This window comes from Diaminobutyricibacter sp. McL0608, assembly GCF_039613825.1.
Classification (GTDB): Bacteria; Actinomycetota; Actinomycetes; order Actinomycetales; family Microbacteriaceae; genus Diaminobutyricibacter.
In genome coordinates, this window is the sequence record NZ_CP154826.1 from 1,994,195 (window position 1) to 2,050,474 (window position 56,280).

Below are 56,280 nucleotides of genomic sequence, written 5' to 3' on the forward strand. Positions count from 1 at the left end.
GCGGAATACTTCGTCGACAGCTATGTGACGCACGGGCTGGCGAGCGGGGCCTACGTGACCTGGGCGATGCGCACCGCCGCCGACCGCGCGTTCATCGGCGCGATCGAACTCCGCGCCGACCAGGCGGAACGCTCCGCCTCGATCGGCTGCTGGCTGGGCAGGCCGTCGCGGGGTCATGGCTACATGAGAGAAGCCGCCCAGGGGGTCATCGACTACGCGATCGGTCCTTCCGGACCCGGGTACACGCGCCTGCGGTGGGAGGGACTGGTCGGAAACGACGCCAGCCTGCGGATCGCCTCCTCGCTCGGATTCGTGATCGAGCGGGACGAGGAACGCACGGTCGATTTCCGCGGCGAACGACGGCCGGCCTGGCTGGGCGTGCTGGTCACGCCCGAGCGCCGCGCCACCCGCTGACGGGCTGGAGCACGGGATCCGGCCAGGTGCGGTCCGGTTACGATGGAGTGTGCAAACCCCGCTCGCTTACCTGGCCGCGCGCTACACCCTCGGACCACGCTCGCTTCGCTGGGCGACCACGGCGGCCCTCGTCGTCAGCATCATCATCGTGTTCAGCGGGGGAGTCGTGCGGGTCACCGGGTCCGGTCTCGGCTGCCCGACCTGGCCGAGCTGCGAAGTCGGCTCGTTGACGCCCACGCCGGCACTGGGCATCCACGCGATCATCGAGTTCTCCAACCGGATGATGACGGGCGTGCTGTGCGCCGCCGTCGCCTGGGTCATCGTCGCCGCCCGCCTGCAGAAGCCGCGCAACCGCACCATGACTCGCCTGGCGTGGTCGCAGTTCTGGCTGGTCGTCGCGAACGCGATCGCGGGCGGCATCACCGTCCTCACCGCGCTCAACCCCTACATCGTCGCCTTCCACTTCGTCATGGCGATCGCGCTGCTGACCACGACGGCGCTCACCTGGCACCGTGCGCACCTGGGCGAATCGGCGACCGTTGCGATTCCGCGGTCAGCGCGCGCTCTCAGTTACACGCTTCTCGTCGTGACCCTGGTCCTGATCCTGGTCGGGACGCTCGTGTCCGGGTCCGGTCCGCACTCGGGCGACTCGGCCGACGTGCCGCGGATGACATTCGACTGGCAGAACGTCACGATCGTGCACGCCGTGCTCGGCACGGCCACCCTGGTTCTCGCCATCGCGCTCCTCGTCGTGCTGGCGCGCATCCCGGATGCCCGGCTCGCCCGCCGCCGCACGATCACGTTCATCGTCGTCCTGCTCCTGCAGGCCGGCATCGGCGTCGTCCAGTCCCTGACCGGCCTCCCGGATGCGCTGGTCGCCCTGCACCTGCTCGGCGCCGCACTCGTCTGGGTCGGTGTCCTTCGAGTCGTGCTCGACGTCAACCCCGCACTCTTCCCGACCGTCTCGGTCACGACCGGCGAAGCGGAGCGCTCACTGTCAATTCGTTGACACTTCGCAGTCTGCCGGCGGCCTGCCTGTAGAATGAAGTGTTCGTGACGCGCGCCTTCTGGCGCCGAGGCAGCGTCGCCCACGTGCTCGAACATATTAGGTACGCACACCAGCCACTCGCACAATCGTGAACCTCCCGAAGTCGACGCATGTCGCCCAGGGCGGGGAATGAGCCGGAATGACAGCCGGTTACGTGTGGTAGGAAACGAGGTAGATATGTCAGACATCCTGATCGACCGCCCCGAACTCAACAGCCTTGGGCAGTATGAGTTCGGCTGGGCCGATTCCGACGTTGCCGGAGCATCCGCACGCCGCGGAATCTCGCCGGAGGTGGTAACCGACATCTCCAACCTCAAGAACGAACCTGCGTGGATGCTGCAACGCCGCCTCAAGGCCCTTCAGCTCTTCGAGCGCAAGCCGATGCCCACGTGGGGCGCAGACCTGTCGGAGATCGACTTCGACAACATCAAGTACTTCGTGCGGTCGACCGAGAAGCAGGCACAGACCTGGGAAGACCTGCCCGACGACATCAAGAACACGTACGAGAAGCTCGGAATCCCCGAGGCCGAACGCCAGCGCCTCGTCGCCGGTGTCGCGGCCCAGTACGAGTCCGAGGTCGTCTATCACCAGATCAATGCTGAGCTCGAAGCCCAGGGCGTGATCTTCATGGACACCGACACCGCCCTGCGCGAGCACCCCGAGTTCTTCGAGGAGTACTTCGGCACGGTCATCCCGAGCGGTGACAACAAGTTCGCGGCGCTGAACTCCGCGGTCTGGTCCGGCGGCTCCTTCGTCTACGTGCCGCCCGGCGTCCACGTGGACATCCCGCTCCAGGCCTACTTCCGCATCAACACGGAGAACATGGGCCAGTTCGAGCGCACGCTGATCATCGCCGACGAAGGCAGCTACGTCCACTACATCGAGGGCTGCACGGCTCCGATCTACAAGTCGGACTCGCTCCACTCGGCCGTCGTCGAGATCATCGTGAAGAAGAACGCCCGCGTGCGGTACACGACCATCCAGAACTGGTCGAACAACGTCTATAACCTCGTCACGAAACGCGCGACGGCAGCCGCGGGCGCGACCATGGAGTGGATCGACGGCAACATCGGTTCGAAGGTCACCATGAAGTACCCGTCGATCTACCTGATGGGCGAGCACGCCAAGGGCGAGACCCTGTCCGTCGCCTTCGCCGGCCCCGGTCAGCACCAGGACGCCGGCGCGAAGATGATCCACATGGCGCCGTACACGCAGTCGTCGATCGTCTCGAAGTCGATCGCGCGCGGCGGGGGACGCGCCGGCTACCGCGGAGAAGTGCGGGTCGACCAGAACGCCCACCACGCAGCGAACACCGTGCGCTGCGACGCCCTGCTCGTCGACACGATCTCGCGGTCCGACACCTACCCGGCCATCGACATCCGCGTCGATGACGTGCAGCTCGGCCACGAGGCGACCGTGTCGCGCGTGAGCGAAGAGCAGCTCTTCTACCTGATGTCACGCGGAATGCCCGAAGACGAGGCCATGGCGATGATCGTGCGCGGCTTCATCGAGCCGATCGCGCGTGAACTTCCCATGGAATACGCACTCGAACTCAACAAGCTCATCGAAATGGGCATGGAAGGCTCTGTCGGATGACCACTCCCGTCACTCTTCGTCGAAAGGCACTGTCCGCCAAATGAGCACGGCTACAACACCGACGCCCACCACCGCGGCCTCCGGCCCGACATCTGAACAGCACGGAATCAAGAAGCACACCGACGGTGGATGGGGACTGGTCCCCATCCAGACACGGTCCGAGCGCTTCCATTCCACGAATGTCGAAGACTTCCCGGCCATCACAGGCCGCGAAGCCACCTGGAAGTACACGCCGGTCGCCCGGATCGCCGAGTTGACCTCGGGCGAGCTCGACGGCTCGCCTTACGAGGTCACGACGACCGACACCGCCGGCGTGAGCATCGCCTGGGTCGACCGCGACGACGTTCGCATCGGCGGAGCGGGCAAGCCGGAGGAGCGCGCCTCCGCGAACGCGTGGACGAGCTTCGAGAAGGCCCTGGTGATCTCGGTCACCGGTGAGGACGACAAGGAGTTCACACTCACCCGGTCCGAGCTCGGCCAGGGCGCGCGTGGTGCCCACACGATCATCGAGGCCGCGCCGTTCAGTCGTGCCACTCTCATCCTCCAGAACTCCGGCGCGGCGCACCTGACGGAGAACGTCGAAATCGTCCTCGGCGAATCCTCGGCGCTCACCGTCGTGACCGTCCAGGAATGGGATGACGATGCGCTCCACGTGGCGACTCACTTCGCCTCCATCGGACGTGACGCCCTCCTGAAGCACATCGCCGTCACGCTCGGCGGCGGTGTCGTGCGACTCAACCCCGCCGCTCACCTCGTCGGAGCCGGCTCCGACGCCGAACTGCTCGGCGCATACTTCGCCGATGCCGGACAGCACCTCGAGCAGCAGGTCTATGTCTTCCACGACGCGCCCCACACCCGCAGCCGTGTCACCTACAAGGGCGCGCTGCAGGGCGAGGGGGCGCGCACGGTCTGGGTGGGCGACGTGCTGATCGGGCCGAAGGCCGTCGGTACCGACACCTACGAGCAGAACCGCAACCTCGTGCTCACCGACGGCGCCCGCGCGGACTCCGTGCCGAACCTCGAGATCGAGACCGGGGACATCCTCGGCGCCGGTCACGCGAGCGCGACCGGCCGGTTCGACGACGAGCAGCTCTTCTACCTGCAGTCGCGCGGCATCACCGAAGACGAGGCGCGCCGCCTGGTCGTGCGCGGCTTCCTTGCCGAGATCGTCCAGAAGATCGGGTCGCCCGCCCTGCAGGAGCGCCTCACTGCTGCGATCGAAGCGGAGCTCACGGCCCTCGCATCGTCGCAGGACGGCGATGCGCAGGCTGCCGGCATCGAACCCGCCGACGCGGGAGAGAAGTAGTGGGCGCGCGCGCGTGCTCGTTCGACGAGCTCGTCGAGAACCAGGCGATCCGCGTCGTGATCGAGGGCATCCCCATCGCTGTGGTCAAGGACTCGTCCGGGTCCGTGCACGCCATAGGCGACACCTGCACGCACGGCGAGATCTCGCTCTCCGAGGGCTTCGTCGAAGACGAGACCCTCGAATGCTGGGCCCACGGCTCGCAGTTCTCGCTCGTCACGGGCAAACCCCTGAACCTCCCGGCGTACGAGCCGGTCCCCGTCTACCCGGTCGAGCTGATCGACGGAGACGTCTACATCGACCCGACCGCAACGAAAGTGATTTAGAAGCACATGTCAGTTCTTGAGATCCGCGACCTCCACGTCACCGTCGAGACCGAGCAGGGCACCAAGCCCATCCTCAACGGTGTCGACCTGACGATTCGCGAAGGCGAGATCCACGCCATCATGGGCCCGAACGGTTCCGGCAAGTCGACCCTCGCCTACACGATCGCAGGGCACCCGAAGTACAAGGTGACCCACGGCACCATCACCCTCGACGGCGAGGACGTCCTCGCGATGACGGTCGACGCGCGTGCACGTGCAGGCATCTTCCTGGCCATGCAGTACCCCGTCGAGATCCCCGGCGTCACCAACCAGAACTTCCTGCGCACGGCCAAGACCGCGATCGAGGGCGAAGCTCCGGCCATCCGCGGATGGGTCAAGGAGGTCCGCGAGACGATGACCAGGCTGCGCATGGACACCTCCTTCGCCGAGCGCAACGTCAACGAAGGCTTCTCCGGCGGCGAGAAGAAGCGCAACGAGATCCTCCAGCTCGAACTCCTCAAGCCCAAGTTCGCTGTGCTCGACGAGACGGACTCCGGTCTCGACGTGGACGCGCTCAAGGTCGTCTCCGAGGGTGTCAACCGCGCCAAAGAGAACACCGGGCTCGGGATCATGCTGATCACGCACTACACGCGCATCCTCCGCTACATCAAGCCGGACTTCGTGCACGTGTTCGTCGCCGGCCGCGTCGCCGAAGAAGGCGGCCCGGAGCTGGCCGACCGTCTGGAAGACGAAGGATACGACCGCTACACGGAGACGCCGGAGCCGGCTGTCGAAACCGACGTACCCGCCCCGGCAGAGGCGTAGGCTCGGTAGTGATCGAAAGGACTATGGCATGGTTGCGACCCTGAGTCCGGAGCTCTTCGACCAGGTCGAAGAGGCTCTGAAAGACGTGGTCGACCCCGAACTCGGGGTGAACGTGGTTGACCTCGGCCTGATCTACGATCTCGGCTGGGACGACGAGAACAACGCACTCATCATCTCCATGACCCTGACGAGCGCCGGATGCCCGCTCACCGACGTACTCGAGGAGCAGACCGCCGAATCGCTCGACGGAATCGTCGAAGCGTTCCGGATCAACTGGGTCTGGATGCCGCCGTGGGGTCCAGAGCGGATCACCGACGACGGTCGCGACATGATGCGGGCGATCGGCTTCGCGATCTGACCCGGTCCGGGCCGACTACCTGTAGCCGCCCGGAAGGACTCCGCCGATTCGTCGGAGGAGTCCGCCTGCGCTGCGCTCGGCTGCCGTTCGGTGAGGCAAATATACTTGGACCCACACCCCTACCCCCTGTCGTGGAGACACGACGAAAGAATGGACGACTCCTGTGCTCAGTGTGCATGACCTTGAGCTCAGAGTAGGCGCCAGACTCCTCATGGAAGGAGTCGACTTCCGCGTAGCGGACGGGGACAAGATCGGGCTCGTCGGGCGCAACGGCGCGGGCAAGACCACGCTCACGAAGGTTCTGGCGGGGGAGAGCCTCCCCACCGGCGGCCGGGTGGACCGCAGCGAAGAGATCGGTTACCTCCCCCAGGATCCGCGCTCCGGCAACCCTGAAGACCTTGCCCGTACCCGCATCCTGGATGCCCGCGGGCTGGGAAGCATCGTGCTCGGGATGCAGCAGTCGACGCACGACATGGCCAGCGACGACCCCGCGGTCAGTGCCGCCGCGATGAAGAAGTACGGCCGGCTGGAGGAGCAGTTCCACATGCTCGGCGGGTACGCGGCCGAAGCCGAAGCCGCCTCCATCGCGAGCAACCTCAACCTGCCCGACCGCATCCTCGACCAGCAGCTGAAGACTCTCTCCGGCGGCCAGCGGCGACGTATCGAACTCGCGCGCATCCTGTTCTCGGACGCCAGGACGATGATCCTCGACGAGCCGACGAACCACCTCGATGCCGACTCCGTCGTCTGGCTGCGGGAGTTCCTGAAGAACTACACCGGCGGGTTCATCGTCATCAGCCACGATGTCGAGCTGGTGGGCGAGACCGTGAACCGCGTCTTCTACCTTGATGCAAACCGCCAGGTCATCGACATCTACAACATGGGCTGGAAGAACTACCAGCGCCAGCGGGCGGCCGACGAGGAACGCCGCAAGAAGGAGCGCGCCAACGCCGAGAAGAAGGCCGGCGCACTTCAGCTCCAGGCTGCGAAGTTCGGAGCAAAGGCCACCAAGGCGGCCGCGGCGCACCAGATGGTCGCGCGCGCCGAGAAGCTGCTCGCTGGACTCGAGGACGTGCGCTCGGTCGACCGGGTCGCGAAGCTCCGGTTCCCGACGCCGGCACCGTGCGGCCGCACCCCGCTCCAGGCGAGCGACCTCTCGAAGAGCTACGGTTCGCTCGAGATCTTCGCCGCCGTCGACCTCGCCATCGACCGCGGCTCCAAAGTCGTGGTGCTGGGACTGAACGGGGCGGGCAAGACCACCCTTCTGCGGATGCTGGCGGGAGTGGACCTGCCGGACACCGGTCAGATCGAACCCGGCCACGGCCTGCGCATCGGCTACTACGCGCAGGAGCATGAGACCATCGACGTCAAGGCGTCCGTGCTGCAGAACATGGTGTCGTCGTCGCCGAACCTGACGGAGACGGAAGCGCGCCGCGTTCTCGGCTCGTTCCTGTTCACCGGCGACGACTCGCACAAGCCGGCGGGGGTGCTCTCAGGCGGCGAGAAGACCCGTCTCGCGCTTGCGATGATCGTCGTCTCCGGTGCAAACGTGCTGCTGCTCGACGAACCCACGAACAACCTCGACCCGGCGAGCCGCAACGAGATCCTCGATGCCCTGGCGCATTACGAAGGCGCCGTCGTTCTCGTCAGCCACGATGAGGGCGCCGTCGAAGCGCTCAACCCGGAGCGCGTGCTCATCATGCCCGACGGCGTCGAGGACCACTGGAACAAGGACTACCTCGACCTGATCTCGCTGGCCTAAGGCTTGCACCACGAACCCTTCGCGAGCGCAGCTCGCTCGGAACTGGCGTCGCGGGATCGCATGCGATCCTCTTAGCTCCAGCGTTCCAGCAGGTCATCTTCGATCTCGGCGTCTGTGCGCGTCTTCAGCGACTTGCGGCGTTCCCGCTCAGCAGCGCGAGCCTGCTCGGCAGGGTCATCCTCGTTGAGCTTCCGATATTCCGTGCGAAGCGCGTAACCCAGCCCGAAGAAGCCGATCAGGGCAAAGATTATCCATTGGATCATATACGACCAATGCAATCCCTCGTCCTGGGTCGGAGCAGCCGTCACCGTCGGCGTCGGTGCCGAAGCGGGCGACGGGTCCTGCGAGTCGAGCAGTCCATAGGCCGCCGTGTAGACGTCTCCGCCGATCCGTGCGTGGATGTCCGGGAGTTCGATCGTCGCCACCTGATCGCCGATGCCCGAACGCCCCTCCAGGCGCGGTTCGCCCGGCTTCAGTCGCGCGATGACCGTTACCTCGCCACCAGGGGCCGCCGGAACACTGTCTGGTGCGTCGGTGCGATTCCCGGTGGGAACCCACCCGCGATCGACGATGAAGAGGGACCCGTCGGCCAGCCGGAGCGGCGTGAGGACTTCGAAGCCCGGCGTGCTGTTGAGGGGACGGTTGCGAACGAGGAGCTCGTCATCCGTTACGTATGTCCCGGTCACGGTGACCCGCTTCCACTCCTGGTTCCTCGAGAAGGACGTCAGCGTCGGCATCACCTGTTGGAGGGGGACCGGCTGTGAATTGAAATTCGCGTCGAGGAGGGCGTTCGCCGCCGCTGCCTCTTTGCTGCGGGCGAGCTGCCAGGCGGACAGGCCACCGCAAGCGATCGCGAACACGATCGCGAACGCGATGTACCCGAGCCAGCGCCGCGAGAAGGCGAATCTCCAGCCCTTCACGAAGCCGCTCCGCCCACGACGGTCGGCTCGATGGCGACCACGCGCAGCGGGAACTCGCGAGCGGCGAGGAACTCACGCAGGAAATCCACGTGCTCAGCGCACGCCAGCCAGACCTTCACGCGATCCTCCGAATGGATCTTCGGGTTGCGCCACTCGATACGCCACGCGGCCGCCTCGCGGCAGTTCGCGCGGGAACACGTCAGCGCCTCCGGTTCACCGAACCCGATCACGTGCCGTGCTCCCTCTGTTGCTCTTCGCCGTCTTGTTCACCCGCATCGTCGTCAACGTCCGCATTCGTGCCGGCATCCGCATCAGCGCCCTCTTCTGCGCCCGCGTCCGCGCCCGGCGAAGAAGCCGGAGGCGTCATGGGAAGGATATTGCCCGGACGCTGAACGTCCGCTTGACGCGGATCGGCCCCGACATTCGCGACGACCACAGCGAAATAGGGCAGGAAGACCGCACCGATCGCAGGGATGACCGCCCACCAGCCCGGAACGAACAGGATGGAGATGATGCAGAGCACGCGGATGCCCATCGCCACCGAATATTTGATCATCCGGCGACGTCGCTCCTCGTCAGGCGAGAGCGGAAGATTGGTGATCGACTGTTGTTGCTTCATGTCCGTTACGGGTGCCGCGAATCGGGCCCGATCCGTCCCCTCAAGCCTACGTCCAACCCAGACCATAAACTGATACGCGTTCGATGTCAGGCGCTCGGCCTGGACACAGGAGAGGATCCCGGATGACAACCCCACGCACAGTGCTCGTGACCGGCGGAAACCGCGGAATCGGTTTCGCCATCGCCGAGGAGTTCCTGGCGCAGGGCCATCGGGTCGCCGTGACCGCGCGTTCGGGCGAAGGCCCGGCTGGAAGTCTCACGGTCCGGGCCGATGTGACCGATACGGCGGGAGTCGACGCGGCATTCACCGAGGTCGAAGAGAAGCTCGGCCCGGTCGAGGTCGTGATAGCGAATGCGGGGATCACCCGCGACACCCTGCTCATGCGTATGACCGAGGACGACTTCGACGCCGTCGTCGACACGAACCTGGGCGGCTCGTTCCGTGTGATCAAGCGCGCGTCGAAGAACATGCTGAAAGCGCGCTACGGCCGCATCGTGCTGATCTCGAGCGTCGTCGGCCTCTACGGGTCGGCGGGTCAGGTCAACTACGCCGCATCGAAAGCGGGTCTGGTCGGCATGGCACGGTCGATCACCCGCGAGCTCGGCGCCCGCGGGATCACCGCGAACGTCGTCGCTCCAGGGTTCATCGAGACGGATATGACCGCGGAGCTCCCGGAGACCCAGCAGGCCGAGTACAAACGGAACATCCCCGCGGGACGTTTCGCCACACCGAACGAGGTCGCGAAGGTCGTGGCCTGGATCGCGGGCGACGACGCCGCGTACATCTCGGGTGCCGTCATCCCCGTCGACGGCGGCCTCGGGATGGGACATTGACGCTGGCGCGCTGGAGCTGAGAGGTCGCATTGCGACCCCGCGACGCCAGCGCCGAGCGAGCTGTGCTCGCGAGGGCGCACTCCTAACCCCGCAGCCCCAATAGTCCCAGCACCTGCGACAGATCCTGGCGGTCCACGACGACGTTCGCTTCGTCGCGCACGCGCGGTTTCGCGTTGAAGGCGACGGACAGGGCCGCTACGGCCATCATCCGCAGGTCGTTCGCGCCGTCGCCGACGGCGACCGTGCGACTCAGCGGGATGCCCGCGGCAGCCGCCCACTCGCGAAGCGCATCCGCCTTGGCCTGCGCATCCACGATCGCACCGACCAACCCGCCGGTGAGCACCCCGCCTGACACCTCGAGCCGGTTCGCCCGCCAGTGGTCCAGCCCGAGCCGATGGCCCAGCCCGTCGAGCACTTCGTGAAAACCACCCGAGACCACTCCGACCGCGCCGCCAGCTCCGCGAACGCCGGAGACGAGGTCCGCGACACCGTCTGTGACGCGCACCCTCTGACCGACGTGCTCGAAGACCTCGACCCGAAGCCCGGCGAGCGTCCTGACGCGTTCACGCAGGCTCTGCTCGAAGTCGAGCTCGCCGCGCATCGCCCGGTCGGTGATCTCAGCGACTTCGGTGCGGGACCCGGCTTCTTCCGCGAGCAGTTCGATCACCTCGTCGTGGATGAGGGTCGAATCGGCGTCGAGCACCACGAGGAAACGGGGCGAGCCGACGATCTGTTCAGTTGCGGCGCTGAGCGCGGTGGAACGCTGCGTCATGGAACGACGTGTACTCCCTTGCCGACGACGGTGATACCGGACTCGGTCACGGTGAAGCCCCGCGCACGGTCCCGTGCGGGGTCGACGCCGATGGAGGCACCGGCCGCTACGATCACATCCTTGTCGAGGATAGCGCGACCCACGAAGGCGTTCGGTTCGATGACGGCTCGCTCGAAGACCACCGAGTCGACGACGTGCGCGCCCGATTCGATCTTCGCCCACGGCCCGAGCACGCTGCGTTCGAGATGCGCACCGGAGATCACGCTGCCGAGGGAGACGATCGAGTCGATGGTGACACCGAGCGAACCGCGTCCGTCGCGCACCAGCTTGGCCGGAGGGGAGTTGAGCTGCTGGCTGAAGATCGGCCACCAGCGGTTGTAGAGGTTGAAGACGGGCAGCGCCGAGATCAGGTCCTGGTGCGCCTCGAAGAACGACTCGATCGTTCCCACATCCCGCCAGTAGTAGCGGTCGCGGTCGGTCGAACCCGGCACGTCGTTGCGTTTGAAGTCGTAGACGCCGGCCTCACCACGACTGACGAAGTCGGGGATGATGTCGCCGCCCATGTCGTGGTTCGAGTCCGGCCGGTCCCCGTCGCGGATGACGGCCTCGATGAGCGCATCCGCATCGAAGACGTAGTTTCCCATCGACGCGAGGACCTCGTCCGGCGAATCCGGAAGCCCCACCGGGTCGGTCGGCTTCTCGCGGAACGCGGCGATGCGGTCCGGATGCTTCGGGTCGACCTCGATCACCCCGAACTGGTCGGCGAGGCTGATGGGCTGGCGGATCGCCGCAACGGTCGCAGGCGCACCCGACTCGATGTGCGCCTCGATCATCTGAGCGAAATCCATGCGGTATACGTGGTCGGCACCGACCACAACGACGATGTCGGGCTTCTCGTCGCGCAGCAGGTTGAGGCTCTGCAGGATTGCATCCGCAGACCCGCTGAACCAGCGCTTGCCCAGTCGCTGCTGCGCGGGAACAGAGGCGATGTAGGAGTTCAGCATGCCGTCGAGCCGCCAGGTCTGCGACACGTGGCGGTCGAGACTGTGCGACTTGTACTGGGTGAGCACGACGACCTGGCGCAGGTTGGAATTGATCAGGTTCGACAGGGCGAAGTCGATCAATCGGTACTGTCCTGCGAACGGGACCGCCGGCTTGGCTCGATCGGCTGTGAGCGGCATCAGCCGCTTCCCTTCGCCACCAGCAAGGACGATGCCGAAGATCTTTGTGCCAGCCATGGCTCCAGAGTAGAGGCATCCCCGCGGCTGTACTAGCGTTCAGGTCATGCGAGTCGATCTGCTCACCCGTGAATACCCGCCGGAGATCTACGGGGGTGCCGGGGTGCACGTCGCCGAGCTCGTCCGGGCCCTGCGGGTCGACACCGATGTGGTCGTGCGCTGCTTCGGAGCTCCCCGCGACGAACCGAACGTGTACGCATACGGCGTCCCTTCCGAGCTCGCCAATGCGAACGGCGCGATCGCGACGCTCGGCGTCGACCTCCGGATGGCGCAGGACGCGGGCGGTGCAGATCTCGTGCACTCGCACACCTGGTACGCGAACGCCGCGGGGCAGCTCGCCTCCCTGCTCCACGGCATCCCGCACGTCATCACCGCCCACAGTCTCGAACCGCTCCGCCCCTGGAAGGCCGAACAGCTCGGCGGCGGCTACCGGGTCTCGAGCTGGATCGAACGTTCGGCGTTCGAATCGGCGGATGCGGTGATCGCGGTCAGCGACGGCATGCGGCGAGACATGCTGCGCAGCTATCCCGCCCTTGACCCCGACAAGGTGAAAACCGTCTACAACGGCATCGACCTCGAACGGTGGAAGCCGCTGGAGGACGACGACCTCGCGCGTTCGCTCGGCGTGGATCCCGACCGCCCCGCGGTCGTCTTCGTCGGGCGGATCACGCGGCAGAAAGGCCTGCCGTACCTGTTGCGGGCCGCGAAACTCCTGCCGTCGGACGTGCAGGTCGTACTGTGCGCCGGCGCCCCGGACACCCCGGAGATCATGGCAGAGGTCACACGCGGCGTCGAAGCCCTCCAGGCGGAGCGCGCAGGGGTCGTGTGGATCGACCGCCTGCTCAGCCAGACGGAGCTGCGTGCGGTGCTCACCGCATCCACCGTGTTCGTCTGCCCGTCGATCTACGAACCGCTCGGAATCGTCAACCTCGAGGCGATGGCCTGCGGCCTTCCGGTCGTCGGGACGGCCACCGGCGGCATCCCCGAAGTCATCATCGACGGGGTCACCGGCCGTCTCGTGCCCATCGACCAGCTCCAGGACGGAACAGGAACACCGACCGATCCGGATGCGTTCGTGGCCGAGCTCGCGGCCGCACTCATCGAGGTCGTCGGTGACCGGGACCGGGCGGCGCTGATGGGAAGCGCGGGCAGGCTCCGTGCCGAAACGGCGTTCAGCTGGACCTCCATCGCCGAGCAGACACGGGAGATCTACCGGTCGCTTCTCGCCTGAGAACGCCCGGTAGGCTAGAACCATGGCCAGCGTTCTCAAGCTCACTGATGTGTCCATCGTCCGCGACGAGAATACGATTCTCGAAAGTGTGAACTGGACCGTCGAGCCGGACGAACGGTGGGTGATCCTCGGTCCGAACGGCGCAGGCAAGACCACGCTCCTGCAGATCGCCGCCGCAGCCCTGCACCCGACGAGCGGCAAGGCGGATGTGCTGGGGGAGCGCCTCGGCAAGAGCGACCTCGCCGAGCTCCGTCCGCGGATCGGCTTCGCCTCCAGCGCCATGGCCCGCCGTATCCCGCGAAACGAGACCGTTCTCGACGTCGTGATGACCGCCGCCTACGCTGTCACCGGCCGCTGGAATGAAGAGTACGAGGAGATCGACGAGCGTCGCGCCCACCGCGTTCTCAACGAGTGGAACCTCGACCACCTCTCGGAACGGGCCTTCGGCACTCTGAGCGACGGCGAGCAGAAGCGGGTCCAGATCGCGCGTGCCGTCATGACGGACCCGGAGATCCTGCTGCTCGACGAACCGGCCGCCAGCCTCGACCTGGGCGGGCGCGAAGAGCTTCTGCAGCTGCTCGGCGGCTTTGCGAGCGATCCACGGTCGCCTGCCATCGTCATGGTCACCCACCATGTCGAAGAGATCCCTCTCGGCTTCCGCAACGCGCTGCTGCTGCGCCAGGGCGGCATCGTCGCCCAGGGAGCCATCGACAGCGTGATCACGTCCGAGAAGCTGAGCGACACCTTCGGCCTCGGTATCGAGCTCGCAGAGTCCGACGGTCGCTACAGCGCACGGGCCGCCGTAGCCGCGGAGTCCTGAACCATCTGCTAAACTCGATAGCTGGCCCACGGGCCACCACGCTTCTCGCCCCGCGCGACACACGTGCAGCGCAGCGGGCAAGACCCCCTAATCACTACGCAACAAGGAAGTCCTGATGAAGACTGACATTCACCCCGAGTACGCTCCGGTGGTTTTCCGCGACCTGGCATCGGGTGCGACGTTCCTTACCCGTTCCACGGTGACGAGCGACAAGACCATCGAGTGGGAAGACGGCAACACCTACCCGGTGATCGACGTCGAGATCTCGTCCGAGTCGCACCCGTTCTACACGGGCAAGCAGCGCATCCTCGACTCGGCCGGCCGCGTCGAGAAGTTCAACTCGCGTTACAAGGGCTTCGGCAAGTAACCACCTGCTTACGAAAAGGCGACCGGCTCCGGCCGGTCGCCTTTTCGTGCGCGCTGGAGTTGAAAGGATCGCATCGCGATCTTGCGCGCTGGAGCGAAGAGGATCGCACCGCGATCCTGCGCGCTGGAGCGAAGAGGATCGCACCGCGATCCTGCGCGCTGGAACTGAAAGGATCGCGTGCGATCCCGCGACGCCAGCGCCGAGGCAGCTATGCTGCCGAGGCCCGGTGCCTCAGAGAGACCCCGTCAGCGAACAGGCCACGCCCCCGACGTGGTGAACAACGGGTTGTGCTCGCGGCGCATGTAAGCCTGGAAGTCTTCGGCCTGCTCCCGGCTCCACTGCACCTGACGGAGATGCAACTCGGCTGCCTCGAGGGCAAGCTCTTCGGTGTGAAGCCGGGCGAGTGCCTGAGCGACCCGGCCGGCGGCGATCGCATCCGCCCCTGCGTCGTGCGCGTCGGTCAGGTCGACGCCGTAGAACAGGGCAGTCAGCTCGAGAGTGCGCTTGCCCTTGCGGTACTTGTCGACCGCCTTGTCGATCACGAGAGGATCGATGATCGGGCCCGGCGCGCTCAGCGGCTGGATGCCGTAGCGGAGCGCCTCACGGTTCAGGAGGGTGAAGTCATAGGGGGCGTTGTAGGCGACGACCGGCGTTCCCCGGTCGAAGACGGCCCGCAGCGCACCGACGATCTGTGCGACGGCCACCACGGCCGGCAGGCCGCGGGTGCGGGCGTGCTCGGTGCTGATGCCGTGAACGGCCGTTGCCTCGACCGGGATCTCGACGCCCGGGTCGACGAGCCAATCGTTGCGCTCGACGACCAGGCCTTCGGCGTTCAGGACACCCACGTGCGCTGACACTATACGGGAGGTCTCGACGTCGATTCCTGTGGTCTCGAGGTCGAATACGCCCAGTTCTTCGTGCCAGTTGCTCATGATCCAAGGCTAGGTGAGACCACTGTCACTGCCGGCCGACACACGCAGGCGGCGCTCAGGAACACGGGCCAGGAACGACTGCCGGAAGCTCAGGCGCGCGAGGTGGGCTCGATGTGCAGCCAGTAGAAGTTCTGCGTGCCGAGAGTCAGGCTGAAGCGCCCGTCTTCTGCGACCGTCGGGAACTCCCCGCCGCCGAACAGGTCATAGAGTCTCGAACCGGCGAACTCCGGGGCCTCGAGGGTCACGGCCACGGGATTGTGCGCAAAGCTGAAGACGCACAGCACATCTTCGGGCAGGTCGCCGAAGTGAGTGCCGCTGCCGGCATACGAACGAACGAACGCAAGCACGGACTCGTGGTCGGTCTGCAGCACCCGGATCGATCCGAGCCCGAACACCGGATGCGCCTTGCGCACGTGGATGACGTTGCGGATCCAGTGAAGCAAGGACCGCGACTGGGCGAGCTGCGCTTCGACGTTGATCTGGTTGTAGTGGAAGACCAGCGACTGCACCACGGGGAGGAAGAGCTTGCCGGGGTCGGCCGTCGAGAACCCGGCATTGCGGTCGGGGGTCCACTGCATCGGAGTGCGCGAACTGTCCCGGTCTGGCAGCCAGATGTTGTCGCCCATCCCGATCTCGTCGCCGTAATAGAGGAACGGGCTGCCCGGCAGCGAGAAGAGCAGCGCGTGCGCCAGCTCGAGCTCGGCTCTCGAGTTGTCGAGCAGCGGAGCCAGCCGCCGACGGATGCCGATGTTGGCACGCATCCGCGGGTCGTACGCGTACCAGCCGTACATCGCCTGGCGGTACTCCTCGCTCACCATCTCGAGTGTGAGCTCGTCGTGGTTCCGCAGGAACACACCCCAGCCGGCACCCTCCGGGATGTCCGTCGTCTCGGAGAGGACCCGCACGAGCTCGCCCGCCTGCTGCGAGCGCAGCGAGTAGAAGATGCGCGGCATCACCGGGAAATCGAACGCCATGTGGCATTCGGGCTCGTCCTCCGTACCGAAGAACGCAGCGACCTCGCGCGGCCACTGGTTGGCCTCCGCGACCATGACCCGTCCGGGATATTCACGATCGACCATCGAGCGCAGACGCTTGATGAACTCGTGCGTCGGCGGCTCGCCCTCACCGTTGCCCTCGTCCGACTCGTACAGGTAGGGGATCGCATCCAGGCGGAATCCGTCAACGCCCATGTCGAGCCAATACCGGATGATGTCGAACATCGCCTCGTGCACGGCCGGGTTCTCGAAATTCAGGTCGGGCTGGTGCGAGAAGAAACGATGGAAGTAGAACTGCCGGCGCTCGGAGTCGAAAGCCCAGTTGGAATCCTCGGTGTCGACGAAGATGATGCGGATGTCCGGCCATTTGTCGTCTGTGTCGTTCCAGACGTAGAAGTCGCCGTAGGGTCCCTCGGGGTCGGATCGCGACTGCTGGAACCACTCGTGCTGGTCGGACGTATGGTTCAGCGGCAGGTCGATGATGACGCGCATATTGCGCTCGTGCGCTTTCGTCACCAGGTCTTTGAACTCGTCGATTGTTCCGAACTCGGGCAGGATCGTGCGGAAGTCCGATACGTCGTAGCCACCGTCTCGCAGCGGGGACGTGAAGAACGGCGGGAGCCAGAGCGCGTCGACCCCGAGCCACTGCAGGTAGTCCAGTTTCGAAGTGAGCCCCTGGAGGTCGCCCGAGCCGTCGCCGTTGCTGTCCACGAACGAGCGGATCATCACCTCGTAGAAGACGGAGCGGCGATACCACTGCGGATCGAGAGTGAGTCCTGGCAACGTGATGGGCGCGGTGAAGCTCACGATTCTCCTTCCGGGGCCGTGGCCTTCTGCAAGCGGTTACAACCGTTCGAGTCTAGGTCTTACTACCCGTGCCGTGTCTAGTGCATGCCTGAACAGGGACTGCGGATGTCCGGTGTGCACAGCCGCGCTGCCTAAACTTGAGCCTGATGATCGCTTCTTCGCCCTACGACGACCGTCTCGGTCGCATCCCCGTGCGCGCATGCGACGCCCAGGTCCTCGGCAGTACCACGCGGTACTGGGACTACGGCGAGCCGTCTGCCGCCACGTCGATCGTGCTGGTGCACGGGTTCCGCGGCGACCATCACGGACTCGAGCCGGTCGTCGCGCACCTCGACGGCTTCCGCCTGATCTCGCCCGACCTTCCCGGCTTCGGCGAGTCCGAACCGCTCCGGGATGCGCATCACGACATCGACGGGTACGCCCGGTGGCTTCGCGCCTTCGTGGCGGAACTCGGGCTGCGGGGCCGTGTCGTCATCCTGGGCCATTCCTTCGGGTCGATCGTCGTGTCCGCCGCCCTCGCCCGTCAGGCGCAACCGGACGACGTGCTCACTCCGGATGACGTCGTCCTCGTCAACCCGATCGCCGCGCCGGCACTGAAAGGTCCGCGTGGCATCCTTACGCGCCTCGCCGTCTTCTATTACTGGCTTGCGTCGGTCCTGCCGGAGAAGCTCGGCTTCGCGCTGCTGCGTAACGGAGCGATCGTGCGCGTGATGAGTGTGACCATGGCGAAGACCGACGACAAGGCCCTCCGTCGCTGGATCCACGATCAGCACGACCGCTATTTCAGCGCGTTCTCCGACCGACGTGTCGTACTCGAGGCGTTTCGCGCATCCGTCAGCAACGACGTGAGCGAGTTCGCCCCGAACGTGCCGGAACGCACTCTGCTGATCGCCGCGGACAAAGACGACATCACGCCGGTCGCAGCCCAGGAACGGCTGGTGAAGCTGTTCCCGGATGCGCGGCTGCACGTCATCGCGGACGTCGGTCACCTCATCCACTACGAGGTCCCCGCCGAAGCCGCCGGGCAGATAACCGCCTTCCTCGCCCAGCCGACCGCGGACGGAGCGCCATGAAGATCGTCTTCGACTGCCGCTACACCCGCATCGGACGTCACGACGGGATCAGCCGATACACCGCCGGGATCGTCACCGCGCTCGCGAAGCGCCACCCCGTCACCATGCTGATCAGCGACCATCGCCAACTGGAGATGCTCCCCGACCTGCCCTGGGAGATCGTCAGCGCACCCACGAGCGCGCGGGAGCCCTTCGTCGCCCGTCAGGTGAACAAGCTCAAACCTGACGTCGTCTTCACCCCCATGCAGACCATGGGGGGCTGGGGCCGGGACTACCGGCTCGTGCTCACCGTGCACGACCTCATCTACTATCGCAACCGCACACCACCGCGCGACCTCGCCTGGCCGATCCGCCTCCTGTGGCGCCTCTACCACCTCGCCTGGTGGCCGCAGCGGATGCTGCTGAATCGAGCGGATGCGGTCGTGACCGTCTCGCAGACCACCAAGAACCTGATCACGGAGCATCACCTGACCAGGCGACCGATCTCCGTCGTCATGAACGCCGCGGACGCTCCGGGCGCCTCGCACGCCGCTCCCGTCGTGCGTACGGCTCCGGTGAAGCGCAGTCTCGTGTACATGGGCTCCTTCATGCCGTACAAGAACGTCGACACCCTGGTGCGCGCCGTCGCAAAGCTCCCGGACTACGAACTGCACCTGATGAGCCGGATCGACGAGCGCGAACGCGAACGGCTGACTGCGATCGCGCCCGAGGCGCGAATCGTGTTCCACAACGGAGCAAGCGACGAGGACTACACGGATGCCCTGCGCGAGGCCACAGCACTGGTGACCGCATCCCTCGACGAAGGATTCGGCATCCCATTGGTGGAGTCGATGACGCTCGGGACACCGGTGGTCGTCAGCGACATCCCCATCTTCCGCGAGATCGGGGGAGACGCGGCCCTCTACTTCGACGCAGCCTCCGCCGACGAGCTGGTCGCGCGCATCCGCGCACTCGAGGCTCCTGGCGTGTGGGCCGAACGGTCCGCGCTGTCCGAGCGGGAAGCCGCCCGGTTCACCTGGGAGGCGTCGGCCGAGCACCTGCTGACCGTCCTGACAGCAGCGGCTGCGCGGTCGAGGCGCCGGCTGCGCTGACACCGGGAGCTGCGGCCGCGACCGTAGCGCACCGACCGGGTGGCGTCGCTACAGCACCGACGCGGTGAACAGGTCGCGCTCCTCGAGGCCCACGTTGAAACGGTCGAGCTCGAGACGTCCGTCGCGGTAGACGAACGTATGCACGGACCCGTTCGGGATGACCTCGCCAGGGCCCGGGAGTGCATGATCCGTCACGTGGCGGACAAGGGAGCCGATCACGCCGCCATGGCTGACGACGATCAGCGACTCGCCCTCGTGGCGCTCCGCCAGCTCGACCAGGGTCGGAAGCGCCCGTTCGACGACGGCGTCACGGCTCTCACGACCGGGAACCGCGGTCCCTTCCGGCCAGCGGGCGAGGATCTCCGGGCCGGTCAGACCCTCCGCCTCCCCGTAACGGCGCTCTGCCATCCCGTCGAGCGGCGTCGGAGTTCCAAGGGAGACATGGGTCGCGATGATGCTCGCCGTCTCGCTGGCGCGACTCAGCGGACTCGTGAAGATTGCATCCCATTCGCCTGTCGCGAGTGCGCGACCCGTCGCATCAGCCTGCGCCCGCCCGGTCGAGTTCAACGGAACGTCGGTCGAGCCCTGGATGCGCCTGGCCAGGTTCCAGTCGGTCTGGCCGTGGCGCACGAGCGACAGTCTGGTCACACGCATCCCTTCCCGGGACGGCCGACCCGCCGCACCGCCTCCGCAAGCGCGGACCGGATGCGCTTCAGGTGCGCGATCAGGCGGTGAGCCGGGCGGAGAGCTCCACGAGCGTCTCCGTCGTCCCTGCGTCCAGCTTAACTGTCGCGCGCGTATCGCCCTTGGTCACTCCACGGTTCACAATGACGATCGGGATGCGCCGACGACGGGCCTGCTCCAGGAGACGGATGCCCGAATTGACCACCAGGGACGAACCGGCGATGAGGAGCGCATCCGATCGCTGCACGAGTGCGCTCGCCTCACGAAACTTCTCGGCCGGCACGAACTCGCCGAAGAAGACCACGTCGGGCTTCAGTCTCCCGCCGCACACCGTGCAGTCCGGAACCACGAACGCATCGATATCCGTCACGATCGCGTCGCCGTCGGGTGCGATCTCCACCGCATCCGGCTGGTCGAGCCACGGGTTGGCCTCCTCGATGCGCGCGGAGATGCTCTCGCGCGCGAAGATCTGGCCGCAGTTGAGGCACAGCACGCGATCCATCGCGCCGTGCAGGTCGACGACCTTGCGCGAACCCGCGCGTGTGTGCAGCCCGTCGACGTTCTGCGTGATGACGCCGTTCAGTGCCCCGCCCGACTCGAGCTGAGCCAGGGCGCGATGACCCGGGTTCGGTTCGGCTGCGCGGAAACGGCGGTAGCCGAGGTGGCTGCCGGCCCAATACCGCTTGCGATGCGTGTCGCTCGCAAGGAACTGCTGGAACGTCATAGGCGTGCGCTGGGGAGCGCCCTCGCCACGATAGTCGGGAATGCCCGAGTCGGTGCTGACACCCGCACCGGTGAGAACGGCGAACGGCCGCGAGGCGAGAAGCTCCGCAGCACGGTCGAGGTCCCCCGCCACCTGCGCGTCCGGCTCGGTCGCCAATGCAGACATCCCCACCTCCCGATCCGGATGCGCCCGAAAGCACACCACTCTTCCTGAGTGTAAACACACCAGTTTTCCGGTTTGTTTCCGGCAACTGGCAATCTAGGAGCGCAACAGACACAGGAAGGCGGCACCCGAGTGCTCATCAAGCGGATCAGCGACCTGGACGATCCGGCGCTCGGAGACTACTCGCGCCTGACCGACGTCGCCCTGCGGCGCGTGAGCGAACCCGCCGGCGGCCTGTACATCGCGGAATCGACGAAGGTGATCACCCGCGCGCTGGCCGCCGGCCACCGGCCCCGCTCGGTGCTCCTGCAAGAGCAGTGGCTTCCCGATGTGGAACCGCTCCTCGCGGGATTTCCGGACCTACCCGTCTTCGTGGGGGACAGCGCACTGCTGGAACGGCTGACCGGCTACCACCTCCACCGGGGCGCACTGGCGGCGATGCACCGGCCGGCGCTCCCCGATCCGCGCGAACTGCTGCGGACCGCGACCCGCGTCGTCGTGCTCGAAGACATCGTCGACCACACCAACGTCGGGGCGATAGTACGTAATTGCGCAGCGCTGGGCGCGGACGCGATCCTCGTTACGCCGCGGTGCGCTGACCCCCTTTACCGTCGAAGCGTCCGTGTCTCAATGGGCACGATCTTTCAAGTGCCGTGGACCCGAATCGATCCGTGGCCGGAGGGTATGTCGATGCTTCGAGAGCACGGCTTCGTCACAGCGGCGCTGGCATTGAGTGACACCTCGATCAGCCTCGGTCAGCTCAGTGCTGACCTTCCGGACCGTCTCGCCCTCATCCTCGGAAGCGAGGGCGACGGGCTGAGCCGACGCACGATCGCCGATTCCGACCTAGTGGTACGTATACCGATGAAGGGCGGAGTTGATTCGCTCAACGTCGCCGCCGCATCTGCTGTCGCGCTGTGGGCTACGCAAGCCGAGCATCGATAGAGCTACCGGCGGACTTGGGGAAGCGGACCCATGCGCGGACGCGGATCGGCTCAGGAGTTAGCGCGGCCCGAACCCTGACGGGAGCGAGGTGAAACCTCCGCGTGGGTCGGGCGACGGCTCGGGCTCGTCGAAATGACGGTTCGCCGCGCCCGGAAGGCTCTGCGGCACCACCCGATTTCGCGCCGCGGCGACTATCGCGACAATCATCGCTGCAAGGAGCGCGGCACCGACGACGACGAGGATCCAGCCGACAGGACTTCCGGAGATCACCATGACAACACCGACCGGGCCGGTGAGCCACGCGCCGATTCCAGTCACGATCGTCAGACCTACGAGCAGCCCGAACCGCCTCCGGCGACGCTGTACCCGCTCGAACTCTTCAATCAGCGTGCTCACGTGAGGCACCCCCTTGTCCACAACCTACTCGATGTGAGCCGCACTTCGGAGCATTGATTCCGACCCGCTCATCGGCACTTTCGTGCAACCTAAACGCCATGGGCGCTCCAGGGCCGGTGATCGACCGCATCCGGTCGTCCGATCGTCTCCGGCACTCCCACGTCACCGGGATCGCGACGCTCGGGGGCCATTCAGGGCATCCACTGGAAGCCCGCATTATGATCTAACGCGTGCCAGATCAGCCCCGCCGTGAGACGCGCGTATCGACCAAGCGTCGAACGTACCGCAGGCGTCGCATCGTCGTCTTCGGCATCCTCGGGCTCTTCCTCGTCACCGTGATGTACGTGACAGGCTCGCTGGTAGCGCCGATGCCCGCGACGGCGGCCGTCACCGACCACGAGCAGTCGATCGCCCAGCCGGCAGCCCAGCTGTCCTGGCCCGGCTTCGGAGCGAGTGCTATCACCGCCCTCGACTATCCGGGCGTCTCCGAGTTCCACGGAACCAACGCCAGCCTTCCCATCGCAAGCATGACCAAGACGATCACCGCACTGGTGGTACTCGCGAAGAAGCCGCTCAAAGCGGGCGACGACGGTCCGAGCATCCACTTCACCGACGCTGACGTAAAAGTGTGGAACGAGGTCGTCGCTGAGGGCGGGTCGTGGGCACCGGTCGTCTCCGGAACGTCGATGAGCGAGAAACAAGCGCTCGAGGCGATGCTTCTACCGTCGGCCAACAACTATGCGATCTCGCTGGCGAACTGGGCCTACGGAAGCATGAGCGCGTACCTCGCGGCCGCGAAATCGTGGCTCGCCTCGCACAACCTCAGCGGCACGCACGTCGTCGACGCGAGCGGCCTCGATCCGGGTAGCCGCAGTACCACCAAAGACCTCATCGCGATCGGTAAGCTCGTGCTCGCCGATCCCGTGTTGCCTTCGATCGTCGCGACGAAAGCGGCGACCCTTCCCGGCGCGGGAATTCAGCAGAACACCAACGAGCTTCTGGGCGTCGACGGGATCGACGGGATCAAGACCGGAAACACCGATCAGGCCGGCAACTGCCTGATGTTCTCGGCCGACGTCGCCGTCGGATCGAGCAAAGTGCGTGTGCTCGGTGTCGTGATCGGCGCGCCGACCCACGATCAACTGTGGGCGGCGGTGAAGACGCTCCTCACCAGCATGCAGAACGGCTTCCATCAAGTCGACGTCGCCACCGACGGACAGGTCTTCGGAACCTACACGACAGTATGGGGCGCGAAGTCGAAGCTCGTCGCAACCGCGACCAAGACCTTCCTCGTGTGGTCGGACACCCCGGTCACTGTATCGATCCAGACGCGTCCGGTGCAGCTCGGCAACGCCGGCGAGGTCGTCGGCCAGGTCGCGTTCACGCTCAACGGCAAGACCGAGACGGCGCAGCTCGCGCTCAAGTCGAAGCTGCCCGATCCAGGCTTCTGGTGGCGTATGGCCCACCCGGGCGGCCTGGGAGCCTGACCCCTCCCCGCTGCGGTACGACCGGTCAGTCGCCCGGATAGCCCGGGTACACGAACGGGGCCGCTTCCGGACGCTTGGGAAGGACCTGATCACCCGACGACTGGTGACGGATCCGCCGGATCACCCACGGCACGAGGTATTCGCGGGCCCAGGACAGGTCTTCGGCCCGTGCCTGGCGCCAGGTGCGCACCGGCAGCGGCTCCGGCTCCAACGGCTGCAGGTCGTTGTCGACGTTGAGAGCGGCGAGCACCATCCGCGCGACCGTGTGGTGGCCGAGCGGGGCGAGATGCAGCCGGTCCGGTGCCCACATCCGCGCATCCTGAATCTCCGTCAACGACCACTGGTCGGCGACGATGCAGTCGTGGCGGGCTGCAACGGCCCGAACGTTCTCGTTGTAGATCGCCACCTTGCCGCGGATGCCCCGAAACACCGAGGAGAAGCCGACGTCCACGCCGGTGAAGACGACGACGGTAGCGCCATCGGACGTCAGACGGGCCACGGCTGCGTCGAACAGCGCAGCGATCTGGTCGGGGTCGGTGCCCGGGCGGATCACGTCGTTGCCGCCCGCGGAGATCGTCACCAGATCCGGACGCAGGGCCAGCGCGGGCTCCACCTGCTCATCGAGGATCTGCTTGATCAGCTTGCCCCGCACAGCCAGGTTGGCGTAGGCGAAATCCTCGGTCTGGCTGCTGAGCACTTCGGCCACACGATCGGCCCAGCCGCGGTGACCCCCAGGGCTGCCCGGCTCCGGATCACCGATGCCCTCGGTGAACGAGTCGCCGACCGCGACATAGCGGGACCAGGGATGCTGAGCTTCGGCCATGCATCCATTCTGCACGCGATCGGGTTCACACCTGCGCTGAGCCGTCCTCGTTGCTTCCGTCAGCTCTGTCCAGGGCAGTGAGCCGCGCGATCGCGTCCGCGTTCGTGCCGTAGAACGTGGTCCCGGCATCCAGACCGAACTCGCCGAGGATGCGGGCGAAGTCGGGACGCACGCGCGAGAACCCGAAAGTGAGTCCGCGCTCCAGCACCCACTCCTTGGTCTCGGCCACGCTGTCCGCGCCGGTGACGTCGATGTCGGTGATCGACTCGCAATCGATCACGACGTGACGAACCTTCTCGCGCGCATCCGACACGGCCGCCTCCACCGCATCCTTGAAAGCCGAGGCGTTTGCGAAGAACACCTGCGCGGCGAAACGGATCACGACGATTCCCGGCGCTGTCACGAACCCGCGCGGCTGCACCCCCATGAGGGCTCCCTCTGGCACGTCCTGCGCGTTCAGCACATCCGCCGGCGGGTCAGCCGCCCGCTTCGCAAGGTTGACGAGGGCCAGCACGAAAGCGACGAGGATGCCCTGGATCGGTCCGACGAGCAAGGAGGTGAGGAAGCACGCCGCCGCGACAGCGAACTCGAACTTGCGCACCCGCCAGAGCGCAGCCATTTCGCCGAACCCGAGAAGCGGTACGACGGCCACCGTGATGATCGCACCGATCGCGGGCGAGGGGATGTGCTCCAGCACGCTCGTGCCGAAGACCACGAGCAGCAGCGTCGCGACCGCTGTCACGAGCGCCGGCACCTGCGTGCGGGAACCGGCCTGGTCCATTGCGGCAGTCCTGGACGTGGAAGACCCCATCGTGAACGCGCCCGACGCGCCTGCCGCGATGTTGGCAGCGCCGAACGCGAAAAGGTCCCGGTTCAGATTCACGGGGTAGTTCCGTTTCCCCGCGTAGGCGCGAGACCAGCAGGCCCTCGCCCATCGCCACGATCGTCAACGCTGCAGCGCTCGGGATCAGAGCGAGCCAGGAACCCCAGCTGATGATCGGCCACGTGAGCTGTGGTGGCCCCGCCTGCACCGTACCGAGGACGGCGACACCCGCATCCTCGAGCCCCAGCGTCGCGGTCAGGATCGTCGCGAGAGCCAAAGCGACCAGTGCCCAGGGAACATGCGGAAGCAACCTGCGGCCGACCAGGATGATCGCGATCGAGACAGTCGCGATCAGCACGGACCAGATGTTCAGCATCGGGAGACCAGTGATCAGCTGCTCCACTTTGACGACGAACTCCTCACCCGACTGGATCTTCACGCCCAGCATCTTGGCGACCTGGTCGAGAAGGATGTCGAGTGCGAGACCGCCGACGAAGCCGGTCAGGATCGGCTTCGAGAGGAAGTTCGCTAGAAATCCCAGTTTGAAGAATGCGCAGATGAGGAACATCGCGCCGCCGATGATCGCCTGCGCGAGTGCGAGGGTCGCATAGTCCTTGCCGCCTGCGACAGCCAGGCCGCCGAGGCTGGAGGCGACCAAGGCGGACGCCGCGGCGTCCGGAGATGCGACCAGCTGACGTGACGACGCGGCCAGCGCCCAGATCGCCGCGGGCACGATCAGCGCATACAGACCCGCGGTCGCAGGAAGGCCCGCGATCTGCGCATAGCCGATGTTCACAGGCAGCGCAATCGCCAGAAGTGTCACCCCGGCGAGCAACTCGCGGAGGAGGTTGTGCCGCGTGAGACCGGGAAGCACGGCTCGGGGTCTGGCGACTCGATCGGTCTGAACCACATCGCTCATGATCCGACCTCCCGATCGAACGCCTGTTGGCTGCGAGCCTAGTGGCGGGCGTCCGGCTGCCACCAGCGCGCAGTGCCACCGCCTCGTGCCACCAGCGTGCCGTGCGCAGGCAGACGGCTCCTACTGGTTTACTGCGGTCATGGACAAGATCGCGAGCTTCTTCCAGGACGCGAACCTGTCGGGCTGGGACATCACCTTCGCGATCCTCTCGCTGGTCGCGGGGTTCGTCTTCGGCTCGCTCGCGAAGAGGGCCGTGCTGGCGGTCGGCCGGAGATGGCCCAACGTGAGCAGCGCACTCGTCGCGCTGCTGGCGCGCGTCTCGAAATACATCATCGTGCTCCTCGGTGTCGGCATCGCGCTGACCTTCCTGGGTGCCAATCTGCAGCCGCTGATCGTCAGTGCCATCATCGTGGGACTGATCGCCGCACTCGCCCTGCGCGACATCGCCGGCAACTGGGGTGCCGCGATCGTGCTGCAGTCCCGGCGTCCGATCGACCTCGGTCAGTGGGTCGAGACCCAGGGATATGTCGGCACAGTCCAGGACATGAACGCACGTGCGGTCATCATCCACACTCTCGACGGCAGAAGCGTTCACCTCCCGAACTCGTCCGTGCTCGACAACCCGCTCATCAACCGGAGCGAGCGCGGCGACCTCAGAACGAGCATCCAGGTGAGGATGCTCTCGACCGACTCGTTCGAGACCCTGTCCGCCGTCGTGGCCGATGCTGCAGCCTCAGCCGAGGGTCTCAGCGACCGGCCCGTGCAGATCCGGGCGATACAGCTCGCAGACGACAGGATGACATTCGGCGTCGACTTCTGGCACGATCCGTCCGCCCAGGAGATCGTGACCTCCAACGTCATCGTTGCGGTCACTGTCGCCCTGCGGACGGCCGGGATAAGCGCGACCGTCACCTCGCTCGAGACGGCTGACCCGGTCATCCCGCAGCCGTCTGTCTGAGGACGCGGCGGTTCGACCCGGCCGACCGGGCCGAGCCGTCCGACTCATCCGACCCGTCCGCGGCTGTCGGTGGGAGCCGGTAAATTGGTTCCAAGTGGATACGCCGACCTTGCCTCCGACACCCGAACGCCAGGGTGCGCACGTCGGTACCTTCGCGGCGGAGCATCTGTCGCCATCGTTCCCCGAGCGCGCAGCGTGGGGTACCGCCAGCAAGCTCCGCGCGTGGCAGGCGGAAGCGCTCGACGCATACTTCGTCCACGAGCCGCGCGACTTCCTCGCGGCCGCGACCCCCGGGGCGGGCAAGACCACATTCGCCCTCCGTCTCGCGACGGAACTGCTTGCGCGGCGCGTGGTCGAACGCGTGACGGTCGTGGCACCCACGGAACACCTCAAACGGCAGTGGGCGGAGGCGGCCGAGCGGGTCGGCATCCGCCTCGACCCGACGTTCAAGAACGCGGACGGCCGCTACGGCCGCCATTACAAGGGTGTCGCCGTCACCTACGCCCAGGTGGCCATGCGGCCGAGCCTCCACCGTGACATCACCGACAACTACCGTACGCTGGTCATCCTCGACGAAGTCCATCACGGCGGTGACGCTCTCAGCTGGGGCGACGGAATCCGCGAGGCGTTCGAAACCGCCACCCGGCGGCTCGCGCTCACCGGAACTCCATTCCGGTCCGATACGGCGCCCATCCCGTTCGTGACATACCTGCCCGACCGTCACGGCATCCGGACCTCGCAGACCGACTACAACTACGGCTACGGTCGCGCCCTCGAAGACGGCGTCGTGCGGCCGGTCATCTTCATGATCTACGCGGGTCACATGCGATGGCGCACGAAGGCCGGCGACGAGATGGAGGCGCGGCTCGGCGAAGGCAACACGAAAGACATCACCTCCCAGGCGTGGCGTACAGCGCTCGACCCCAAGGGGGAGTGGATACCCGCGGTGCTGAGCGCGGCGAATCGCCGGCTCACCGAGGTGCGGAACACGATCCCGGATGCGGGCGGTCTCGTCATCGCCACCGACCACTACACCGCGCGCGCCTACGCCGACATCCTCCGTCAGCTCACCGGAGAACCGGTCACGGTCGTGCTCTCGGATGAGAAAGAGGCGAGCGAGCGGATCGAAGAGTTCTCGAAAGGGGCCTCGAGATGGATGGTCGCCGTGCGCATGGTGTCCGAAGGCGTCGACGTGCCCCGGCTGTCCGTAGGCGTCTATGCGACCAGCGCATCCACTCCGCTGTTCTTCGCGCAGGCGATCGGGCGATTCGTTCGTGCGCGTCGCCGCGGCGAAACGGCGTCAGTGTTCCTGCCGAACGTGCCGATGCTGATGAGCCTGGCGGCCCAGCTCGAACTCGAGCGAGACCACGCCCTCGACCGCATCCGCACCGGCGAAGAAGAAGGCGACCTCTACAACCCCGAAGACGCCATGGTCGCCGAAGCGAATCGGGACGACAAGGCGTCAGACAGCCTCCAGGACCTGTTCGCGTTCGAAGCGCTCGCTTCCGAAGCGAACTTCGATCGTGTCCTCTACGACGGCGCCGAGTTCGGCAGCTACGCCGTACCCGGCAGCGATGAAGAACACGACTTCATCGGACTGCCCGGCATCCTCGAACCGGAACAGGTACACGAACTCCTCACCCAGCGCCAGGCGCGACAAGCACGGCGGGGGTCGTCGCGACCCCAGCAGGCCGGGAGCGCAGAGAACGCGGCCCACCCGCCCGCGCCGCTGTACCGCAACCTCAAAGAACAACGGAGTCTGCTGAACAGCCTTGTCGGCCTGTACGCGAAGAACACCGGCGAAGCGCACGGTCTCGTCCACGCCGAACTGCGTCGCGTGTGCGGCGGTCCGGCCGTCGCCCAGGCCAGCGTCACGCAGTTGCAGGCACGAATCGACTTCCTGCGGCGTCGGCTCGGCTCGTAGCGCCGTCCCAGTCGGTCTGAGGGTTCTAGGCTTCTGTCATGACCGCAGAGAACGGGAACCACGACGACGAGCCGCACCGCGAAGGACTCGCCCAACGGCTCAACTGGCTGAGAGCGGGAGTGCTTGGCGCGAACGACGGCATCGTATCCGTGGCCGCCATCGTCGTCGGTGTCGCCAGTGCAACAAGTGCCATCCCGCCCATCCTCACAGCCGGCCTCGCCGGGCTGGTCGGCGGGGCCGTCTCGATGGCCCTCGGCGAATACGTGTCGGTGAGCAGCCAGAGAGACAGTGAGCACGCCCTCATCGAAAAAGAGAAACGCGAACTCGCCGAAATGCCGGAAGAAGAGTTCGAAGAACTCGCCGGACTGTACGAGGCGAAAGGTCTCACCAAGGCGACCGCGCGGCAGGTCGCCCTCGAACTCACCGAGCACGACGTGCTCGCGGCACACCTGTCCGCGGAACTGAACATCGACCAGAACGATGTGGTCAGCCCGTGGCACGCGGCCATCGCCTCCGCTATCGCCTTCACGATCGGTGGGATTCTTCCGCTGCTGTCCATCCTGTTCCTGCCCGCGTCGATCCGGATCATCGTGACGTTCGTGGTCGTGTTGATCGCCCTCGCGATCACGGGCTATGTCGCTGCATACATCGGGGGAAGCTCGCGTGGCCGCGCGATGGTTCGTGTCGTCATCGGTGGTGCGCTCGCGTTGATTGCGACGTTCCTCATCGGCTCGCTGCTCGGAACCACAGGAATCGCCTGATCATTTCTCAGGCTGCTCGGGCTTCAGCGGAAGTCGCGCGAGTTCGTCCGTATCCCCGTCGTGAGGGTTTCCAGTCGATCCGCGATCACGTTGACCACGCCCTCCTCTGACCGTTCGAGCATTCCGCGGATGATCATCGCCGGAGCTTCCCTCGCGACCCTCCGGTAGCGGTTCCACACCCCGACCGGGCACACCACATTGACAAGTCCGGTCTCGTCTTCGAGGTTGAGGAAGGTCACTCCGCCTGCCGTCGCCGGGCGCTGCCGATGGGTGACGACACCGCCGACTTCGATGCGTCTGCCGGTTTCCGCTCCCATCAGCTGGTCCGCCCGGTACACCCCCCGATCGCTCAACTGCGGCCGCAGGAACCGGATGGGATGGTCGTCTGTCGAGATCCCCGTCGCCCACAGGTCGGACGCGAGCTGTTCCGGCGGGGTGAGCATCGGCAGCAGGGGAGGCTGCACGGTGATCGTCGTCCCACTCAGGTAGTCGGGTTTCTCCTGTGCCGCGTTGCCCGCCTCCCAGATCGCCTGTCGCCGGCTGAGTCCCAGCGTGTCGAACGCTCCCGCGGTCGCGAGTGCCTCCAGCTGAGCCACATTCAGCCCGACCCGGCGCACCAGGTCGCCGAGGTCGGTGTAGGCGCCATGGGTGGTCCGTTCGGTCACGATCCGTTCAGCGAGCTTCTCGCCGATCGACGTGACACCGGCGAGTCCCAGCCGTACGGCGAATCCTGCGTCCCTCCGATGTGCGTTGTAGTCGAGCGGAACCGAACGATCGAACGAAGCGATCGGAGGCTGGTCGGGGTCGACGCACGTCGTGACGGGTGACCCGCCTGCGGCTGGTTCGAGCGGGGCAGTCGCTTCGAGCGGCTCGAGCACGGGGAACACCTCGGAACGCAGGATGTCGGGGCGCAGCACCTCCACCCCGTGCCTGCGCGCATCCGCCGTCAGCGTTCGCGGCGAGTAGAAGCCCATCGGCTGCGCCCGCAGCAGTGCCGCCAGGAACGCACCGGGGTAGTGCAGTTTCATCCAGGAGCTCACGTACACGAGCAGCGCGAAACTGATCGCGTGGCTTTCGGCGAAACCGAAATTCGCGAACGCTTCGATCTTGCCGTAGATCGCATCCGCGTCGGCTCCCGTGATGCCGTTGCCGGCCATGCCCGTGTACAGCTTCTCCCGTAGCGACCCGATCTTCTCCTGGCCACGTTTGGAGCCCATCGCCCGCCTCAGCAGGTCTGCGTCTTCGGCAGTGCAATCGCCGACAGCGACCGCCATCTGCATCAGCTGCTCCTGGAACAGCGGCACACCGAGGGTGCGTTCGAGCACCGGTTCGAGGGCCGGATGCAGGTAGGTCACCTCCTCTTTGCCGAGCTTGCGACGGATGTACGGATGCACGGCACCGCCCTGGATCGGCCCCGGCCGGATGAGGGCGATCTCGATGACCAGGTCGTAGAACTCGCGGGGCTGCAGCCTGGGGAGCGTGCCGATCTGCGCCCGGCTCTCGACCTGGAAGACCCCGATCGAATCCGCGCGGCACAGCATGTCGTAGACGCCCTGCTCCTCTTTTGGGATGGTGTCGAGTGTCCACTGCTCCCCGATGGCGGACGCGATCGTCTTCATCGAGTAGTCGAGTGCACTGAGCATCCCGAGTCCGAGCAGGTCGAACTTGACCAGGCCCATCCAGGCGCAGTCGTCTTTGTCCCACTGCAACACCGTGCGGTTCTCCATGCGGGCGTGTTCTATGGGGCAGACCTCGCCGACCGGACGATCGGTGAGCACCATACCGCCGGAGTGGATGCCCAGATGCCGTGGGAACCGCAGTACCTGCTGCGCGAGTTCGACCACGTTGTCAGGGATGTCGTGGTCGACGCTGGTCTGCACCGACCCCCACGAATCGATCTGCTTCGACCAGCCGTCCTGCTGTCCGGGGCTGTAGCCGAGCGCCTTCGCCATATCGCGGACCGCGTTCTTCGGTCGGTACGTGATCACGTTCGCCACCTGTGCCGCATTGAGGCGTCCGTAGCGACGGTAGACGTACTGGATGACCTCTTCACGACGATCCGAATCGAAATCCACGTCGATGTCGGGCTCCTCTTCGCGCATGCTCGACAGGAATCGCTCGAACGGCAGGTTGTATTTGATCGAGTCGACGGCTGTGATGTCGAGCAGGTAGCAGACCGCCGAGTTCGCGGCCGACCCCCGGCCCTGGCAGAGGATGCCCTGTGCGCGGGCGAATTTCACGATGTCGTAGACGATGAGGAAGTAGCCGGGGAAATCTTTTGCCTCGATGACGTCGAGTTCACGCTGGATCCGCTCCCGCTTCGCATTGTGTCTCGCGGATTCGAGGCCGGGGTATTTCCGTGCCGCCCCCTGCCAGGTCAGTTCGCGCAGCCAGCTCATCGGTGTGTGACCCTCAGGCACATCCTGTTTCGGAAGCTTCGGGCGTGCACTGCGCAACCGGAACGACAGCTCATCGGCGATCTCGACTGTGCGCTCGACTGCTCCGGGGTAGCGGGCGAATCGTGTCGCCATTTCGCGTCCGCTGCGCAGATGCGCGCCATCGGATGCGGGCAGCCAGCCATCCATTTCGTCGAGACTTCTGCGGGCACGCACCGAGGCGAGAGCAGAAGCCAGCGGGTACTGTGCAGGTGTCGCGTAGTGGACGTTGTTGGTCGCCACCACCGAAAGCCCGTGCCGGGCAGCGATCTCCGCCAGCGCATCGTTGTCGGTACTGTCGAGCGGATTGCCCTGGTCGACCAGCTCCACGAGCACGTTCTCGTGACCGAACCGCTCCACGAGCTCCATGACCTCGCGTTCCGCAGCCGCTGCATCGGGTGCGGGGCTCCTGACACCGCCGCCGAGGACTGTGCCGCCCAGGGGAGTGCCGCCCCGAGAGCTCCCGGCGCCCGACCATGGAAGACCACCCGAGAGGGCGCGCCGGACGGCGCCTTTGCGGCAGCCGGTCAGGATCATCCATTCCCCGCCTGCCCGGTCGGCCAGATCGTCGAGGTCGTACACCGGGCGACCTTTCTCCGCACCGGCGAGCTGCCCCGCCGTCAACGCTCCGGCCAGGCGATGGTACCCCTCCTCCTGTCTGGCCAGAACGACCAGATGGCTGCCTTCGGGGTCGGCTTCACCGTTCTGCGGTTTGCTCAGGTCGAGTGACAGTTCGGCCCCGAAGATCGTCTTCACCCGGTCGTACCCCTCCGCTGCCTCAGCAAGGTGCACGATGCCGTACAGTCCGTCGTGGTCGGTCAGTGCCAGCCCGTGCAGTCGCAGCCGGGTGGCTTCTTCGAGCAGCTCTTCGGGCGAGCTCGCACCGTCGAGAAAACTGAAGTTGGAGTGCGCGTGGAGTTCCGCATACGGCACGTGGTCCGGATCGGGCTGGTCGTCGTCCGGCAGTTCGCGTGGCAGGTATGGCTCACGTTTGCGCGACCACGCCGGACTGTCGCCACCGTCGCCGTCGTGCGGCGGTCCTCCGGTGCGACGGGTGTCGGACAGGCGCCGTTCGAATTCCGCCCACGGGATCGGTGGATTGTTCCAGCCCATCATTCACCCCCGTGCCCGGATGCTGCGCTGCCGCGGATGCTGCGGATGGCGTGCTCAGTCATAGCGGGCCTCCGCCGACCATTCCTCGCCGTCGAGGATGAGCAGCCAGGCCGTGTCGTCCGCATCGACCACCTGGAATCGCTGGATGCTGCGCTGCTGGGCCGCATCCCACCATCGTTCGAGGATGGGCCACGGCCCAGCCCATCCGCTGACTTCACGCGCGTCCCGGATGGACCCGGTTGCCGAGAACAACGCCACCTCTGCCGAGACTGTGCCGCGGTCGTCGACGAAGACCGGCTCGCCGACAGATGAGAACACCCCGACCCTGCGTCGTGTCTCGAACACCGTCGCCGGTGCCGGCGCCGGCAGACTTCCCGGCCACGGCTGCTTCGCACCTGCCGCTCCGGTCGCCCGGTCACCCCAGGCAACCAACTGCTGGCGTTCGGCCAGAATACGGCCCCCACCGATGGTGGCAGTGAGCACAGCGTCATGGCCGAGCATGCTCTGCACCCGGGAAAGACCGTGATGGATCCGTTCGTCTGCCCCGCCGCCCCACAGCCCCTCTTCGTGATGGCCGATGTCGTCGACACTTTCCGGCGTCACCCGCACCTGGACGATCGGCGATCCCAGCCCACTGTCGATCGCTCCGCTTCCCTGCAGTTGCCAGCGCACCCGGTCGACCACATCCGTCACGCTGAACAGGCGTGGGTGCAGCCAGGTGCGTTCGCTGACCTGGCCGGACTCCGAAGTCACTTCGATGCGGATGGATGTGCACACCAGTCCCGCTTTCGTGAGTCCAGCGATGAAGGTGTCGGCCGTCGCCCGGAAGGCGAACGTGACCTGGTCGATGCGGTCGAGGGGCGGTTCGAATTCGATTGTGCGGTCCAGTTGTTTCGGGGGAGTGCGCGGTACGACTCCAGCACTGTCGAGTCCGCTCGCCAGCAGGTGGCTGCGGGCACCCAGTTCGCCGAACCGTTCGCGCACATCGGTGGTGTCGAGCGCAGCCAGGTCACCCAGGGTGTGGATGCCGAGTCGCCGGAACAGCGCTGTCAGCTCCGCCTGGGGGAGCAGGGAGACCGGAAGCAATGCCAGGAAGTCCGGCGACTGTCCGGCCGGGATGATGCGGATGGCGTCACGCCCGGTGCTCCTGGCCGCCTGCTCAGCAGCGAACGGCCCGTCGGCGATGCCTACCCTGGCACCGGCGATGTCGAATCTCTCGAGGCAGCGAAGGATTTCAGCCGCCGCGAGTTGCTCACTGCCGTAGTAGCGGCTGGGACCCCTGGCACGGAGCACGCATGTTCCCGGACGGACCAGCTGAACGCCGGGCATGATCTCTTCGATCGCGGCAAGGACGGGTTCGAAGGCGCGTGCGTCGAGGACGGGATCGTAGGGGAACACCTGCAGTTGCGTGCATCTCGCCTGTGCTTCCCGGACGCGGAGACCACGTTTGACCCCTTCCGCCCGCGCAGCCGGCGAGCAGGCGAAGACGAGGTTGCGTTCCACGAGGGCGACAGGGATGTCGTCTGCAAGTTGCTGAGCATGCATCGTCGCGATGACCGGCCAATCCGGGCACCACAACACGATCGCCCTTGTCACGGCCGGCATGTCAGCCCACCGCTTCGAGCGTCACTGCCGTCAGCACCGGTGCGCGTGGCTGCACTCGCGTTTCGGCTTCGGTGGATCGGAAATGCTCACCCGGATCGGGCAACCAGAGCCGTGCACTGCGTGAAGCTCCCATACCACCGCGGGCCGTCGCCGTGACGGTGACCTGACGGGATGAGAGGTAGCCGTTGCCTGAGCCGAGCCCGTGCCATCCGCTGTTCGTGATACTGAGCTTCGCCTCAGCCTGAGGCCAGTCACCGACCACGATCAGGGTTGCCTCGCGCTGCCGCAGGCGTGCGCTCAGGCGAGCGATGTCACCGTCTTTGGCTCGCTCGGGAGGCGCAACGACCACTACTGTCAGCACATCGACCACGGCGGCCGTGACCGTGAGCCACTGATCGCCGGGGTGCGGGACGAGCACCAGCCTTTCGAGGTCGATGCCGAAACGACCGGCAGCTTCTGCACCGAAATCGGGCATTCCGACGACACCGCACCACGCGCCGGCTGCCGATGGACCCGCCAGCAGCGCCATCAGAAGCGTCGTGGAACCCTGCACCGAATACGCTGCCCCCGCACGCAGAGCCCCACCGGGGAGAAGACCTGCGATAGCAGGGTGGGTCTGAAGGTTTCTGGTCTCGAGTTTCGTTGCCTGCATCTGCCGGATTCGGGCCTGCAGATCACTCACCTGGGCGAGATCCGGCCCCGGTTCGGTGAGAGTAGCGGCAGATGAGGACACTCTTCAATTTTCGAACATATGTTCGAAGAACGCAAATGGTTTGCCGCTTTTGTGAGCAGGAATCAAGCGCGACACAAAAAAGAGAGCCGGGTCCGAAGACCCGGCTCTCAAGAGTTCAGAGACTCACTCACTGAGCTCAGATGGGGCGGATGTTCTCCGCCTGCAGACCCTTGGGGCCCTGCGTCACCTCGAACTCAACCTTCTGGTTCTCGTCGAGCGAGCGGTAGCCCGAGCTCGCGATTGCGGAGTAGTGCGCGAAAACATCGGCGCTTCCGTCATCGGGAGCAATGAAACCAAAGCCCTTTTCTGCGTTGAACCACTTGACCGTACCTGTTGCCATGACAAACTCCTCCAGGAGCGTTAATTGACCTCGAACGTCGAGGCCCTGGGTCGCGTGTTGTAAGCCTGCTCCTGAAAGGATCGCAACGTTCCGGGGGTCCGGTACGCAACCGCTCCATACATGCAAAACACAACGACTTACCCTAAGCCTACTCACAGGTTGCTGCTAATCCACCCTACGAGCACGTTTTGGCCTGTCCGCCGTTGCCAAATCGTTAGGAGCGTCACTGCTCGGTGACGAAGTCGATGAGCTGTTCGACGCGTCCGAGGAGCTCCGGTTCGAGGTCGGCAAACGACCTCACAGTGCCGAGGATGCGCTTCCAGGCGCGTGCGACATCCGCCTGGTCCGCGTGCGGCCAGCCGAGCGCATCGCAGATGCCGTGCTTCCATTCCACGGAGCGGGGGATGACCGGCCACGCCTCCAATCCGAGCCGTTCGGGCTTCACCGACTGCCACACATCCACATAGGGGTGTCCGACGACGAGCACGCTCTTCCCGTACGGGCCGCACGCGACCTGCTCCGCGATCCTGCTCTCCTTCGAGCCGGGGACGAGGTGGTCGACGAGCACTCCGATCCGACGCCCGGCGTCCGGCGCGAATTCGCCCACGATCTCGTCGAGGTGGTCGACGCCTTCGAGGTATTCGACGACGACCCCTTCGACCCGAAGGTCGTCGCCCCATACTTTCTCGACGAGTTCGGCGTCGTGCCGGCCTTCGACGAAGATGCGGCTTGCCCGCGCGACGCGCGCCGGAGCGCCGGCGACGCTGAACGATCCGGATGCTGTCCGCGCCCGCCTTCCCGCATCGGTCGCACGAGGGACGATCAGCGAGACGGGCTCGCCGTCGATGAGGAAGGAACCTCCGAGCGGGAATACCCGTTTTTTGCCGAAGTAGTCCTCGAGTTCGACGGTCGAACGCTCGATGCGCGTGACCGCACCGCAGAATCCGCTCGCGGCGTCTTCGACGACGAGGTCGCGCACGGCTTCGACCTCAGGCACTGGCTTCTGTCCGGCGGTCTTCCACCCCGATGCGAGTACGTCGGAGCCGTAGCGGTCGTAGGTCACCCGGCGAGCGTAGTTCGAGCTGTCATCGCGCTCGCGGAGGCACGCGGTCAGTCGAAGATCCGCACCAGGTTCCAGCTGAAGTCGGTGTCGTCGTGACGCACATCGAAGACGTGCGCCTCGCCCCGATCGCTCGTCGCCTGGAACCGCCAGCCGCCGATCCGCCGCGGGACGCTGCCGACGCCGTATTCGTGGGGTTCGAACGGCCGCCACCATTCGCACGTGTCGGCCCAGACCGTCGGGGTGTCGGTGACGCGGTACGGCGTCGACCGCCATACGAGCCGGATGGGCACACCGTCATCCGTCGTCCACACCGTGACGGCCTCGTCGATCTCCGCCATGCCCATTCACCTCGCTCAGGAATTCGAACATATGTTCGATTGCTCGAGTGTACGTCGCCGGACCCTCACAGGGAAAGTCCTGTTCGACCGTTCCGGCGTGTCGGCGGCGGGTCCACAATGAGACCATGAGCGACTTCACCGATCCGTCGGAATCCAGGATCCGCCTGAGCAACACCGAGCGCGATCAGGCTGTCGCGGCCCTCGAAGCACACGCGAGGGATGGGCGTCTCACCGACGCCGAGCTGGCGACTCGGAGCGCAGCCGCACGCGCCGCGGTCACCAGGGGCGACCTGGGCCCGCTCTTCGCCGACCTTCCCGGTGCCCTGCCTGGGTCGAACGCGACGGGGACGTTCGCCCCGGCCGATGACGCCTCCCGCGATCGCACCTGGGATCGCGATGAGCCCCCGAGGCGGCGGCGTTACGTCTGGACTGCGATCGTCCCGTTCATCGCGCTGATCCTGTTCTTCCTCACGGGCCTGATCTGGGGTTTCGCCTTCAGCTGGCTGTGGTTCCTACTGATCCCGGTGGTCGGGATCATCGAGTACTCCTCCGACGGCGGCCAGGGCCGGGACCGCAACAGGAATCGCGACCGCTGACCTGGCCTCCGGTCAGCCGAGCGTCGTGCCGAACAGCAGGCCGAGGATATAGGTTGCGGCAGCCGCGCCGTACCCGATCCCGAGCTGTCGCAGTGCCCGCCGGAGGGGCGGCCCGCCGGAGAGAAGGCCGACGATGGCCCCGGTCGCGAGCAATACGATTCCGACGAGCACGGCTGCGACGATCACCGCGGTCGTTCCCTGGAGCCCGAAGAGGTAGGGGAGCACCGGAATGAGGGCGCCGGACGCGAAGAAGCAGAAGCTCGAGATCGCGGCACCCCAGGCCGTCCCGACCGCTTCGTGCTCGTCGACGTCTCCGTCGGATGCGGCGCCGGACACCACGGAGCTGCCCGCGTCCGGGTCGACGGTGAAGTCGCGAAGCACTTCCGTCGCATGGGCGGCGGCTTCGTCGGCGCTCATCCCGCGCGCGCGGTAGACGAGAGTGAGCTCGTTCGCGTCGACGTCGAGGTCTGGCAGTGCGGTGCGGGCCTGCGGATTCGGCGTGGATGCGTCGAGCAGCTCGCGCTGGGAACGCACCGACACGTATTCGCCCGCCCCCATCGACAGCGCTCCGGCGAGGAGCCCGGACAGGCCGGTCAGCAGGACGACGTGGGCGGGGAGCCCGCTGGCGCTGATTCCGAGGATGAGCGCCAGGTTGCTGACGAGTCCGTCGTTCGCACCGAACACGGCAGCCCGGAAAGTGCCTGACAGACGGTTGCGACCGCGAGCGGCCAGCGCGCGTACGACCTCCTCGTGGATCTGTTCGTCCGCTGCCATCGAGGGGGTCGCATCCGAGTCGGACGCGTACGGCGAGCGCGCTTCGGCGCGCTGGGCGAGCGCGAGCACGAACACCGAACCGAATCGCCGGGCCAGTACTCCGAGCGTCCGCGTGCGGAGGTCACCCTTCAGCGGTTTGCCGGCCCGGTCGCCGAGCAGTTCGAGCCAGTGCGCCTCGTGGCGGCCTTCCGCGTCGGCGAGCGCGAGCAGGATGTCCCGCTCTTCGCCTGTGCGTCGACCGGCGAGGTCCCGGTAGACGGCGGCCTCGGCGCGCTCGTCGGCGAGGTACTGGCGCCAGCGTTTGATGTCGGCGGCACTCGGCTCCCGCGGGGGAGCGGCGGAGGGGTTCGCCGGGCTGGATGGTGCGTTCATTTCCGTTCCTTCGGTCTCGACCGAAGCACGGTGGGTCCGACGCTTCGGCCATGGCAAGCAGACGCGTTCGCGTCGAATGATTGTTCTGTGGCCGAAGGTCTCGTTCGCCCGCGGTGCGGGTGGTGTACCGGGCTGTCACAGCCAGTATGTCGACACACCGCCGCCGGATCGTGAACCGACGGGAACTACTCCCCTTCTCGACACAGTCTATCGGATGGGGGCGCGGCTCCTCCGGCAGCCCTCACGAACCGGTCGCCCCACGACTGCACGCGCTCAGCGAACGCCGGTGGGGACAGGACGGTGAAGTCGGCATCGACGACGCCGAGCGCGAACAGGGCCCAGTCGGAGCCATCCGATGTCATCTGCGAGCGGGTGGTGTTCGCGTCGACGGCCTCGGATCGCACCCACTGGCCGATCGTGGCGTCGACGTGTGCGATCGGTGCATGGATCAGCACGTCGATCTCCACCGGTTCCGGCGCGAGGCTGCCGAGCGAGTTGCGAACGAAGGATGCCGCGTCGTCTGCGGGCAGGGCCCGCGGACGAAAATGCGCTCCGGTCGGTCGCGGCTCGCTGAGCCGGTCGAGCCGGAAGCTGCGCCAGTCGAACCGGGTGAGATCGTAGGCGACGAGATACCAGCGTCGTCCGACCGAGACGAGCCGAAGCGGCTCCACCCGACGCCGGCTGGTCTGTCCGTCACGGGCGACGTAATCGAATTCGAGGCGTTCCTCGTCGCGGCAGGTCTGGGCGACGGTGGTGAGCACATCGTGGTCGACGGAGGGGCCGGGGCGCATTGTGCCGACCACGGTGGCGGACCGGAGCGCATCCACTCTCCGGCGGAGCCGGGGCGGCATCACCTGCACGACTTTCGTGAGAGCTCGGACCGAGGCGTCTTCGATCCCGGCGATGCCTCCCTGCGCGGCGGTGCGGAGGCCCACGGCGAGCGCGACAGCCTCTTCGTCGTCGACCACGAGTGGCGGGAGGGACGCTCCGGCAGCGAGCTGGTATCCGCCGTCGACTCCGCGGGTCGCGTCGACGGGGTAGCCGAGGTCGCGCAGCCGATCGACGTCGCGTCGAAGGGTGCGTACCGAGACCTCGAGCCGGTCGGCGAGTTCGGCTCCCGGCCAGTAGCGATGGGTCTGCAGCAGCGAGAGGAGCTGCAGCGTGCGCGAACCGGTGGTGGCCATGAGTCCAGTCTGAAGTCGATTGCGGTCAGGAACTGTCCGGTATCGATTCTAAGCCGGTCACACCGGTCAGGCGGTCAGTGGATCACCGTGCTGACGGTGCCGAGTCCACCGTCGCTGGGCTTCGCCTCGAGCGGCGTGGCACCCGGGCGCGAGAGCGTCAGGACCGCTCTCGTGATGTACGGGCTGCGCTCGAGGTCGCATTCGATGGCGACGATTTCGCCTGCAATATCCGATTCGGGATCGTCGCCCGCGAGGTCGACGGCGGCGACCAGGTTGAACTGCTCGGGGCCGACGAACTCCAGGTGAAGGTAGGTCACCTTGTCGATCTCTTCGCGTTCGAGCAGAACGGCGAGAACGGTGTCCGTGATCGCATCCGACGCCGGCTCGCCGATGAGGAAGCGCCGGTTGCGGTCGATCAGGATGATCGCCACGACTCCGAGCAGGACCCCGACCAGGATGGAGCCGATCGCGTCGTAGACGGCGTCGCCGGTCAGCTGGTGGGTGAGCACACCGGCGAAGGCGATAACGAGACCGATGAGGGCCGCAGCGTCCTCGGCGAACACGGCTCGGAGTGTGGTGTTGGAGGTGACCAGCACATGCTCGAGCGTGCCCGCTCCGCGCGCATCCGCCATCCGCCGGGCCTGCAGGTACGACTGCGCGAACGAGATTCCTTCGAAGACGAACGAGATCGCCAGTACGACGTATGCGACGACGAAGTTGCTTCCCGGACGGGTGCTCGTGAGCTCGGCGATTCCGTGCATGATCGAGAAGACAGCGCCGGCCGTGAAGAGGCCGAATGCCGCGATCAGGGACCACACGTACGCCTCGCGGCCGTAGCCGACCGGATGCGCCGGGTTCCGCGGTCGCGCCGACCTCCGCTCCGCCATCAGCAGGAAGATCTCGTTGCCCGCATCCGCCCACGAGTGCGCCGATTCGGCCACCATCGACGCTGAACCCGTCACGATGGCCGCGATGGTCTTCGCGATGGCCACCACGCAGTTCGCGCCGAACGCGATGATCACCGTTCGGAGGCTTCCCGCGCGTCGCCGCTTCGGATCCTGCTCGGACTCTTCGCTCATGCCGCACACAGTAGACCGGGGAACCGGACCGTGCGACTCGCCCGGGCCGCGCGAAGCTTCCGACTGTCACCTACTAACCTGAGGACATGTCAGCTGTCTGGGTACGCACGGCGCTCGTGGTCGAGGATCACGCGTTGATGCGCGCCCTTGTCTCTGATGCACTCAGCCACGCGGGCTTCGAGGTGCACGCGCGTTCGTCGGCTGCTGCGGCGATCGCCGACTTCGACACGATCGACCCCGACGTCCTGATCACGGATGTGGACCTGGGGGAACGCCCGAACGGGTTCGAGCTCGCAACGATCCTCCACGCCAGGGCGCCGCACACCGCCGTCGTCTTCCTGACCAACTACCCCAGATCGGCAGCGTCGTCGGGGCCCGGCGTCATTCCGGGCGCATCCTTCGTCAACAAGGCGGCGATCGACTCGGTCGACGAGCTCGTGAAGGTCGTCGAAGCGACCCTCGCCGAGCATCCGGTGACGGTGGACGTCGAGCACTCCGACGCAGATGTTCTCATCACCGGGCTCAGCCGTGCACAGCTGGACACCCTTCGCCGGATCGCGCTGGGCTGGTCGAACGTGGAGATCGCCCGGCAGCGCGGGACGAGCGTCCGCGCACTCGAGCGCACGGTGGCGCGGACCTATGAGGCACTCGGCCTCGCGAACGATGCGTCGGTGACCCCCAGGGTCGCTGCGACGAACCTGTATGTGCGCGTGTTCGGGATCGCGGTCGACGACGACGGAGCGGTTCCGGAGCAGCACTCAGCATGACGGCTCGCCATCCCTGGATCGCGCGAGCCTTCGGTGACAACGCGATCACGATCTGGTCGTGGCTGCTGACTCTGCCGTTCGCGGTGACGGTCATGGCCGGCTATGAGTTCCTCCGGGTCGGCGAGCCCGCCTGGCGCGCGTTCGCTGTCGCGGTGGTCGTCCATGTGCTGCTCGGGGGAGTCCTGCTGGCTGCGCGCGCCAGCATCCTGCGGCCGGGCCGGGGCCGGCACCGCGTCATGACCGCACTGGTCCTATTCACCGCCATCGGCGTCGTGCGTCCGCTTCTCGCAGTGACCTTGGCGGCCCCTTTCGGCATCGTGGTCGCCCAGGGCGACCTGCTCTCTCGGGTGACGATCAACGTCGTCAGCGCGCTCGTGATGCTGACGCTGATCGCGGTCGTGGTCGACATTCTGCGTGAGCACGGGGAGGTCCAGCGGCGACTGATCGCGGCGCGCACGGCCGTCGAGGAGCGTCGAGCGGATGCGGACCGAGGCGTCGAGGAACTGCGCCGGCAGTTCGCAGCAACGGTTGCTGAGCGCATCGATGCAGCGATCGGCGCGAGCGGCGGAGAGCTCGGAGCGGTGGATGCGGCGATCCTGCTGCGCAGAATCTCCGACGATGTGGTGCGTCCGATGAGCCATGAGCTGTTCCGGGATGCGGAAGCCGTGGATGCTGACGTCGAGCGTCGCGGCACTCCGGCGGACAGGGAGGAGGGCGGACTCGACCTGGGCCGCCCCATCCGCTTCCGCGACCGTCTCCGGCGCGTCGCGTCCGGGCTGCAGCCTGATCCTCCGATCGTGATCACTCTCGTGTACCTGGTTCTCGTCTTCCCGCACTTCCTCACGACCTACGGACTTGGAGTGACGATCATCCAGACGCCTGTCATCGGCGGCATCTACCTCGCCGGCAATGCCGCCACGTTCGCCGTCGGCTCGCGCATCCCGTCGGCGACGTGGCGGATCACGGCGATCGTCGCCTGCTACACCGGTGTGGCCCTCGTCGCGGCCGTGCAGAACGGCGCCGCACTGTCGGTGTTCGGGTATTCGGCCGAGTTCTACTGGGCTGAGGTCGCCAGCTACCCGTTCGTCGCTGTCACCATCGCGCTCATCCGCTCGGTCTCCGTGCAGTTGCACGGAGACGAGGATGCGCTCGCCGCGTCGCTTCGGGAGCGCGTGCGTCTGGCGACCAGGGCCCAGCACCGGCTCAAGGACGTGCGGCTCCGCCTGTCGCACGTGCTGCATTCGACGGTCCAGGCGGAACTTATCGCGGTGTCCCTGGGTCTCGGCGGTCAGCGGGCGCGAACGGATGAACGGACGCACGGTGCAGGAGGCGACGTGCGCCCGGTGGATGCGTCGGCGGTCGTCGCCGGGACCGTCGCCGACATCAAGCGTGCGTTGCTGTCGCCTTCGGTGCAGCGGGCGCCGTCCGCACGAGACGGGATCGAGGGGATCCTCGCGATGTGGGGGACCGCGCTCCGCATCGAGGTCGACATCGACGACGAGGTCTGGCACCTTCTCGACTCCGACCCCACGCGGGCCTCGGCTGTCGTCGACGCGTTGTCGGAGGGTCTCACCAATGCCGTCCGCCACGGTCGCGGGGTCACGGCAGCCCTGATCATCCGGCATGATCCCGGCGCGGACGAGGTGATCGTCGAACTCCGCTCGGAAGGGACCATTGCCCAGCCGCGACACGGCGACGCCGGAATCGGCCTCGCCGCACTTCGGCGGATCGGTTCGCGGGTGAGCATCCGAGCCGAGGACGAGCACGTCGTGCTCACCGTGGTCGTCAGCTGACCACAGCGGATGTCGCATTGACCGACCATCCACCCGCTGGAGTCGGTGGTCCTTTGTAGCCTCGAAGCAGAACACCGGGGCCGCCATCTTCGCGACCCGAACGTGAAGAGCCGGCCCCGGATTCCAGGTGTGTACGAGAACGCCAGTGCGACGTCACAGAAGAATGCCCCGATCGTGATGATCGGGGCATTCTCTGTTACTGCTGTCTCAACACAGTGTGTCCGAGGGGGGACTTGAACCCCCACGCCCTATACGGGCACTAGCACCTCAAGCTAGCGCGTCTGCCATTTCCGCCACCCGGACAGGTGGATGAGCCGCTGACGAATCAGCCGCCGACGTAAGACCTTAGCACGAAAATCGAGGCCTGTTCGTCGCAGTGGTGAGCCCCGGATCGCACCGGTAGCGTTGTGCCATGACGAGCGCGACCGACGACATGACACTCGACGAAACAGCGGTGATCGCCCGCGATCTGATCCGGTTCGACACGACGAACTACGGCGAGGGACGATCGAACGGCGAGCGCGAAGCCGCTGAGTACGTCGCCGCCCGGCTGGAGGGCATCGGCCTCAGGACGCAGTCGTTCGAGTCCGATCCGGGCCGCACGAGCGTCGTGGCGCGTGTCGAGGGTCGAGATCGGTCGAAGCCGGCGCTCGTCGTGCATGGCCACCTCGACGTCGTGCCGGCCGACCCGCGCAACTGGACGGTCGACCCGTTCGGCGGTGTCATCAAGGACGGCATGCTGTGGGGGCGCGGCGCCGTCGACATGAAGAACATGGACGCGATGATCATCGCCGCCCTGGGCGACATCCTGGGATGCGGGCGGCAGCCGGCGCGCGACCTGGTGGTCGCCTTCTTCGCAGACGAAGAGGACGGCGGACGGCGCGGCTCGCACCACCTGGTCGAACACCACCCCGAACTGTTCGCCGGCGCCACAGAGGCGATCAGCGAGGTCGGCGGGTACTCGATCGAGCTCGACGGACGGCGTGCCTACCTGATGCAGACGGGCGAGAAGTCGCTCGTCTGGGTCAAGCTGATCGCACGAGGTCGGGCGGCTCACGGATCGCGTCTCATCCGAGACAACGCGATAACGAAACTGGCCGAGGCGGTCGTCGCGATCGGCCGACGGGAGTGGCCGATCCAGCTGACCGCGACGACCACCCAACTCCTCGCCGAACTCGCACGGCTGCTCGACGTCGATCCTGAGCGCGTGGGTCCCGACGAGCTCGTGCTCCGCACGGGGACGGCATCCGGCTTCATCCTGGCCACGCTGCGAACGACCACCAATCCGACACTGCTGAACGCCGGCTACAAGCACAACGTGATCCCGGATACGGCCGAGGCCCTGATCGACATCAGGACGCTTCCCGGCGAGGAGGACTCGGTGCTCGCCCAGGTCCGCGATCTCGTCGGGCCCGACATCGAGATCGAGATCATGCACCGTGACGTCGGGCTGGAGGCCGCGTTCGACGGTCCTCTCATCGACGCGATCGTCGATACCCTCGACACGCACGACCCCGGGGCCCCCGTGCTGCCCTATCTCCTGTCGGGCGGGACCGACAACAAGGCACTCAGCCTGCTCGGGATCACCGGCTACGGTTTCGCGCCGCTCCGGCTTCCGGCGGAGCTCGATTTTCCCGGGATGTTCCACGGCGTCGACGAGCGCGTGCCACTCGACGCGCTAGTGTTTGGCAGGACCGTCCTCAGGGACCTCCTCCTGACCTACTGAGCACAGCATCGCGCCGGCACCGGCCTCGGAAAGACGCATATGAACTTCATCAACGCCCTGATCCTCGGCTTCGTGCAGGGACTCACCGAGTTCCTGCCGGTCTCGTCGAGCGCACACATCCGCATCGTCGGCGAGCTCCTGGGCACAGGTGCGGATCCGGGTGCCCGGTTCACCGCGATCATCCAGCTGGGCACGGAGACCGCCGTCCTCATCTACTTCTGGAAGGACATCGTCCGCATCGTCAGCGCATGGTTCCGTTCGCTGTTCGGTCGCGTTCCGCGTAACGATCCGGATGCGCGGATGGGCTGGCTGGTCATCGTGGGCAGCATTCCGATCGTGGTCCTCGGCGTGCTGTTCCAGAACCAGATCGAGACCACCCTTCGTTCCCTGTGGATCGTGGCGGCGACACTGATCATCTTCGGCATCCTGCTCGGGATCGCGGATGCGGTGGGCGCGAAGACCCGGCGGCTGAACCAGCTCACCTGGGGTCACGGCATCATCTTCGGGTTGGCGCAGGCGCTCGCGCTCATTCCCGGCGTCTCCCGTTCGGGCGGAACGATCACTGCCGGGCTCTTCATGGGTTACCAGCGCCGCGCGGCAGCGAGGTACTCGTTCCTGCTGGCACTGCCAGCCGTGTTCGGAAGCGGATTCTTCCAGCTGTACAAGTCCATCAAGGACCCGTGCGTCGCCGCGGCGGCGAATTGCACGCCGGAGGTCTTCGGCCCTCTCGAGACCGCTGCCGCGACGGTGGTCGCGTTCGCCGTCGGCCTGGTGGTCATCGCGTTCTTCATGGGGTACATCTCACGCAGGAGCTTCCTGCCGTTCGTGATCTACCGCATCGTCGTCGGCGTGCTGCTGATCGTGCTGCTCTCGACGGGCGTACTGGCCGCCTGAGCGGGTTCGTTCGCTCCCGGGAGGCTCAGTTGCGCCAGGGCTCGTCCGGCCGGCCGCCGGCCTGACCGTCACGCCCGTCGCCCCGGCGTCGCAGGTAGCGCTCGAACTCCTGAGCGATCGCCTCGCCGCTCGCTTCGGGCGAGTCGACCGTGTCGCGCGCCTGCTCGAGCTGCTGGATGTACTGGGCCATCTCGTCGTCGTCGGCCGCGAGCGCATCGATTCCCGCCTCCCAGGCGGCGGCCTCTTCGACGAGGTTGCCGCGGGGGATGGTCACGTCGACGAGCTCCTCGAGTTTGTCGATCAGGGCGAGCATCGCTTTGGGGCTGGGCGCGTTGTGAACGTAGTGCGGCACGGATGCCCAGATCGAGACGGTGGGGATGCCGACGGCCTCGGCGCCTTCGGCGATCGCACTGAGGATGCCGACGGGACCTTCGTAGGTCGAGCGCTCGATCTGCAGCTCGCTGCGCACCGCGGCGTTCTCACTGGACGCGAAGATCGAGATGGGCCGGGTGTGCGGCACGTCTGCGAGCATCGCGCCGAGGAAGACGATCGCGGTGATGTCCGCCGCGAGGGCCGCATCGAGGATCTCGGCGGTGAAACTCTTCCAGCTGCGTGAGGGCTCGGTGCCCAGAAGTAGGTAGATGTTGCCGACGTTGTTACCGCTGACCTGGAGGTTGGCGTCGTCTGCCAGCCCTGGGGCGGTCTCACCGGGTCGCACAGGTCCGTACATCACCGCGGACGGCCATTCGAGGCGGCGACGACCGTCGTCATCGGTGACCACCGTGGGCCGGTTGAACTGGAAGTCGAAGTAGAGCTCCGGATCGACCTCGGCGATGGGCACGACCTCGAGGACGTCCTGGAGGGTCCTGACCGCTCCGCTCGCTGCCTCACCTGCGTCGTTCCACCCCTCGAACGCAACGACCAGCAGTCGGCCGCCGAGGAAGTTCATGCCCTGTGCCACTATCCGGGTACCCCGTTCCGTCGCGGCGACCGTGCGGTCGCCATCCTTCAAGGATAGGCCCGGGGCGCCCGGACTAGACTTGGACCCCGTGACCTCCCTGACTCCACCATCCCTTCCCGCGGCCGTTCTCTGGGACATGGATGGGACCCTCGTCGACACCGAGCCCTACTGGATGGCGGCAGAAGTCGAACTCGTGGCGTCGTTCGGGCATGTCTGGACGCACGACGACGGACTCGCCCTCGTCGGCCAGGGCCTGTGGATATCCGCCGGCATCCTGAAGTCGCGCGGCGTCGACCTGGAACCCGACGAGATCGTCTCCTGGCTGACCGACCGTGTCCAGAACCAGCTCAAGGAGGCGGGTGTTCCCTGGCGTCCTGGCGCGAAGGAGCTGCTGGCCGAGTTGCGCGAGCGGGGCATCCCGACCGCCCTGGTGACGATGTCCGTGCGCCGTATGGCGGAGCAGGTCGTGTCGAGCATCCCGTTCGACGCTTTCGACGTCGTGGTCAGCGGCGACGAGGTGACCGAGCCGAAACCGCATCCGGAGGCCTACCTGAAGGCGGCGGAGCTGCTCGGGGTCGACCCGCGACAGTGCGTCGCGATCGAGGATTCGGTGGCCGGCCTGGCGTCGGCCGTCGCGTCGGGTGCGACCACGATCGGCGTGCCGCACATCATCCCGCTTCCCGAGACGGACGAGCACGTCCTCTGGAGCACGCTGGCCGATCGCACCGTCGACGACCTCGTCGAGCTCGCGGCCGCCCGAACGGCAGCGCTGTGAGCGCCTCCGAACTCCCGCAGAGCAGCGGACCGTTCCGCGCGGGCGACCGCGTTCAGCTGACGGGACCGAAGGGCAAGCTGAACACGATCACGCTGGAACCCGGCAAGGTCTTCCACACGCATCGCGGCGTGCTGACGCACGATGCGATCATCGGACTTCCCGACGGCTCGGTCGTCACGAACAACGTCGGTGTCGAGCACCTCGCCCTGCGGCCGCTCCTCAACGATTTCGTCATGTCGATGCCGCGTGGCGCGGCGATCATCTACCCGAAGGACGCGGCGCAGATCCTCGCTCTCGCGGACATCTTCCCGGGCGCCACGGTCGTGGAGGCGGGTGTCGGGTCGGGCGCGCTCTCCCTGTGGCTGTTGCGCGCGATCGGCCCTGCCGGCACGCTCCGGTCCTTCGAGCGACGCGACGAATTCGCCGAGGTCGCGCGCGGCAATGTCGCGACGTTCCTCGGTCGCGATCCCGACAACTGGTCCGTCACGGTCGGCGACCTCCAGGACACGCTGCCCGAGACGGTCGACGCCGAGTCGATCGACCGGGTCGTCCTCGACATGCTCGCGCCGTGGGAGTGCCTGGATGCGGTCACCGAGGCGCTGAAGCCGGGTGGCGTCGTCCTCTGCTATGTCGCCACGGTCACCCAACTGTCGCGCGTCGCCGAGGCGATCCGCGCATCCGGCCGGTATACGCACCCGCAGTCGAGCGAAACCATGGTGCGCGGCTGGCACGTCGAAGGCCTGGCCGTGCGGCCCGACCACCGGATGATCGGCCACACCGGCTTCCTGATCACAGCGCGCCTCCTGGCACCCGGAACGATCCTCCCCGAACTCAAGCGCCGCCCGTCGAAGAGCGACTACAGCGACGACGACGTCGAAGCCTGGACGCCGGGTGCGCTCGGCGAGCGCCAAGTCAGTCCCAAGAGCCTGCGCAAGCGGATCCGTGCTGCGGGCACGGGTGCCGAGCTCTCGAAGGCGAGAAACCTCGCCGGGGACGACGCGCAGGGCGCACCTGACTCCATCAACTAGCATGGAATGCCGGAGGCCAGCCCTCCCCGCTCCCGTCGATCGCACCGAAAGAGGACTCGTGCACCGCGCATCCGCTCTGTTCGTAGCCGCAGGACTGCTTCTTGTCACGCTCACGGCGTGCTCGTCCGACCCGCACGCCAACTGCGACACGGCGCTGAAGTCGGGGAGCGCCTCCGACGTCGTCAACGTGTCCGGCAAGTTCGGTGAGCAGCCGACGGTGAAGTTCCCGACCCCGGTGCGCACCTCCACTTCGCAGCGCACGACCGTCATCGAGGGCACGGGCCCCCAGGTCCACACGGGTCAGCAGGTCGTCGTCGACTTCATGATCTACAACGGCACGAACGGTCAGCTTCTGCAGTCGACGAAGTACGACCCGTCTGCCGGCTCCTCACTCGTGGTCGGCAAGACGATTCCCGGCCTCGACAAGGGCCTGCAGTGCGCGACGGTCGGTTCGCGGCTCGCGATCGCCGTCTCACCCAAGGACGGTCTCGGCTCCAGCGCGTCGAGCGCCGGCGTGTCACCGACCGACACCGTCGTGATCGTCGTCGACGTGAACAAGGCGTACCTCCCGGCAGCGAACGGTGCGCCGCAGCCCGGCCGCCCCGGCTTCCCGACCGTGGTGATCGCCCCCGGCGGCCGCCCCGGCGTGACAGTGCCGACCACGGCACCGCCGACTTCGCTCGAGGTCGCCGTGAACAAGCAGGGCGACGGCAAGACGGTCACGAAGTCCGACACGGTGGTCATCCACTACACGGGGGTGCTCTGGAAGGAGCGCACCGTCTTCGACAGCACGTGGGACACGGGAACACCCGCGACACTGCAGATGTCCACCGGCCAGACGGCCGCGGGCACCTCACTTCCCGCCGGGCTAGTCGAGGGGCTCGTCGGCCAGAAGGTCGGGTCGCAGGTCACGATCATCGTTCCGCCGAGCAAGGCGTTCGGCGCCCAGGGCAGCGGACCAGTGCCGCAGAACGCCACACTGGTCTACGTCGTCGACATCCTCGGCATCGTCTAGTCCGCTTCAGCGTCCGGGGCCGCCCGCGGCCTTAGGATGAAGGGGTGCCTTCCTCGTCTTCCTCGCGTCCGCGCGTGCCGGTCGAAGAACGCCTCTTCAGCCTCGTGCTCGCCCTGCTCGCCACCGAGACGGGACTGACGAAGAGCGAGATCCTGTCGACCGTGCAGGGATATCGGCAGCGCTACTCGCCGTCGGGTGACAACGCCAGCCTCGAACGGCAGTTCGAGCGTGACAAAGACGACATCCGCGAACTCGGCGTTCCACTCGAGACCGTCGAATCGCCGGGCGACGCGGGCAACAACCAGACGCTCCGCTATCGCATTCCGAAAGGCGCATACGATCTGCCGCCGGATGTCGTCTTCTCGGCTGAAGAGATCACCCTGCTGGGACTCGCCGCCACCGTCTGGCGGGAGGGATCACTCTCGGCGGAGTCACGCCGGGCGATCATGAAGCTCCGCTCGCTCGGAGTCGAGTCCGACGAGCCGATCCTCGGGTACGCACCGCGCCTGAGAGTGCGCGAGAGCGCGTTCGAGCCGCTGAGCGTAGCGCTCGAGCGACGGACGATCGTCCAGTTCCCTTACCTGAAGCCGGGCGAGTCCGCATCCCGGCTCCGTACCGTCGCGCCGCTCGCACTCATCCAGCACCAGGGCCGCTGGCACCTTCACGCCACCGACCAGGACGCCCAGGAGCCGAGGACCTTCCTTCTCTCGCGCATGGTCGGACCCGTGACGATCACCAACCGCACCTTCGAACCTGTCGGCACCGACTTCGCCGCACACGCCCTCGACGAGCTGGAACGCATCTGGCGGCGCAACGTCGCCGAGATCGAGGTCGTTCCGGGCACGGATGCGGCGATGCGGCTGAACAAACGCTACGGCGACCGTGCTCCAGGCAACACGCGTCTGTCCGTGAACTATTCCGACCTGAACATCATCGCCGACGAACTCGCGAGTTACGGTCCCGAGGTCGTCGTGCTCTCGCCACCGCACCTGCGCGAGCGGGTCAGGGCCCGTCTGGCGGCGACCTACGCGGCGCACACCGACAACGCGGGGGAGGCATCCGATGGCTGAGCGGCGTCGGCCGATGCAGGCCCAGGACAAGCTCGCTTTCCTCCTGGCACTGGTGCCGTACCTCATGGATCGCGACCGCGTGAGCGTCTCAGAGGCGGCCGGACACTTCGGGGTGGAGGAGTCCCAGCTGCGCGAGGCGGTCCGCCTGATCGCGGTCTCCGGCGTTCCGGGGGAGACCAGTTCATATCAGCACGGCGATCTGTTCGACATCGCGTGGGACGACTTCGAGGAGAACGACCAGATCGTACTGACCCACCTGGTCGCGATCGACGATTCGCCGCGGTTCTCCGCAAGAGAGGCGGCCGCGCTCATCGCCGGGCTCCAGTACCTCTCTGCTCTTCCTGAGAACGCCGACCGCGATGTGATCGGCTCGCTGATGGCGAAGCTGGCACGCGGGGCATCCGCCGTGCCCAGCCAGGTCGCCGTGGCCGGGTCCGAGACGGATGAGTCGCTGCAGCTCATCCGTGACGCGGTCGCGGACGGCACCCAGCTCGAGTTCGTCTACCTGAATTCGCGCGGCGAGCACGAACGGCGCCGGGTGGATCCGCTGCGCATCGAGTCCGTCGACCAGGACTGGTATCTGCGCGGCTGGTGTCACCTCCGCAAGGCGATCCGCACGTTCCGCCTCGACCGCATCAGCGATCTCCGCGCGACCGACGAACCGATCACGTACCGCCCCGCCGACGTCACCCTGCCCGAGACCCTGTTCGAGGGTTCGCCCGACGACCTCATCGTCGACATCCAGGTGTCCGCTTCGGCGCTGCCGCTGATCGCCGACTACATCCCGGAGGGCGCAGACCTCGTCGACAACGGCAGTTTCGTCCGCACGAACGTCCGGGTCGCGCATTACCACGGCCTGAAACGGTTGGTCGCGGGACTGTCCGGGATGGTGACGGTCCTGGGGCCGCCGGAAGCCCGGGCGGCTGTCGCCGAGTGGGCAGCCGCAGGGGCTGCACGCTACGAATGACGGGCATCCGCCTGTGCACTCCTGTCCCGTAGACTCGCTGACATGCCGTGGTGGTCGTGGGTCGTCATCTGGGTGGTGCTGGTGCTCGCACTGCTCGGGCTGCTCGCCCTGTTCGGCTTCCGGCTGTTCCGTAAGCTGATGGCGGCCCTCGACGAACTGGGGAAGCTCGCCGACAAGACCGACCTGCTCCAGCGACGCGCTGAGGACCTCCGCGAGGAGCGGTTCAGGCCCGCGGTGTTCGCCGACGCGGGAGCCCTGCGGGCCGCCCGCGAGCAAGACCTCGCCGACCGCGAGCGTCGTCGGCAAGCTCGCAGGGATTCACTGGTGAAGCGGGGTAAACTTCTCGTACAAGCGGATCCGCAACAGTTTTCGCATTTGACCCGAAGGACCTGATTCCATGTTCGGCAATGGCCTTTCCGGATGGCACCTGCTCATCATTCTCGCTGTCATCCTGCTGCTGTTCGGTGCGCCGAAACTTCCCGGGCTGGCGAAGAGCCTCGGTCAGTCGATGCGGATCTTCCGCGGCGAGGTCAAGGCGATGAAAGATGACGACGCCGCCCCGTCGAGCACCACCCCTCCGGCCGACGGCTCGACTGCCGCACCGACTGACGCATCCATCTCGCGTCCCGCTTCGACCTCGACCGAGCCGCACCCGAAACCCTAGGTCGTGGCCTCCTCCGTCAAGCGAGGCAAGAACCGCGAAGGCCGCATGACGTTCGGCGAGCACTTCGTCGAGCTTCGCAAACGTCTCTTCCGTTCGGCACTGGGACTTCTCGCCGGGTCGATCGCAGGCTGGTTCCTCGCCGGGTGGGTGCTCGACGCGTTGCGCGAGCCGATCATCCAGATAGCCAAACAGCAGGGGCGCCTCGCAGAGCTGAACTACGACAACATCACCGGCGCATTCGACCTCAAGATGCAGATCGCGGTGACGATCGGCATCGTGATCTCGAGCCCGATCTGGCTGTACCAGATCTGGGCATTCCTCGTTCCTGCGCTCAACCGCAAAGAACTCAAGTACGGCCTCGGCTTCTTCTTCTCTGCGGTGCCGCTGTTCCTCCTGGGGTGCGCGGCCGGCTGGTTCGTCGTTCCCCACATCGTGCAGCTCCTGACGAGTTTCGCACCCAGCCAGGACACGGCGTTCATCCAGGCGAAGGACTACTTCGATTTCGTCCTGAAGCTCGTGGTCGCGATCGGTGTGGCCTTCGTCCTCCCGGTCTTCCTCGTGCTGCTCAACTTCGTCGGGGTGCTGAGCGCGAAATCGATCATCCGGTCCTGGCGCTGGGCCCTCCTGGTGATCATCCTGTTCACCGCGATCGCCACGCCGTCTGCCGACGTCGTATCGATGTTCCTGCTCGCCATTCCGATGGTCGTACTGTACTTCGCAGCGGCCGGCGTCTCATGGCTGCACGATCGGCGGATCGCGCGCGCCGCGATGCGCCTCGAATCCGAGCTCGCAACCTGAACCGTGCGGCGAGGCGTACGCCCGCCACCGGCCGCCATCGGGCGCAGGCACCTAAGCTGGGACGGTGACCGACCAGCTCTCCCCGGCCGAGCGTTATGCCGCGTCGCGGTCGCGCGCCACCCTGCCGAAGCTCGAAGCGTTCCGTGACCGGCTCCGGTTCGACCTCGACCCCTTCCAGCAGGAGGCCTGTGCGAGCCTGGAGGGTGGGCGCAGCGTCCTGGTCGCAGCCCCGACAGGCGCGGGCAAGACGATCGTCGCGGAGTTCGCCGTCTTCCTCGCCATGCAGGAGCCGTACGAGAAGGTGTTCTACACCGCGCCGATGAAGGCCCTGAGCAACCAGAAGTTCCAGGAGCTGGTCGCCGAGTACGGCCCGGAGAGTGTCGGTCTTCTCACCGGCGACACCAACATCAACTCCCACGCCCGGATCGTCGTGATGACGACCGAGGTGCTCCGCAACATGCTCTATGCGGATTCCGATCTGCTGGCTGATCTCGCGTACGTCGTGATGGACGAGGTGCATTATCTCGCCGACCGGTTCCGGGGCGCCGTGTGGGAGGAGGTCATCATCCACCTTCCCCAATCCGTTCGCATGGTGTCCCTGAGTGCGACGGTGTCGAACGCGGAGGAGTTCGGCGACTGGCTGCAGGCCGTCCGTGGCGAGACGGATGTGGTGGTCTCCGAGGAGCGCCCGGTACCGCTCGAGCAGCACATCCTGATGCGCACGAAGCTGATCGACCTCTTCGATTCATCCGGTCTCGCTGCGACGAACCGGGTGAACCCCGAACTCGTGCAGATGGCCCGGTACGGTGGGCGAACGCTGAGCTCGCGCCAGATGAAGGATGTGGGCCGCTACCACTCGAAGGGCGGCCGGCAGGAGTCCTTCCGGATGGACCGCGCCGATCTCGTCGACCTGCTCCAGGATCGGAACCTCCTTCCCGCGATCTTCTTCATCTTCAGCCGTGTCGGTTGCGACCAGGCGGTTCGGCAGGTGCTTCGGGCGGGCGTACGGCTCACCGAGGCTCATGAACGCGAGGAGATCCGCGCGATCGTGGAGGAGCGCTGTCGAACGCTGCTCGACGAGGATCTCGCCGTCCTCGGGTACTGGGAGTGGCTGGAAGGGCTCGAACGAGGCGTTGCGGCGCACCACGCCGGTCTGCTGCCGGCCTTCAAGGAGGTGGTCGAAGAACTCTTCCGTCGCAAGCTCGTCAAGGTCGTCTTCGCCACGGAGACCCTCGCGCTCGGCATCAACATGCCTGCGCGAACCGTGGTCCTCGAGAAACTGGAGAAGTTCAACGGCGAGGCCCGCGTGCCGATCACACCGGGGGAGTACACCCAGCTGACCGGGCGTGCCGGCCGTCGAGGAATCGACGTCGAGGGTCACTCGGTAATCCAGTGGCAGGACGGGCTGGATCCGCAGTCGGTCGCCTCGCTCGCATCCCGTCGCAGCTACCCGCTCAACTCGAGTTTCCGGCCGACGTACAACATGGCCGTCAACCTCATCGACCAGTTCGGCCGCGAGCGCACCCGTGAGATCCTCGAGTCATCGTTCGCCCAGTTCCAGGCGGACCGCGCGGTCGTCGATCTGGCCCGCAAGGTGCGCCAGCAGGAGGAGTCGCTCGCCGGCTACGAGCAGGCGATGAGCTGTCACCTGGGTGATTTCCGGGAATACTCATCCATCCGCCGCCAGCTGAGCGATCTCGAACGGCAGGGCGCACGCCTCGACGGGGTGAGCCGGGGGGAGCGGGAGAAGCGGCAGCGGCAGCTCAACGCACTCCGCAAACGGATGAAGGACCACCCGTGCCACCGGTGTCCGGAGCGCGAGCAGCACGCTCGGTGGGCGGAACGCTGGTGGAAGCTGAAGCGGGAGACGGATGCGCTCAGCCAGCAGATCCGGTCCCGCACGGGCGCCGTGGCCAAGGTCTTCGACCGTGTCACCGACGTCCTCGTCGAGCGCGGCTATCTCAGCATCGACGACGACGGCGGCACCTCGCTGACAGTGCACGGCGCCACCCTGAAACGCATCTACGGCGAACGCGACCTGCTCGTCGCCGAATGCCTCCGCCGCAACGTGTGGAACCAACTCGACGCCCCGAGTCTCGCGGCGATGGCGTGCGCACTCGTCTTCGAGCCGCGGCGCGACGAAGGCCTCGTCTCGGATCGCTACCTGCCGAAGGGTGCGTTCCGCCCGGCACTCGAGAAGACCACCGAGCTGTGGAGCGTCCTCGACGACCTGGAACGCAATCATCGCCTGCCCGGAAGCGAACCGATCTCGACG

General features: G+C 66.5%; 55 protein-coding genes, 1 tRNA gene and 1 pseudogene (2 of these 57 only partly in view). 33 read left to right on the forward strand and 24 right to left on the reverse strand.

Translation table 11 applies throughout. The features are described from left to right. The 8 genes from AAYO93_RS09400 to AAYO93_RS09435 form a co-directional block, all read left to right on the forward strand. On the forward strand, positions 1 to 414 hold the 3' portion of the coding sequence (locus AAYO93_RS09400; RefSeq protein WP_345764715.1) for a GNAT family N-acetyltransferase. The gene continues 138 nt to the left of window position 1, outside the view; the window shows 414 of its 552 coding nt (coding positions 139-552); its start codon lies off the left edge, out of view; it ends in the stop codon at positions 412 to 414. Between the two features lie 49 nt (positions 415 to 463). Next, the gene (locus AAYO93_RS09405; protein ID WP_345764716.1) at positions 464 to 1,423 is read left to right on the forward strand and encodes a COX15/CtaA family protein; all 960 of its coding nucleotides are present in this window, start codon (positions 464 to 466) and stop codon (positions 1,421 to 1,423) included. 216 nt (positions 1,424 to 1,639) lie between these two features. Then, a complete protein-coding gene (sufB, locus tag AAYO93_RS09410) occupies positions 1,640 to 3,058 on the forward strand; it encodes a Fe-S cluster assembly protein SufB (protein WP_345764717.1) in 1,419 nt (472 codons plus the stop codon). A 40-nt stretch (positions 3,059 to 3,098) separates the two neighbouring features. Then, positions 3,099 to 4,364 (forward strand): Fe-S cluster assembly protein SufD, encoded by a 1,266-nt coding sequence (sufD, locus tag AAYO93_RS09415; protein ID WP_345764718.1) that lies wholly within the window; start codon positions 3,099 to 3,101, stop codon positions 4,362 to 4,364. Further along, positions 4,364 to 4,687 (forward strand): non-heme iron oxygenase ferredoxin subunit, encoded by a 324-nt coding sequence (locus tag AAYO93_RS09420; RefSeq protein WP_345764719.1) that lies wholly within the window; start codon positions 4,364 to 4,366, stop codon positions 4,685 to 4,687. Before sufD ends, AAYO93_RS09420 begins: the two co-directional genes overlap by 1 nt. A 6-nt stretch (positions 4,688 to 4,693) precedes the next feature. Then, positions 4,694 to 5,491, forward strand: coding sequence for a Fe-S cluster assembly ATPase SufC (gene sufC, locus AAYO93_RS09425; protein ID WP_345764720.1), 798 nt, complete (start codon positions 4,694 to 4,696; stop codon positions 5,489 to 5,491). A 28-nt stretch (positions 5,492 to 5,519) separates the two neighbouring features. After that, on the forward strand, positions 5,520 to 5,849 hold the full coding sequence (locus AAYO93_RS09430; protein WP_345764721.1) for a metal-sulfur cluster assembly factor: 330 nt from the start codon (positions 5,520 to 5,522) through the stop codon (positions 5,847 to 5,849). A gap of 163 nt (positions 5,850 to 6,012) precedes the next feature. Beyond that, positions 6,013 to 7,611, forward strand: a complete 1,599-nt coding sequence (locus AAYO93_RS09435) for an ABC-F family ATP-binding cassette domain-containing protein (RefSeq protein WP_345764722.1) — start codon at positions 6,013 to 6,015, stop codon at positions 7,609 to 7,611. 71 nt (positions 7,612 to 7,682) lie between these two features. Here AAYO93_RS09435 and AAYO93_RS09440 read toward each other — a convergent pair whose 3' ends face one another. The 3 genes from AAYO93_RS09440 to AAYO93_RS09450 are packed head-to-tail and all read right to left on the reverse strand — an operon-like array spanning position 7,683 to position 9,150. After that, positions 7,683 to 8,531: an SURF1 family cytochrome oxidase biogenesis protein gene (locus AAYO93_RS09440; protein WP_345764723.1), complete on the reverse strand. Its 849-nt coding sequence runs from the start codon at positions 8,529 to 8,531 to the stop codon at positions 7,683 to 7,685. Next, entirely contained in the window at positions 8,528 to 8,761 is a 234-nt protein-coding gene (locus tag AAYO93_RS09445) for a hypothetical protein (RefSeq protein ID WP_345764724.1), read from the reverse strand. Before AAYO93_RS09445 ends, AAYO93_RS09440 begins: the two co-directional genes overlap by 4 nt. Next, entirely contained in the window at positions 8,758 to 9,150 is a 393-nt protein-coding gene (locus tag AAYO93_RS09450; RefSeq protein WP_345764725.1) for a DUF3099 domain-containing protein, read from the reverse strand. The genes AAYO93_RS09445 and AAYO93_RS09450 overlap by 4 nt, the downstream gene beginning before the upstream one ends. Before the next feature lie 122 nt (positions 9,151 to 9,272). Here AAYO93_RS09450 and fabG point away from each other — a divergent pair, with 122 nt between their 5' ends. Continuing rightward, positions 9,273 to 9,983, forward strand: a complete 711-nt coding sequence (fabG, locus tag AAYO93_RS09455; RefSeq protein ID WP_345764726.1) for a 3-oxoacyl-ACP reductase FabG — start codon at positions 9,273 to 9,275, stop codon at positions 9,981 to 9,983. 82 nt (positions 9,984 to 10,065) lie between these two features. Here fabG and serB read toward each other — a convergent pair whose 3' ends face one another. Beyond that, a complete protein-coding gene (serB, locus tag AAYO93_RS09460) occupies positions 10,066 to 10,755 on the reverse strand; it encodes a phosphoserine phosphatase SerB (protein WP_345764727.1) in 690 nt (229 codons plus the stop codon). Further along, positions 10,752 to 11,993: a glucose-1-phosphate adenylyltransferase gene (locus tag AAYO93_RS09465; protein ID WP_345764728.1), complete on the reverse strand. Its 1,242-nt coding sequence runs from the start codon at positions 11,991 to 11,993 to the stop codon at positions 10,752 to 10,754. Before AAYO93_RS09465 ends, serB begins: the two co-directional genes overlap by 4 nt. A 46-nt stretch (positions 11,994 to 12,039) precedes the next feature. Between AAYO93_RS09465 and glgA the strand changes: the two genes are divergently transcribed. The 3 genes from glgA (at position 12,040) to AAYO93_RS09480 (ending at position 14,411) form a co-directional block, all read left to right on the forward strand. Next, complete coding sequence (gene glgA, locus AAYO93_RS09470) at positions 12,040 to 13,224, forward strand: glycogen synthase (RefSeq protein WP_345764729.1); 1,185 nt, start codon at positions 12,040 to 12,042, stop codon at positions 13,222 to 13,224. A gap of 22 nt (positions 13,225 to 13,246) precedes the next feature. Beyond that, the gene (locus tag AAYO93_RS09475; RefSeq protein ID WP_345764730.1) at positions 13,247 to 14,044 is read left to right on the forward strand and encodes an ABC transporter ATP-binding protein; all 798 of its coding nucleotides are present in this window, start codon (positions 13,247 to 13,249) and stop codon (positions 14,042 to 14,044) included. 115 nt (positions 14,045 to 14,159) lie between these two features. Continuing rightward, the gene (locus AAYO93_RS09480) at positions 14,160 to 14,411 is read left to right on the forward strand and encodes a type B 50S ribosomal protein L31 (protein ID WP_345764731.1); all 252 of its coding nucleotides are present in this window, start codon (positions 14,160 to 14,162) and stop codon (positions 14,409 to 14,411) included. Between the two features lie 245 nt (positions 14,412 to 14,656). Here the strand turns inward: AAYO93_RS09480 and AAYO93_RS09485 are convergent, their stop codons facing one another. Both AAYO93_RS09485 and treS read right to left on the reverse strand, forming a co-directional pair. Beyond that, positions 14,657 to 15,343, reverse strand: coding sequence for an exonuclease domain-containing protein (locus tag AAYO93_RS09485; protein WP_345764732.1), 687 nt, complete (start codon positions 15,341 to 15,343; stop codon positions 14,657 to 14,659). 89 nt (positions 15,344 to 15,432) lie between these two features. After that, positions 15,433 to 17,145, reverse strand: coding sequence for a maltose alpha-D-glucosyltransferase (gene treS, locus AAYO93_RS09490; RefSeq protein WP_345764733.1), 1,713 nt, complete (start codon positions 17,143 to 17,145; stop codon positions 15,433 to 15,435). A 146-nt stretch (positions 17,146 to 17,291) separates the two neighbouring features. On the opposite strand from treS, the gene AAYO93_RS09495 reads away from it, so the two are divergent. Together AAYO93_RS09495 and AAYO93_RS09500 are read left to right on the forward strand one after the other, a co-directional pair. Continuing rightward, complete coding sequence (locus AAYO93_RS09495; protein WP_345764734.1) at positions 17,292 to 18,218, forward strand: alpha/beta fold hydrolase; 927 nt, start codon at positions 17,292 to 17,294, stop codon at positions 18,216 to 18,218. Continuing rightward, the gene (locus AAYO93_RS09500) at positions 18,215 to 19,309 is read left to right on the forward strand and encodes a glycosyltransferase family 4 protein (protein ID WP_345764735.1); all 1,095 of its coding nucleotides are present in this window, start codon (positions 18,215 to 18,217) and stop codon (positions 19,307 to 19,309) included. Before AAYO93_RS09495 ends, AAYO93_RS09500 begins: the two co-directional genes overlap by 4 nt. A 48-nt stretch (positions 19,310 to 19,357) precedes the next feature. On the opposite strand, the gene AAYO93_RS09505 is transcribed toward AAYO93_RS09500, so the two are convergent. After that, a complete protein-coding gene (locus AAYO93_RS09505) occupies positions 19,358 to 19,957 on the reverse strand; it encodes a histidine phosphatase family protein (RefSeq protein ID WP_345764736.1) in 600 nt (199 codons plus the stop codon). A gap of 76 nt (positions 19,958 to 20,033) precedes the next feature. Then, entirely contained in the window at positions 20,034 to 20,882 is an 849-nt protein-coding gene (locus tag AAYO93_RS09510; RefSeq protein WP_345764737.1) for a Sir2 family NAD-dependent protein deacetylase, read from the reverse strand. Between the two features lie 129 nt (positions 20,883 to 21,011). On the opposite strand from AAYO93_RS09510, the gene AAYO93_RS09515 reads away from it, so the two are divergent. Beyond that, positions 21,012 to 21,824: a TrmH family RNA methyltransferase gene (locus AAYO93_RS09515; protein WP_345764738.1), complete on the forward strand. Its 813-nt coding sequence runs from the start codon at positions 21,012 to 21,014 to the stop codon at positions 21,822 to 21,824. A gap of 57 nt (positions 21,825 to 21,881) precedes the next feature. Here AAYO93_RS09515 and AAYO93_RS09520 read toward each other — a convergent pair whose 3' ends face one another. After that, complete coding sequence (locus AAYO93_RS09520; protein WP_345764739.1) at positions 21,882 to 22,220, reverse strand: hypothetical protein; 339 nt, start codon at positions 22,218 to 22,220, stop codon at positions 21,882 to 21,884. A 230-nt stretch (positions 22,221 to 22,450) separates the two neighbouring features. Here AAYO93_RS09520 and AAYO93_RS09525 point away from each other — a divergent pair, with 230 nt between their 5' ends. Beyond that, positions 22,451 to 23,707: a D-alanyl-D-alanine carboxypeptidase family protein gene (locus AAYO93_RS09525; protein ID WP_345764740.1), complete on the forward strand. Its 1,257-nt coding sequence runs from the start codon at positions 22,451 to 22,453 to the stop codon at positions 23,705 to 23,707. A gap of 25 nt (positions 23,708 to 23,732) precedes the next feature. Here the strand turns inward: AAYO93_RS09525 and AAYO93_RS09530 are convergent, their stop codons facing one another. The 3 genes and pseudogenes from AAYO93_RS09530 to AAYO93_RS09545 form a co-directional block, all read right to left on the reverse strand. Then, the gene (locus tag AAYO93_RS09530; RefSeq protein WP_345764741.1) at positions 23,733 to 24,530 is read right to left on the reverse strand and encodes an SGNH/GDSL hydrolase family protein; all 798 of its coding nucleotides are present in this window, start codon (positions 24,528 to 24,530) and stop codon (positions 23,733 to 23,735) included. A 25-nt stretch (positions 24,531 to 24,555) separates the two neighbouring features. Next, the gene (locus AAYO93_RS09535; RefSeq protein WP_345764854.1) at positions 24,556 to 25,083 is read right to left on the reverse strand and encodes a sodium-independent anion transporter; all 528 of its coding nucleotides are present in this window, start codon (positions 25,081 to 25,083) and stop codon (positions 24,556 to 24,558) included. A 75-nt stretch (positions 25,084 to 25,158) separates the two neighbouring features. Next, positions 25,159 to 26,272 (reverse strand): annotated as a pseudogene (locus AAYO93_RS09545) (SulP family inorganic anion transporter); the annotation flags it as partial. Between the two features lie 139 nt (positions 26,273 to 26,411). Here AAYO93_RS09545 and AAYO93_RS09550 point away from each other — a divergent pair. From AAYO93_RS09550 to AAYO93_RS09560, 3 genes are all read left to right on the forward strand, one after another. Next, entirely contained in the window at positions 26,412 to 27,230 is an 819-nt protein-coding gene (locus AAYO93_RS09550) for a mechanosensitive ion channel family protein (protein WP_345764742.1), read from the forward strand. Between the two features lie 94 nt (positions 27,231 to 27,324). Beyond that, a complete protein-coding gene (locus AAYO93_RS09555) occupies positions 27,325 to 29,154 on the forward strand; it encodes a DEAD/DEAH box helicase (protein WP_345764743.1) in 1,830 nt (609 codons plus the stop codon). A gap of 38 nt (positions 29,155 to 29,192) precedes the next feature. Continuing rightward, positions 29,193 to 29,915: a VIT1/CCC1 transporter family protein gene (locus tag AAYO93_RS09560; RefSeq protein ID WP_345764744.1), complete on the forward strand. Its 723-nt coding sequence runs from the start codon at positions 29,193 to 29,195 to the stop codon at positions 29,913 to 29,915. 23 nt (positions 29,916 to 29,938) lie between these two features. Here AAYO93_RS09560 and AAYO93_RS09565 read toward each other — a convergent pair whose 3' ends face one another. The 6 genes from AAYO93_RS09565 to AAYO93_RS09590 form a co-directional block, all read right to left on the reverse strand. After that, positions 29,939 to 33,463, reverse strand: a complete 3,525-nt coding sequence (locus tag AAYO93_RS09565) for an error-prone DNA polymerase (RefSeq protein ID WP_345764855.1) — start codon at positions 33,461 to 33,463, stop codon at positions 29,939 to 29,941. A gap of 54 nt (positions 33,464 to 33,517) precedes the next feature. Next, complete coding sequence (locus tag AAYO93_RS09570; protein WP_345764745.1) at positions 33,518 to 35,068, reverse strand: DNA polymerase Y family protein; 1,551 nt, start codon at positions 35,066 to 35,068, stop codon at positions 33,518 to 33,520. Between the two features lies 1 nt (position 35,069). After that, the gene (locus AAYO93_RS09575) at positions 35,070 to 35,720 is read right to left on the reverse strand and encodes a hypothetical protein (RefSeq protein WP_345764746.1); all 651 of its coding nucleotides are present in this window, start codon (positions 35,718 to 35,720) and stop codon (positions 35,070 to 35,072) included. Between the two features lie 217 nt (positions 35,721 to 35,937). Further along, positions 35,938 to 36,141, reverse strand: coding sequence for a cold-shock protein (locus tag AAYO93_RS09580; RefSeq protein WP_163289618.1), 204 nt, complete (start codon positions 36,139 to 36,141; stop codon positions 35,938 to 35,940). 223 nt (positions 36,142 to 36,364) lie between these two features. Further along, positions 36,365 to 37,204 (reverse strand): DUF3097 domain-containing protein, encoded by an 840-nt coding sequence (locus AAYO93_RS09585; protein ID WP_345764747.1) that lies wholly within the window; start codon positions 37,202 to 37,204, stop codon positions 36,365 to 36,367. A 47-nt stretch (positions 37,205 to 37,251) separates the two neighbouring features. Then, entirely contained in the window at positions 37,252 to 37,542 is a 291-nt protein-coding gene (locus AAYO93_RS09590) for a DUF6504 family protein (RefSeq protein ID WP_345764748.1), read from the reverse strand. A 125-nt stretch (positions 37,543 to 37,667) separates the two neighbouring features. Here AAYO93_RS09590 and AAYO93_RS09595 point away from each other — a divergent pair, with 125 nt between their 5' ends. After that, complete coding sequence (locus AAYO93_RS09595; RefSeq protein WP_345764749.1) at positions 37,668 to 38,138, forward strand: DUF1707 SHOCT-like domain-containing protein; 471 nt, start codon at positions 37,668 to 37,670, stop codon at positions 38,136 to 38,138. 12 nt (positions 38,139 to 38,150) lie between these two features. Here the strand turns inward: AAYO93_RS09595 and AAYO93_RS09600 are convergent, their stop codons facing one another. From AAYO93_RS09600 to AAYO93_RS09610, 3 genes are all read right to left on the reverse strand, one after another. Beyond that, on the reverse strand, positions 38,151 to 39,284 hold the full coding sequence (locus AAYO93_RS09600) for a VIT1/CCC1 transporter family protein (RefSeq protein ID WP_345764750.1): 1,134 nt from the start codon (positions 39,282 to 39,284) through the stop codon (positions 38,151 to 38,153). Between the two features lie 185 nt (positions 39,285 to 39,469). Next, positions 39,470 to 40,468, reverse strand: a complete 999-nt coding sequence (locus AAYO93_RS09605; RefSeq protein WP_345764751.1) for a helix-turn-helix transcriptional regulator — start codon at positions 40,466 to 40,468, stop codon at positions 39,470 to 39,472. Positions 40,469 to 40,542: 74 nt separating this feature from the next. Further along, positions 40,543 to 41,547, reverse strand: a complete 1,005-nt coding sequence (locus AAYO93_RS09610; RefSeq protein WP_345764752.1) for a cation diffusion facilitator family transporter — start codon at positions 41,545 to 41,547, stop codon at positions 40,543 to 40,545. Between the two features lie 86 nt (positions 41,548 to 41,633). Here AAYO93_RS09610 and AAYO93_RS09615 point away from each other — a divergent pair, with 86 nt between their 5' ends. After that, positions 41,634 to 42,314: a response regulator gene (locus AAYO93_RS09615; RefSeq protein WP_345764753.1), complete on the forward strand. Its 681-nt coding sequence runs from the start codon at positions 41,634 to 41,636 to the stop codon at positions 42,312 to 42,314. Beyond that, positions 42,311 to 44,107, forward strand: coding sequence for a hypothetical protein (locus AAYO93_RS09620; protein WP_345764754.1), 1,797 nt, complete (start codon positions 42,311 to 42,313; stop codon positions 44,105 to 44,107). The genes AAYO93_RS09615 and AAYO93_RS09620 overlap by 4 nt, the downstream gene beginning before the upstream one ends. A gap of 218 nt (positions 44,108 to 44,325) precedes the next feature. Here the strand turns inward: AAYO93_RS09620 and AAYO93_RS09625 are convergent. Further along, positions 44,326 to 44,410 (reverse strand) — tRNA-Leu (locus tag AAYO93_RS09625). Positions 44,411 to 44,519: 109 nt separating this feature from the next. Between AAYO93_RS09625 and AAYO93_RS09630 the strand changes: the two genes are divergently transcribed. Beyond that, complete coding sequence (locus AAYO93_RS09630) at positions 44,520 to 45,833, forward strand: M20/M25/M40 family metallo-hydrolase (protein WP_345764755.1); 1,314 nt, start codon at positions 44,520 to 44,522, stop codon at positions 45,831 to 45,833. Between the two features lie 39 nt (positions 45,834 to 45,872). After that, a complete protein-coding gene (locus AAYO93_RS09635; protein ID WP_345764756.1) occupies positions 45,873 to 46,727 on the forward strand; it encodes an undecaprenyl-diphosphate phosphatase in 855 nt (284 codons plus the stop codon). Positions 46,728 to 46,752: 25 nt separating this feature from the next. On the opposite strand, the gene AAYO93_RS09640 is transcribed toward AAYO93_RS09635, so the two are convergent. Continuing rightward, positions 46,753 to 47,676, reverse strand: a complete 924-nt coding sequence (locus AAYO93_RS09640) for a proteasome assembly chaperone family protein (RefSeq protein WP_345764757.1) — start codon at positions 47,674 to 47,676, stop codon at positions 46,753 to 46,755. A 148-nt stretch (positions 47,677 to 47,824) separates the two neighbouring features. Between AAYO93_RS09640 and AAYO93_RS09645 the strand changes: the two genes are divergently transcribed. From AAYO93_RS09645 to AAYO93_RS09685, 9 genes are all read left to right on the forward strand, one after another. Further along, complete coding sequence (locus AAYO93_RS09645) at positions 47,825 to 48,463, forward strand: HAD family hydrolase (protein WP_345764856.1); 639 nt, start codon at positions 47,825 to 47,827, stop codon at positions 48,461 to 48,463. Continuing rightward, positions 48,460 to 49,491, forward strand: coding sequence for a tRNA (adenine-N1)-methyltransferase (locus tag AAYO93_RS09650; RefSeq protein ID WP_345764758.1), 1,032 nt, complete (start codon positions 48,460 to 48,462; stop codon positions 49,489 to 49,491). Before AAYO93_RS09645 ends, AAYO93_RS09650 begins: the two co-directional genes overlap by 4 nt. Positions 49,492 to 49,549: 58 nt before the next feature. Continuing rightward, positions 49,550 to 50,506 (forward strand): FKBP-type peptidyl-prolyl cis-trans isomerase, encoded by a 957-nt coding sequence (locus AAYO93_RS09655; RefSeq protein WP_345764759.1) that lies wholly within the window; start codon positions 49,550 to 49,552, stop codon positions 50,504 to 50,506. Between the two features lie 44 nt (positions 50,507 to 50,550). Beyond that, positions 50,551 to 51,576 (forward strand): helix-turn-helix transcriptional regulator, encoded by a 1,026-nt coding sequence (locus AAYO93_RS09660; protein WP_345764760.1) that lies wholly within the window; start codon positions 50,551 to 50,553, stop codon positions 51,574 to 51,576. Then, positions 51,569 to 52,543 carry a helix-turn-helix transcriptional regulator gene (locus AAYO93_RS09665; protein WP_345764761.1) on the forward strand — a complete coding sequence of 325 codons (975 nt, stop codon included), beginning with the start codon at positions 51,569 to 51,571 and terminating at the stop codon, positions 52,541 to 52,543. The genes AAYO93_RS09660 and AAYO93_RS09665 overlap by 8 nt, the downstream gene beginning before the upstream one ends. 42 nt (positions 52,544 to 52,585) lie before the next feature. Then, a complete protein-coding gene (locus tag AAYO93_RS09670) occupies positions 52,586 to 52,936 on the forward strand; it encodes a hypothetical protein (RefSeq protein ID WP_345764762.1) in 351 nt (116 codons plus the stop codon). A gap of 4 nt (positions 52,937 to 52,940) precedes the next feature. Beyond that, positions 52,941 to 53,207, forward strand: coding sequence for a Sec-independent protein translocase subunit TatA (gene tatA / locus AAYO93_RS09675; protein WP_345764763.1), 267 nt, complete (start codon positions 52,941 to 52,943; stop codon positions 53,205 to 53,207). 45 nt (positions 53,208 to 53,252) lie between these two features. Then, positions 53,253 to 54,005: a twin-arginine translocase subunit TatC gene (gene tatC / locus AAYO93_RS09680; RefSeq protein ID WP_345764857.1), complete on the forward strand. Its 753-nt coding sequence runs from the start codon at positions 53,253 to 53,255 to the stop codon at positions 54,003 to 54,005. A 64-nt stretch (positions 54,006 to 54,069) separates the two neighbouring features. Continuing rightward, positions 54,070 to 56,280, forward strand: partial view of a DEAD/DEAH box helicase gene (locus tag AAYO93_RS09685; RefSeq protein ID WP_345764764.1) — the 5' portion only. Its footprint extends 222 nt past the window's final position; 2,211 of the gene's 2,433 nt are visible here — the first part of the coding sequence; the start codon lies at positions 54,070 to 54,072; the stop codon falls past the right edge of the window.

Excerpts from the sequence above, each read along its gene's own strand:
- sufB (WP_345764717.1), top strand. The coding sequence starts at position 1,640 with ATGTCAGACATCCTGATCGACCGCCCCGAACTCAACAGCCTTGGGCAG.
- sufD (WP_345764718.1), top strand. The coding sequence starts at position 3,099 with ATGAGCACGGCTACAACACCGACGCCCACCACCGCGGCCTCCGGCCCG.
- sufC (WP_345764720.1), top strand. The coding sequence starts at position 4,694 with ATGTCAGTTCTTGAGATCCGCGACCTCCACGTCACCGTCGAGACCGAG.
- AAYO93_RS09430 (WP_345764721.1), top strand. The coding sequence starts at position 5,520 with ATGGTTGCGACCCTGAGTCCGGAGCTCTTCGACCAGGTCGAAGAGGCT.
- AAYO93_RS09450 (WP_345764725.1), bottom strand. The coding sequence starts at position 9,150 with ATGAAGCAACAACAGTCGATCACCAATCTTCCGCTCTCGCCTGACGAG.
- fabG (WP_345764726.1), top strand. The coding sequence starts at position 9,273 with ATGACAACCCCACGCACAGTGCTCGTGACCGGCGGAAACCGCGGAATC.
- serB (WP_345764727.1), bottom strand. The coding sequence starts at position 10,755 with ATGACGCAGCGTTCCACCGCGCTCAGCGCCGCAACTGAACAGATCGTC.
- AAYO93_RS09465 (WP_345764728.1), bottom strand. The coding sequence starts at position 11,993 with ATGGCTGGCACAAAGATCTTCGGCATCGTCCTTGCTGGTGGCGAAGGG.
- glgA (WP_345764729.1), top strand. The coding sequence starts at position 12,040 with ATGCGAGTCGATCTGCTCACCCGTGAATACCCGCCGGAGATCTACGGG.
- AAYO93_RS09475 (WP_345764730.1), top strand. The coding sequence starts at position 13,247 with ATGGCCAGCGTTCTCAAGCTCACTGATGTGTCCATCGTCCGCGACGAG.
- AAYO93_RS09480 (WP_345764731.1), top strand. The coding sequence starts at position 14,160 with ATGAAGACTGACATTCACCCCGAGTACGCTCCGGTGGTTTTCCGCGAC.
- AAYO93_RS09485 (WP_345764732.1), bottom strand. The coding sequence starts at position 15,343 with ATGAGCAACTGGCACGAAGAACTGGGCGTATTCGACCTCGAGACCACA.
- AAYO93_RS09495 (WP_345764734.1), top strand. The coding sequence starts at position 17,292 with ATGATCGCTTCTTCGCCCTACGACGACCGTCTCGGTCGCATCCCCGTG.
- AAYO93_RS09500 (WP_345764735.1), top strand. The coding sequence starts at position 18,215 with ATGAAGATCGTCTTCGACTGCCGCTACACCCGCATCGGACGTCACGAC.
- AAYO93_RS09510 (WP_345764737.1), bottom strand. The coding sequence starts at position 20,882 with ATGTCTGCATTGGCGACCGAGCCGGACGCGCAGGTGGCGGGGGACCTC.
- AAYO93_RS09530 (WP_345764741.1), bottom strand. The coding sequence starts at position 24,530 with ATGGCCGAAGCTCAGCATCCCTGGTCCCGCTATGTCGCGGTCGGCGAC.
- AAYO93_RS09550 (WP_345764742.1), top strand. The coding sequence starts at position 26,412 with ATGGACAAGATCGCGAGCTTCTTCCAGGACGCGAACCTGTCGGGCTGG.
- AAYO93_RS09560 (WP_345764744.1), top strand. The coding sequence starts at position 29,193 with ATGACCGCAGAGAACGGGAACCACGACGACGAGCCGCACCGCGAAGGA.
- AAYO93_RS09565 (WP_345764855.1), bottom strand. The coding sequence starts at position 33,463 with ATGGGCTGGAACAATCCACCGATCCCGTGGGCGGAATTCGAACGGCGC.
- AAYO93_RS09570 (WP_345764745.1), bottom strand. The coding sequence starts at position 35,068 with ATGCCGGCCGTGACAAGGGCGATCGTGTTGTGGTGCCCGGATTGGCCG.
- AAYO93_RS09575 (WP_345764746.1), bottom strand. The coding sequence starts at position 35,720 with ATGCAGGCAACGAAACTCGAGACCAGAAACCTTCAGACCCACCCTGCT.
- AAYO93_RS09580 (WP_163289618.1), bottom strand. The coding sequence starts at position 36,141 with ATGGCAACAGGTACGGTCAAGTGGTTCAACGCAGAAAAGGGCTTTGGT.
- AAYO93_RS09590 (WP_345764748.1), bottom strand. The coding sequence starts at position 37,542 with ATGGCGGAGATCGACGAGGCCGTCACGGTGTGGACGACGGATGACGGT.
- AAYO93_RS09595 (WP_345764749.1), top strand. The coding sequence starts at position 37,668 with ATGAGCGACTTCACCGATCCGTCGGAATCCAGGATCCGCCTGAGCAAC.
- AAYO93_RS09600 (WP_345764750.1), bottom strand. The coding sequence starts at position 39,284 with ATGAACGCACCATCCAGCCCGGCGAACCCCTCCGCCGCTCCCCCGCGG.
- AAYO93_RS09605 (WP_345764751.1), bottom strand. The coding sequence starts at position 40,468 with ATGGCCACCACCGGTTCGCGCACGCTGCAGCTCCTCTCGCTGCTGCAG.
- AAYO93_RS09610 (WP_345764752.1), bottom strand. The coding sequence starts at position 41,547 with ATGAGCGAAGAGTCCGAGCAGGATCCGAAGCGGCGACGCGCGGGAAGC.
- AAYO93_RS09615 (WP_345764753.1), top strand. The coding sequence starts at position 41,634 with ATGTCAGCTGTCTGGGTACGCACGGCGCTCGTGGTCGAGGATCACGCG.
- AAYO93_RS09620 (WP_345764754.1), top strand. The coding sequence starts at position 42,311 with ATGACGGCTCGCCATCCCTGGATCGCGCGAGCCTTCGGTGACAACGCG.
- AAYO93_RS09630 (WP_345764755.1), top strand. The coding sequence starts at position 44,520 with ATGACGAGCGCGACCGACGACATGACACTCGACGAAACAGCGGTGATC.
- AAYO93_RS09635 (WP_345764756.1), top strand. The coding sequence starts at position 45,873 with ATGAACTTCATCAACGCCCTGATCCTCGGCTTCGTGCAGGGACTCACC.
- AAYO93_RS09640 (WP_345764757.1), bottom strand. The coding sequence starts at position 47,676 with ATGAACTTCCTCGGCGGCCGACTGCTGGTCGTTGCGTTCGAGGGGTGG.
- AAYO93_RS09645 (WP_345764856.1), top strand. The coding sequence starts at position 47,825 with ATGGATGGGACCCTCGTCGACACCGAGCCCTACTGGATGGCGGCAGAA.
- AAYO93_RS09665 (WP_345764761.1), top strand. The coding sequence starts at position 51,569 with ATGGCTGAGCGGCGTCGGCCGATGCAGGCCCAGGACAAGCTCGCTTTC.
- AAYO93_RS09670 (WP_345764762.1), top strand. The coding sequence starts at position 52,586 with ATGCCGTGGTGGTCGTGGGTCGTCATCTGGGTGGTGCTGGTGCTCGCA.
- tatA (WP_345764763.1), top strand. The coding sequence starts at position 52,941 with ATGTTCGGCAATGGCCTTTCCGGATGGCACCTGCTCATCATTCTCGCT.
- tatC (WP_345764857.1), top strand. The coding sequence starts at position 53,253 with ATGACGTTCGGCGAGCACTTCGTCGAGCTTCGCAAACGTCTCTTCCGT.